Raw genomic sequence first — 44,240 nt, forward strand, 5'->3', positions numbered from 1 at the left:
CTTTCTATAGCTATGCCATGGCAGATGGTATCTTTAATTATCTGTTTGATAATAAATATGGGCTAATTTATAAAACTAAACCCAAAATCCCTGATAGCCAGCTATCTATAATTTGGGAGGAAAATTGAGGAAACTTCAGATATATATTTCTATTGTTTAACAATCTTATAATACACTACTTGAAAATTTGCGTCCTTCATATTAGTAATATTTTGGTTTGTACAATACAAAAAAAATATTCATACAAAGATAAAAGTATTTTGTGTTTCAGCAAACAAGAGCTGCCTATTTCTTATATAAAAAAAGCCCCAACAATTTGGAGCTTTTTTAGTTTCTTTATTTTATAATCAATTTCGGTATTATCATCCAAAATCGTCAAAATCAACCATTTCGTCCGGAACACCGAGGTCATAAAGCATTTTGTTTATGGCATCGTTCATCATTGGAGGTCCGCACAAATAGTATTCTATTTCTTCCGGTTCTTCGTGTTTGCTCAAATATTCATCGTAAATTACCTGATGTATAAAACCTACATGTCCGGTCCATTTATCTTCTTCTAATGGTTCCGAAAGTGCTATTTCGAACTTGAAATTTGGAAATTCTTTTTCAATTGCACGGAAATGTTCTTCGTAGAAAACTTCTCGTTTCGAGCGTGCTCCGTACCAAAACGTTGCTTTTCTACCGGTTTTTACTGTATGATACATATGGAAAATGTGCGAACGCATAGGAGCCATTCCTGCACCTCCACCAATAAACATCATTTCGTTTTCTGTTTCTTTAATAAAGAATTCTCCGAAAGGACCGGAAATCATAACCTTATCGCCAGGCTTTCTTGAGAAAATGAATGAAGAACAAATTCCTGGATTTACTTTTGCAAATCCTCCTAAGTTTCTGTCGAAAGGTGGTGTTGCAATACGAATATTAAGCATTACAATATTTCCTTCGGCAGGATGATTGGCCATGGAATAGGCACGATAAGTTGGTTCAGGATTACTCATTTTTAAATCGAACATTTTGAATTTTTCCCAATCGCCACTATATTCCTCTTCAATTTCCATATCTTTGAAATCTACATCGATCTTAGGTACATCAATTTGAATATATCCTCCTGAACGGAAATCTAAAGTTTCGCCTTCCGGTAGTTTTACTACAAATTCTTTAATAAATGTTGCAACATTATAATTAGAAACTACCTCGCATTCCCATTTCTTAATTCCCATAATTTCTTTAGGAATCTTTATTTTCAGGTCTTGTTTAACTTTTACCTGACAGGCCAACCTGTATTGTGCTTGCTGTTCTTTTCTGGTGAAATAAGGCTTTTCGGTTGGCAAAATTTCACCGGCTCCTTCAGTAACCTGACATTTACACATTCCGCAAGTTCCACCTCCACCACATGCCGAGGGCAACAAAATTTTGTTGTTTCCTAAAGTTGCGAGCAAAGTGTATCCCGGATCTACAACAAAATCTTTATCTTCGTTTATGTTTAATGTAACTTCTCCCTGAGGGGTGAGTTTAGCTTTTGCATAAAGTAAAATGATTACTAAAAATAGAATTACAACTAAAAAAGCAACAATACTAACTGTCATAATTGTCGATAATCCTGCTTGGGCGCTTAATAAAATCATCTTTATATTTTTTATTTATTATTTTTTTTTATTGTCCTGATAGCTATCGGGATTTTTTTGGATTATTTATACCTTAATTTATTCAAAACTTATAGTTTTATTCCCATAAAAGTCATAAAAGCAATTCCCATCAAACCTGTAGCAATGAATGTAATTCCTAATCCTCTTAGTGGTGCCGGTATGTCTGAGTAGCGTATTTTTTCTCTTACGGCAGCAATTCCAACAACTGCCAAAAGCCAGCCAAGACCGGAGCCTAAACCGAAAACCGATGCTTCAGTTATTGAATTATATTCACGTTCTTGCATAAACAATGCACCTCCGAGAATGGCACAGTTTACAGCAATTAGCGGCAGAAAAATTCCAAGTGCTGCATATAAAGCCGGTGCAAATTTTTCAACTATCATTTCCACAAGTTGAACCATTGAGGCAATTACAGCTATAAACATAATAAAACTTAAAAAGCTTAAATCGATATTAAGTGCAGAATCTCCAAGTATCCACTCTAAAGCTCCTTTTTTCAACATATAGTTCTCTATCAAATAATTAACAGGAACTGTAATTCCAAGTACAAAAATAACAGCAATCCCTAATCCTGTTGCCGTTTTTACCGTTTTTGAAACTGCAAGATAGGAACACATACCGAGAAAGTATGCGAATATCATATTATCTATAAAAATAGATTTGACGAATATATTTAGTAAATTTTCCATATCGTTTTTTTATTATTCGTTTATGCTTCAATCAATTCTTTGGTTCTTGCTCTTTGAATCCAAATTATTATACCAACAACTATAAGTGCCATTGGAGGTAATATCATCAGACCATTGTTTGCATATCCCATTTCGTAGAAACTATCAGGAATAACCTGAAATCCCCAAATTGTTCCTGAGCCAAGCAATTCTCTGAAAAATGCTACAATAATTAAAATTATTCCATATCCGGCAGCATTTCCCAAACCATCGAGAAATGAAGGCCAGGGTTTGTTGCCAAGAGCAAATGCTTCAAGACGACCCATAATTATGCAGTTGGTGATAATTAAACCTACAAAAACAGAAAGTTGTTTGCTAATTTCATATACAAATGCTTTTAAAACCTGATCGACTAATATTACCAAAGAGGCAATTACAACAAGCTGAACGATAATTCTAATTCGTGCAGGAATTGTATTTCTCAATAAAGAAATTATAACATTTGCAAATGCAAGAACAAATAGCACAGAAAGCGACATTACAACTGCCGGTTCTAATTTTACTGTAATGGCAAGTGCCGAACAAATTCCAAGAACTTGAATTGTAATAGGATTGTCAATATTTATTGGTCCTGTTAGTAGTTTGACATCTTTTGAGGAAAGTAAACTCATTTTTATTTTGGATTTATATTAGTAAAATTGAAATTTTATAATCTTAATTTTTCTTTTTTTTCAAAAAAGTTTCGAAATTTATTAAGCAATCTTTACTTAACATATCTTGAAGTGCGACACTAGTAATTGTCCCGCCTGAAATTGCATCAACACCATGAACTAAATCGCCGGCATTTTTTGCTGCTCCTTTTCCTCCTTTATAAACTTTTATTGAGACAAAATTACCTTTATCATCAAACAATTTTTTTCCTTTAAAAGGGTCCTGGAACCATGCTTGATTGATATCGGCACCCAAACCGGGAGTTTCTTGTTTGTGGTCGAAAACTGCACCGAATATTGTATTATAATCCTCTTTCAAAGAAATGTACCCCCAGATTGGACCCCATAGTCCTTTGCCTCTAACAGGGATTATTATATTTTTGCTTCCATCATCTTGTGTACATTCGAAAACCGGCAAAGTCATTTTTTCTTTATCGAGACTTAATTCTTTTTTCAAATTTATATTAAAAGCATCGCCACTTTTATCATTCCCGTTATGCCCGATTGTAAAACTTTTGGTAATATATTTTGTGAAATTACTTTCGGCAGTCTCAACTGTACTTTCTATACCTACTGATGATAGAATATTTTGCATTTTTTCTATCCTGACATTTTGTTCTTGATAGGGTTGAAGTTTGATTGCTGTGAACGAAAGAATTGCTGCAACTACTACAACCAGACCGGATGCATACAGAAATATGTATAAATTACTGTTTGTATTCATTTTATTATATTTTTAGTCTTTTAAGTCTTTTTTTAACATTTCCACGTACAATATAATGATCGATAAGTGGAGCAAAAACGTTCATTAGTAGAATTGCAAGCATCATTCCTTCGGGATATGCAGGATTTAAAACTCTCACTATCACAGCTATAAAACCAATCAGAAAACCATAAATATATTTTCCTTTTTCGGTTTGAGCTGCTGTAACAGGGTCGGTTGCCATAAAAACAGCACCAAAAGCAAATCCTCCAAGAAAAAGGTGCTGATAAAATGGAATTTCCATAAAAGGATTAACTGCAAAGGCATTAAATAATAATCCCATTACTGAACCTCCTACAAAAACTGATAGCATAATTTTCCAACTTGCAATTCCTGTATAAAGCAAAAATACTGCACCAAGCAAAATTGCAAGTGTTGAAGTTTCTCCAATAGATCCTGGGATAAAACCAAAAAACATATCGCTTGTGGATAGTTGGATACTTTCTGTAGCTGCAGCAGCTTCTGCCAGAGGCGTTGCACCAGAAAATCCATCAACTACTCCTTCGCCTTTTTCAAGACCTGATACCCAAATTTTATCTCCTGACATCTTTGAAGGGTAAGCAAAAAATAGAAAAGCCCGTGCAGTCAAAGCCGGATTTACAATATTCATTCCTGTTCCACCAAAAACCTCTTTTCCAATTACTACTGCAAAAATTGTGGCTACTGCAATCATCCATAATGGTGTATCAATAGGAACAATAAGAGGAATTAAAAGTCCCGAAACTAAAAATCCTTCTTCAATTTCATGACCTTTTATAAACACAAAAATAAATTCTGTTCCCAAACCTACAACATATGAAACAACTATTATTGGAAGCACTTCGAGAAAGCCATACCAAAAATTCTGAAACAGACTTGACTCTTCGCCTAAAGAGGCAAAATGCCAGGCACCAACATTCCAGCAACCAAACAATAGGGCAGGAATAAGAGCTATAACAACCATGCTCATGGTTCGTTTCATATCCATTGCATCTCTAATGTGGCTGCCTTTTTTTGTAACATCTCCAAGTACGTAGAGAAATGTTTCAAAACTTTCGAAAACTGGAAGCCATTTCTCGTATTTGCCACCCTTCTCGTAATTGGGTTTTATTTTATCGAGATATTTTCTAAATGAATCCATTTTATATTGATTATTTTATATTTACTTTTTTTCGATTGATAATTGATAATTCTCCCAATATCTATTGGTATTATAATTATGAAACCTAATTCATTTCTTTTATCATAATGTTTAGTCCATTGCGTACTATTTCCTGAACATTAATTTTTGAGGTACATACAAATTCGCACAAAGCAAAATCTTCTTCTGCAATTTCATAAATTCCCAGTTCTTCCATCTGGTCGATGTCTTCAATTATTATTGCTTTAAGCAAATGTTGTGGTAAAATATCCATTGGGAAAACTTTGTCGTACTCACCTGTAACCACGAAAGAACGTAATCCTCCTTTCATATTTGTGTTTAGAGCGTATTTTCTTTTGGGGGTCATCCACGAACAGAAAGTACGTGAAACACTAAATTTTCCAAATCCGGGCATTCCCCATCCAAGTAGTTCTGCTTTATTTCCTTCCGGAATAACACTTATCATTGAGTCGTAAAAACCAACAAATCCTTTCATAGAGATTAGTGATCCGGTGAGTACATTTCCGCTGATAATTCTATTCTCATTTTCCGAAATATTGTTTGCAATAATTTTATCAATTGATGCACCCAGCATAGTTTCAAAGTATTGGGGCTTTTTAACTTCTGAACCCACCAAAGCAACTGTTTTTTTTGCATCCAATTTGCCATTGGCAAAAAGTCGTCCTATCATGGCAAGCTCTTGTGGATTTATGTACCACACAACTTCACCTTTGTTTATAGGGTTTAGATGATGAATCTGGATTCCTACATTTCCAGCAGGATGTGGACCTGAAAAGTAATTTATATCAACATTTTTAAGCTTTGAAAATACAGATTCTGAGTTTTCAGATTTTAAGTTCAAATATATTTTACCTTCAGTAAGTTTTGATAAAGCATCGATGCCGCTTTGTAGATTTTTCTCTTCAGCTTTCAATATAAAATCGAAGTCGGGAGCAAGAGGTGCTGTATCGAAACCAGAGATATATATTGCTTTTGGTTGATCTGCAGGATTTGCAATTATCGAATATGGACGCTGGCGAACAAACGGCCATAATCCACTTTTTAATAAGTTTTCAATAATTTCTTCTTTCGAAAGTTGTATTGGATTGCCTTGTTTGAATTCTTCGTATAGAATTGTTTCATCGGCTTTAACAACAATTTCGAGCAATCGCCTGCGTTCGCCTCTGTTTATTGCAACCACCTTGCCACTTACCGGCGAAGTAAACATAGCTTCCGGTCGATTTTTGTCGAAAAACAAGGGACTGCCTGCTTTCACTTCGCTATCAATTTTTACTTTAAGTTTTGGTGTTATGCCTTCAAAATCGGTTGGCTTTATGGCAAAAAATTCAGTGTTCGAAATAGGGGAGATTGTCTTCTCCGGTTTGCCTTTCAGTTTAATATCTAAACCTCTTTTTATTCTAACAACTTTCGTCATTTTTTTTATATTAATTTCAATACAATTGCAAAAGTATATTATTTTTATTGTTGCACAAAAATATATATATCAGTTTTTTTTAGTTTTTGGTATTGTTTTACCGAAATCCCATATTATCAATTCGTTAATATGTTAATATATAGATATTTTTATAATTCAATTTGTGCTGTAGAACATAAAATATTTGTTTGTTTTTTTTCAAAATAATAGTTAATTTTTACTTTTTATATTAAAATAAAATCTTGAAAGTTTTAATGTTATAGGATTTCAAAAATATTATATCGAAAAACTACAAATTTGTTTATGTTTGATTTTTATTTTTTTGTAAAATTTATGATAGAAATTGTCAATTTTTCTAAGTTCAAAGCTTCTGTATCAACATTTTTATTTTGTACAGTTTTTTTATTCTATACAGGTCAGCAAGAAGGTTATGCTCAAGAACTTACAGATAGCGATTCTGTTCCGGAGTTTTACAACGACAATTTTTTAAGGTATTCCGATTTTGTTTATAAAAATAGTATCAAAACAGTAAAAATTCACCGTGAAGGCTGGGATTTGTCCCACCCAATAATCGAACTGAATGGTGAAGATAAAATACTTTTAAGTTTTGATGATTTACGTGCGGAAATTGCTGATTTTTCGTATAAATTAGTTCATTGTAATTCAAGATGGGAGCCTTCCGATTTGATGTCTTCAGAATTTATTGAAGGTTTTGAGGAAAATCAAATTGAAGATTATGAGTTGTCTTTCAACACTTTTCAGAAATATACTCACCATTGGCTCACCATTCCTAATGAAAATATTAAAGCTACAATTTCAGGAAACTATATTATTAAGGTGTATGAAGATTTTGATGAAGAGAATCTGGTTCTTAGCAGACGCTTTATGATTACTGAAAACAATGTAAATATTGAAGCTGAGGTAAAACAATCCTCAATTATCGATTTGCGAAAAAGCCATCAGGAAATCGATTTCAAAATCAGACCAGGCATTTCGCTGAGCGATCCTTATAGTGAAATTCAGGTGGTTCTGATGCAAAACGGGAGATGGGACAATAAAATAGACAATTTGAAACCACTTTTTATTAAGGACAATTTGCTAATTTACGATTACGACGAAGACAATTCTTTTGCAGCAGGAAGCGAATTTCGCTATTTCGATATAAAAAGTGTTCGTTACCAATCTGATAGAATAAAAAGCATACTATTCAAAAAGCCATTCTACCATGTCGATTTGTTGGAAGATCATAAAAGAACTTTCAAAGTTTATTTTTACAATAAGGATATAAATGGCAAATATTTTATTGATATACAGGAAGCTGTGAACAAAGAAATTGAAGCTGACTATGTTTATGTAAATTTCACTCTTCCATTTGATGCACCTGTGGTAAATGGTAATTTGTATTTATTCGGATTGTTATCAGACTGGTCGTTCAGTAACACGAATAAAATGAAATACGACTACGAAAAAAAGGCATACACTCTCACAATGTTTTTAAAACAAGGCTATTATAATTACGAATATGTGTTGCTCGAAGATGGTGAAACAGCCGGAAATGTAAGTTACATTGAAGGTAGCCACTACGAAACCGATAACGACTATTTGATTTTGGTATATTTAAAAGGTATAAATGAACGATACGACAGGCTCTTAGGAATTAAAATTATTAATTCTATGAAGAGATTTTAGGATGAAAAATTCTTAATCTCTACTTGATTTTTTGAATATCATTTTTACATTATCTGCAGCTTGTATAAGGTTTACGACAAATCTCTACTTGTATAATAATTAAAACGAGAAGAGTTTGAATAGGCTCTAATGAAATTCGGGATATAGGAAAAGACCTGTAAAAGAACCCTAAAAAGGATTTAGAATATGCAGTAAAGTTTGGGATTATGAAAAATGAAAAAACACTTTCAAAATCCTGAATTGTTGAACTCCGGCTGGAGTTCTATTATGCAAGTGGCAAATTTACAATAGCTTATACCGGAAGTACAAAGATTTCAGCTCAAGGGTATTTATAAAAACAAACCTGATATATTTTGAAAATTGAACTTTGGTTCATTTTTTTTGCATGTTATTATAAAAATAATGTTAAAAATAATATTTAAAGTTTTTTTTTTCTTTTTAAGAAAAATATTATTTTTACTGATTAATATTTGAATTTAATTGATGAATAGATGAAATATGCTGATAAAAAACTGCTTCATGTCGAATTTGTCTTACTTATTGATTATCAAGCAAACATAATTCCATGAAAAAATCTGCTAATACGAGTAATAAAAAATTGAATACAATAAAATTATAATTAAAATAAGAAAAATGAAAAAATCTACATTATTAATTATTCTAATTTGGTTTGCGATTAGTGCAAATCTTGATGCTCAATCTCTTTCAGGAACTTACACTATTGGTGGCTCAAATCCGGATTATGCAACTATCTCAGCAGCGGTTACAGATTTGACCACAAACGGGATTTCAGGAACCACAACTTTTAATATCCGAACAGGAACCTACAACGAGCAAGTTTCTTTAGATACAATTATTGGAGCATCTGCTAACGACACAGTGGTTTTCCAGTCAGAAGCAGGTGCACAAGTTATTATGACATATGAACCGACAGGCTTCGAAGATAATTATGTTGTAAAATTTAATGGTGCTGATTATGTTACTTTCAAGGATATGACATTAATTAGTACAGGCACCACAGGTAAAAGCTATGTTTTCAATTTTCAAAATGGTAGTGAAAACATTACTCTTGAAAATGATTCAATTATCGGAACTTCAAATGTTGATATACAAGATGGAATTTATCATGCTGTTATCTATTTAGATGGACAAAATTATAATATTGCAATTAGAAATAATACTATTCTGAATGGATCTTATGGAATCTTTAGCCGTGACGTAATAGGACTTAATATCTCCAATAATACAATCAATAACTTTTATCAAGGTGGAATATGGATTTCCGATCAATTTAATGGGCTGGATTCAATTGTGATTAGTTCAAACGAATTGTATTCGAGGACATTTGCAACCGTATTTGGTATATATATTGATTATAGTGGTAGCAATTGTTTGATTGTTAATAACATGATTCAAATGAATGCTTTAAATAGAAACTCCGGAATGCTTTTAAGCAATTTTTCTGGAACCTCTGGAAACGAAATATTAATCTCCAACAATATTATTTCAACCAAAAATGCAACTTATTATTCAACCTCACTTGCTAGAGGCTGTGTTCTATCTTCATGCAGTTATGTAAAAATATTCTATAATTCAATTAACATAACTGATGGAATGTCAACCAATACCTATGCTTGTTACTTTAGTAGTTGCACGGATATTGATTTAAAGAACAACAATTTCGTACTTGATGGTTGCGATAATGGCTATTCCATTTACAATTCTGGCTCAACAAGTATCACAAGCGATTATAATAACCTTTACTCAACAGGAACAAATCTGGGATACTGGAATGCTGATGTTATAGATTTATCGGCATGGCAAACAGCAAGCAGTTTAGATGCTAATTCTTTGTCAGTTGATCCATATTTTGTAAACGATACTAATCTTCATGCACGATCAATTTATTTAGATAATGCCGGAACACCAATCTCATCTGTTTCAACCGATATTGATGGCGAACAGAGAAGTACTACAAACCCTGATATTGGAGCTGATGAATTTACAGGTATCGATTTAAGGCTTGCAGGAAATTATACCATCGGCGGTACAAGCCCCGATTACACAACAATTTCGGAAGCAGTGACATATTTGACAAGTTTTGGAATTTCAGGTACTGTTAGTTTTAACATCCGCACGGGAACTTACAATGAGCAGGTTTCAATTGACTTGATTGCTGGAGTATCTTCAAATGATACAATTGTTTTTCAATCGGAAACAGGTGCAGATGTAACAATGACCTACGAACCAACAAGTTCAGATAATTATATTGTTAAGTTCAATGGATGCGATTTTATTTCATTCAAAGGAATTACATTTGAAGCAACTGGAACTACAAATGGAGGGATATTTGATTTCAGGGATGGTTCGGATTATATTACAATAGATAGTAATGAAATCTATGGCATAAATATTAGTGGCAATTCATCTACCAATACAATTATACATGCCCAGCCGCCCCATACAAATGGCAATATAAGAATCATAAATAACGACATCTATTATGGAGCCTATGCAATAGACTTCCCTGGTGATATTGCCAATAATTGCAGCAACAATATTATTTCAAATAATATTATTCGAGACTTCAATTATTATGGAATAAAAGTTCACAATCAGGATTCTATGACCATATCTGGAAATCAAATAATTGCAAAAAAAACCGGAGGATACGAAACCCAGTATGGTATAGAATTTAAAGCTTCAAATGGAGAGAATATTATTTCGTCAAACGAAATCGTGCTCTATGGAAGTAATTGGAACACTGGTATGAGTTTGGACTTGAATAATAGTCTAAGCGGAAGCGAAAATTTTGTTGTGAATAATACAATATCCTGCCAAAACGCATCCAATATTACTTGGGGAATGTTAGTTAGCGCAAAGTACACAAATATCTATTACAATTCAATTAATGTTCTTGATGGTAATGCCTCTTCAAGCGCAGCATTTTACCTTAATCAAGTATCAAATACTAATATTAAAAACAATATCTTTGCTTTCACATCAGGATCAAATAGTGGGTTTGCCTTTTATAACGACAATTCATCAAATTCGTTTATAAGCGATTATAACGATCTGTACTCGACAGGAACAAATCTGGGCTATTGGAATGCTAATGTAGCAGATTTATCAGCCTGGCAAACTGCAAGTGGTTTGGATGCAAACTCAGTTTCAGCAAATCCTTTATTTGCTGCAGATACAAACTTACATGCAAATTCTCCTGCCTTAGATGGTCAAGCTACACCAATAGCTTCAATCACTTTAGATATCGACGGAGATATCAGGGATGCAACAAACCCGGATATTGGAGGTGATGAATTTACAGTTGTTCCTTTAGCAGGAGGTACATACACTATCGGTGGTACAAACCCGGATTATCCAACAATTTCAGATGCTGTAAATGATCTAAAAGTAAAACCTATATCTGGTCCTGTGAGCTTCAATATCCGTACAGGAACCTACAACGAGCAGGTTTCAATAAAAGCAATTTATGGAGCTTCGACTACAAACACGGTAACTTTTCAGCCCGAAACAGGTGTTGCTGTTACGATGACCTACGAACCAACATACACGAACAATTATATTGTTCAGTTCGACGGTGCCGATTATCTTACATTTAAAAATATGACATTTACTGCTACAGGAACTTCATATGGTCGGGTTTTCGATTTTGAGGATGGAAGCCATTATATTACTCTTGATAGTAATGTTGTTAATGGAATTAGTACGACTTCAACAAGTGACGATTTGGCTGTAGTTCACTCAATGTCAGGTACTGAAAATGACTATATTACAATTTCGAATAATGAAATTAACAATGGTTCATACGGTATGTGCATATACGGAAGTAGTATGTCAAATTTGGAATTGGCAAATATCATTGAAAATAATATTATTCAGGATTTTCATTATTATGGAATGTGTTTATATTATTTCGATTCGCTTTTGCTTTCTTCAAATGAGATTTATGCAAAATCGACTGGTGGTAATAGCTTACAATTTGGAATTGAAGCCGGCTTTTGCTATAATAGAAGTTTGGTTTCAAAAAATAAAATTCGTGTTAACTCAACATCAAATAATCAAGGAATATATTTGTCTAGTTTTGATGGAACATTGGGCAACGAAAATCTGGTAATTAATAATTTCGTTTCCTGCCACAATTCAAGTTCGTCTAGTCATGGAATTTGGGCTAGCAATTGCAGTTATATAAAATTCTACTACAATTCTATAAATATTACTGACGGGGATATAGATGGAAAGGCTTTCATAGCAAGCTTTTGCGGTAATATTGAGCTGCAAAACAACATTTTAGCAAACACCAAAACAGGAGGTGGATATGCAATATATACTGAAAACACATCAACTTTCTCTAATAGCGATTATAACGATTTATATACAGAAGGTACTTTTCTTGGAAGATGGTATAATACTTATTGCACTGACTTATCTGCATGGCAATCAGCAATCTCAAAAGATGCCAACTCAGTCTCTGCCGATCCTTTTTTCGAATCGGATACAAACCTACATGCCAACGCAGTATCTTGCAACAACACGGCAACACCAATTGCCGGAATCACCGAAGATATAGATGGCGAAAGTCGCGATGCTTCGACACCTGACATTGGTGCAGACGAATACTATATTACACCACTTTCCGGAATTTACACCATTGGTGGCACAAATCCCGACTATGCAACAATAGCTGCAGCAGTAAACGATTTAGGAATAACATCTATTGATGGACATGTTTATTTTAATATCCGCACAGGAACCTACTACGAGCAGGTTTCTATTGAAAGAATCTGGGGTGCAAACGAATCGAACACAGTAACTTTCCAGCCCGAAAGCGGTGCAAGTGTAACAATGACCTTTGAACCAACAAGCACAGACAATTACATCGTTCAATTCGACGATGCCGATTATGTTACTTTTAAAAACATGACATTTACAGCTACCGGAACAGATTATGGAGGGGTTTTCCTTTTTAATGATGGAAGTAACTGTATTACACTTGACAGTAATATTATCAACGGTATTAGTACAACATCAACAAGTGGATGCGAAGTATTAAGTTCTGCTAATTCAAGTGAAAACAACCATATTACAATTTCAAACAATGAAATAAATAATGGTTCGAATGGAATATATCTGGAAGGTGAAAGTCTATCAAATCTTGAAGAAGGAAATGTTATTTTCAATAATACCATTCAGGATTTTCATTTTTATGGAATGATTCTAATTTCTCAAGACTCTATTTCAGTTTTATCTAACACAATAATTTCTAAATATAGCGGTGGATATTCCACACAATATGGAATTTCTGCTAGCTATTGCGATAACAATTGCGATTATAGTAATAACGTTATTATCATGAAAGCGAGTTCAATCAATTATGGAATGTATTTCCACTACTGCGAGGGTACATCGGGAAATGAAAATCTTGTTTCGAACAATTTTATTTCAACACAAAATTCTACATCAACAACAAAAGGAATTTTTTTGGGGAATAATAAATATACAAATATTTATCACAACAGTGTAAACATTACAGATGGTAATACTTCAAGTAGTGCATTTTATAATGAAACGAGTTCAAGTATTTTTTTGAGAAATAATATTTTTGCAAATACAAAAACTTCCGGTGGATATGCAATTTACTATTATAATACTTCCAGTATCCATAGCGATTATAATTGTTTATTTACCGAAGGTACAAATCTTGGCTATTTGGGAGGCAACCGTACAACATTAGCACAATGGCAATCATACAGTGTAGATGCTAACTCCGTTTCAGTCGATCCATTCTTCGAATCGGATACTAATTTGCATGCAAACGCTGTTGCTTGTAATAATACAGCAACTCCTATTGCCGGAATCACCACAGACATTGACGGAGAAGCCCGCGATGCCTCAACTCCTGATATGGGGGCAGACGAATATTACATAACACCACTTGCCGGAACTTACACCATTGGTGGCATAAATCCCGACTATGCAACAATAGCTGCAGCAGTAAACGATTTAAGAATTACACCAATTGATGGTCATATTTACTTTAATATTCGCGACGGTGTATATAATGAGCAGGTATCGATTGAAAGAATTTATGGAGCAAGCGAATCAAATACTGTAACTTTCCAACCTGTAACAGGAGCTTCGGTTACTATGACTTACGAACCAACAAGCTCAGACAACTACATTGTTCAGTTTGACGATGCCGACTATGTTACCTTTAAAAATATGACATTTACTGCAACAGGAACAGACTATGGTAGAGTTTTCGATTTCTTAGATGGTAGCCATTATATTACTATTGATGGCGATACGATAAATGGAATTTATACAAGCTCCTTTGCACATTTTCTTGCTGTGATTTATTCTAATTCAGGAACAGAAAACAATCATGTTTCAATTACAAATAATAAGATTAATAATGGGTCATATGGATTATATTTCGCTGGAATTGGTACATCAGATTTTGAAACAGGAAATTTAGTTAGTAATAATGAATTTATTGATTTTAACTATTCTGGCATATATCTATATTGTCAGGATTCAATCAATGTAAATTCAAATAATATTTATGCAAAATCTAGTGGAGGAAATAGTTCACAATACGGACTTAATGTATCTTATACAGATAATTCAAGTATATTTTCTAAAAACAAAATCAGAGTAAATGCTACAGCTTCGAATTATGGAATATCTCTGAATAATTGTGATGGAACTTCAGGAAATGAAAATCAAATTGTAAATAATCTTATTTCCTGCCATAATTCGAGTAATACAAGCTACGGTATTAATATTTCATCATGTACTTGGCTAAATATCTATTATAACTCTGTAAATATTACAGATGGAATTTCTCCTTATAGCTCTGCTATGTATGCTCCTAATGGTAGCAATATAGAAATACAAAACAATATTTTTGCCAATACCAAATCTTCAGGTGGAGGATATGCAATTTATACATATAGCACTACAAATATTACCCTAAGTGATTATAATGATTTATATAGCGAAGGTACTAATCTTGGAAAATGGTATAATACTAATTGCACTGACTTATCTGCATGGCAATCAGTCAGTTCTAAAGATGCAAATTCAATTTCCATTGACCCAATGTTTACATCGGATACCGATTTGCACACAAATGCATTGCAATGCTACGGCACAGCAAATCCAATAGCCTCGGTAACCGATGATATCGATGGTGAACTACGTGAAGCTTTGACACCTGAGATTGGAGCTGATGAGTTTGAACTAACATCATTGGCGGGTACTTATACAATTGGAGGAACAAATCCTGATTTCACATCAATTGCCGATGCAGTAAACGAACTAAGAATAAAACCTATTTCTGGCAATGTTATATTTAATATCCGAACAGGAACCTACAACGAACAAGTTTCCATTGAGACAATTTATGGAGTTTCGGCTACAAACACAGTAACTTTCCAGCCCGAAACTGGAGCCTCGGTTACAATGACATACGAACCAACAAGTACAGACAACTATGTGGTTCAGTTCCATGATGCAGACTATGTTACTTTTAAAAATATGACATTTACGGCTACAGGAACAGATTATGGACATGTTTTTGATTTCAAAGATGGTAGCAATTATATTACCCTCGATAGTAATATTATTAATGGAATTTACATAAGTTCGACAAATACTAATTTCGCTACATTATATTCTAGTGTAAATACTGAAAACGACCATATAACAATTACAAATAATGAAATTTATTATGGATCATACGGAATGTACCTGTATGGTATGAACGCAGCAAATCTTGAAGAGGCTTGTGTAATCAGCAATAATACGATACAGGATTTCCATTTTCATGGAATGTATATCCAATATTTCGAGTCGCTACAATTAAGCTCAAATGAGATTTATGCAAAAACGACCGGAGGAAATGATACGCAATATGGTGTTTATGCAGCAAATTGTGATAATGGAAGTGAGTTTACAAAAAATATAATCAGGGTAAATGCTACTAATAGTAATTATGGTTTGTATCTCAAATATTGCGACGGACCAGCCTATGATAGAAACCATATAATCAATAATTTCATTTCATGTCACAATTCATCCACATACAGTTATGGAATTTATTCTAATAGCAACACTTACATTAATTTCTATTACAACTCGGTAAATATTACTGATGGTAATTCATCGTATGGAAATGCATTCTACGCAAATAGTGGAAATAACATCACTTTGCAAAACAACATTTTTGCAAACACCAAAACTTCGGGTGGTTATGCTATTTATACAAACGGTGGTTCGAATATAATAGCCAGCGACTACAACAATCTATATACAGAAGGCACATATCTTGGATATTATTGGACAGGTAATAGGACAGATTTATCAGCATGGCAATCGACAAGTAACAAAGATGCAAACTCAGTTTCGGTAGATCCTTTTTTCGAATCGGATACAAATCTACATGCCAACGCAGTAGCTTGCAACAACACAGCAATACCTATTTCAGGAATTACAGAAGATATTGACGGAGAAGCAAGAGATGCTTCAACTCCAGATATGGGGGCTGATGAATATTACATAACACCACTTGCCGGAACTTATACCATTGGTGGAACAAATCCCGACTATGCAACAATAGCTGCAGCAGTAAACGATTTAAGAATAACACCAATCGACGGACATGTTTATTTTAACATTCGCACCGGAAACTACAACGAGCAAGTCTCGGTAGAAAGAGTCTGGGGTGCCAGCGAGGCAAACACCGTAACTTTCCAGCCAGAAAGTGGAGCAGATGTTACAATAACTTACGAACCAACAAGCTCAGCAAACTATGTTGTTCAGTTCGACGATGCCGATTATCTTATTTTCAAAAATATGACATTCACGGCTACGGGAACATACAACGGTAGAGTTTTTGATTTTCTTGACGGAAGTCATAATATTACTCTTGATAGTAATATTATTAATGGTATTAGTGCAACATATACAAGTACGAATTTGGCTGTTATTTATTTGGCTTCTTCAACCGAGAATAACCATATTACAATTTCTAATAATGAAATCAACAATGGTTCATATGGATTATACTTATTTGGAACTAGTACTTCAAATCTTGAACAGGCTTGTGTAATTAGCAACAATATAATTCAGGATTTCCATTCTTATGGAATGTATTTATATAATCTGGATTCAGTTGTTGTAAGTTCAAATCTTATTTCGGCTAAATTGACAGGTGGAAATAGTACCCAGTATGGAATTTATGCCCGATATTGCGATAATGGAAGTGAGTTTTCTAAAAACAATATCAGAGTATATGCTAGTACAACAAATTATGGAATGTACATATATAACTGTGATGGGACATCAGGAGATGAAAATCATATAGTTAATAATTTTGTTTCAACACATTATTCCACCGGCACATCTTACGGAATTTATTCATATACAAATATTTACACCAATTTTTATCACAACTCTGTAAATATTACAGATGGTAATTCTTCAAGTTATGCGTTTTATAATTATACAGGTTCATATATTGTATTGAAGAATAATATTTTCGCTAATACGCAAATTTCAGGAGGTTATGCAATTGGTAACTATAATACTTCCGGTATTAGCGAAAGCGATTATAATTGTTTATATACTGAAGGTACTTATCTTGGATATTGGTCAGGTAGCAAATCAACTTTAGCTAATTTTCGATCTGCGAGCGGAAAAGATGCAAACTCAGTTTCTGTAGATCCATTATATGTTAGCGATACCGACTTGCATGCAAGAGCTAACGATATTGACAGTGCTGCAATATTCATTTCTGCATATACAGAAGATATTGATGGAGATAGTAGAAATTCCACATATCCCGATATTGGAGCAGATGAGTTCGATTATCTCAATTTTTCTTTTGCAGGAGTTTATACTATTGGAGGAACAAATCCCGACTTTCTAACTGTAAAACAAGCAGCCAATGACTTGTACAAATATGGAATGTCGGCATCTGTAACATTTAATATCCGTACAGGAACCTATTACGGACAATTTATAATCCGCAATATTCCAGGCGCTTCTGCTACTGATACTGTTGTATTTCAGGCAGAAGACGGAGCCGATGTAACAATTACTTTTGAACCTACTATGATATTCAATTATGTTGTTCAGTTTGATGGGGCAGAATATGTTACATTTAAAAATTTAACCTTTACTGCTACAGGAACAAGCTACGGTTATGTTTTTGATTTCGAAGAAGGATGCAATTATATCACTCTTGATAGTAATATTATTAATGGTATTGTTACATCATCAACAGATTCAAAATTAGTAGTATTACATTCTGCTCCATCAGCCGAAAACGACCATATAACAATAACAAACAATGAAATAAACAATGGTTCGTCCGGAATGTCCTTTAATGGCACTACATCAAATCTTAAAGAGTTTTATTTAATTAGCAATAATACAATTCAGGATTTCCATTGTTGTGGAATACATCTATCTTATTTTGACTCAGTCCAGGTAAGATCAAACGAGATATATGCAAAAACAAGTGGAGGAAATTCTGAACAATCTGGAATTTCTGCATTTAATTGCGATAATAACAGTAATATTTTAAAAAATAAAATCAGAGTAAATGCCACTTCAACAAACACAGGTATATATCTAAACTACTGCGACGGAACATTAAGTGATAGATTTTTAGTTGCTAACAATTTCATATCATGTCACAATTCAACATCATTCAGCTATGGAATATATTCTTTCAATAGTAATTATCTGAATTGTTACCACAATTCTATTAATGTTACTGATGGAACGTCTTATGGTGGGAGAGCAATGTATTTAAACGGAGGTAGCAATATTGAACTTTTGAATAATATTTTTGCAAATACTTCAGAAGGTTACGCCATTTATACATCTAGTTATCCAAACATATCGGTAAGTAATTATAACAATTTATTTACTGAAGGTACAAATATTGGATACTGGAATAGCTCAAATCACATATCATTATTTGATTGGCAAAGAAATACAGGTAATGATGTCAACTCAGTTTCAATCGATCCGTTTTTCGAATCGGATACTAATCTGCATGCAAATTCCGCAGGTTGTAACAACACTGCAACTCCAATTTCAGGAATAACTGATGATATTGATGGAGAAACCCGAGATACCTTAACTCCTGATATAGGTGCAGACGAATATTACAAAACTACACTTTCAGGAGTTTATACAATCGGTGGTGCAAATCCCGACTATGCAACAATTGCTTCAGCTGTAAATGACTTAAGAATTAAACATGTAAATGGGCATCTATATTTTAATATTCGTGATGGCGTTTACAACGAACAAGTTTCAATAAAACGAATTTGGGGAGTAAACGAAACGAACACTGTAACATTCCAACCTGAATCTGGAACTTCGGTTACGATGACTTACGAACCAACAAGCACAGACAATTATATTGTCCAGTTTGATGATGCAGATTATGTAATATTTAAAAATATGACTTTCTGTGCAACGGGGACAACTTTCGGACGAGTTTTCGATTTCCTTGATGGTAGCAATAATATTACCATTGAAAATGACACTATAATTGGTCTTTCTACCTCTCTTCCTAGTGATTGGTGTGCAGTAGTATATTCCGGAGATCAAACTAGAAATAACAATATAAATATCCTTAATAACGAAATTATTAATGGTTCAATTGGAATAAACTTTCAAGGATATCATACTACTATACCTGATGTCTCAATCAGAATTTACAACAATCAGATATATGATTTTTCAGCATATGGGATTAGAATTGTATATCTTGATTCAGTTAATATTTGTTTGAATGAAATGTATTCAAAATCAAATGGCGGATACTCAACACAATATGGTATATATTGCTCGGGCTGTGATAATTCGTCTATAATTTCTAGGAATAAAATCCAGGTAAATGGAAGTTCGAGTAACTATGGCATGTATTTTCACGCTTGCGATGGTATTACGGGCGACGAAATTTTGGTTGCTAACAATTTTGTTGTAACAAAAAATGCAACTTCTACGGTTTATGGAATTCATCCTACTTCAAGTACTCATTTTAAAATATATCATAATTCGGTAAATGTAACAGATGGAAGTACATTCAGCTCTGCATTATATGTAGCTAATGGAAGCAACTTCGATGTTCAAAACAATATTTTGACAAATACCAAATCTTCCGGTGGAGGCTATGCTATTTATACAAATTCTACTACAAACATTTCTGTATGCGACTATAACGACCTTTATAATGAAGGCTCTTATCTTGGGAAATGGGGCACTTCGAATAAAACAGATTTAACTGCATGGCAATCAGCAAGCAGTATGGATGCCAACTCAGTTTCAGTGGATCCATACTTTGAATCGGATACAAATCTGCATGCAAATGCAATAGCTTGCAACAATACTGCAACTCCTATTGCCGAAATTACTGAAGACATTGACGGAGAAGCCAGAGATGCCTCAACTCCTGATATGGGGGCTGATGAATATTATATTACACCACTTTCAGGAATTTATACCGTTGGTGGCACAAATCCTGATTATGCAACTATTGCACTTGCCGTAAACGATTTAAGAATTAAACCAATCGAAGGCCATGTATATTTTAATATTCGCGATGGTGTTTATAATGAACAAGTTTCAATAAGTAGAATTTGGGGAGCAAGCGATTCTAATACCGTAACTTTCCAGCCCGAAAATACCGATTCGGTAACAATAACTTACGAACCAACAAGTACAGATAATTACATCGTTCAGTTCGACGATGCCGATCATGTTACTTTTAAGAATATGACTTTCACTGCAACAGGAACTTCTTATGGTAGAGTTTTCGATTTTCTTGACAACAGCCATTATATTACACTTGATAGTAATGTTGTTAATGGTATTGTTACAACAGCAACAGGTCTCAACTTAGCAGTAATTCACTCAGCTTCATCTACAGAAAACGACCATATAACAATTTCAAATAATGAAATAAATAATGGTTCGTACGGGATGTACCTGTATGGTAAGAGTACATCAGATTTTGAAGAGGCATGTGTAATTAGCAATAATACGATACATGATTTCCACAATTATGGAATCTACATCCACCTTTTCGATTCACTCCAATTAAACTCTAACGAGATATATGCAAAAACAACAGGTGGAAACAGCATACAATATGGAGTTTATGCACATTCATGCAAAAATGGAAGTGAGTTTACAAAAAACAGAATCAGGGTAAATGCCAGTTCTGAAAACTATGGTTTCTCTCTCAATGCTTGTAACGGAACATCAGCAGAAAAGAACCAGGTAATCAATAATTTTATCTCCTGCCATAATTCAAGTTCAATAAGCTATGGAATTTATTCAAATTCAAATAGTTATAATGATTTTTATCACAATTCGATAAATGTTACCGATGGTAGTTCATCAAGTGGAAGAGCATTCTGCGCTATCAGTGGAAGTAATATCACTTTGCAGAACAACATTTTTGCAAACACCAAAACATCGGGAGGTTATGCAATTTATACAAACAGTACTTCAAATATTACAGCCAGCGACTATAACGATCTATATGCCGAAGGCTCATATCTTGGATATTGGTATAATTCTAATAAATCAACTCTGGCACAATGGCAAACAGCAAGCTCGAAAGATGCAAATTCAGTTTCAGTAGATCCTTTCTTCGAATCAGATACAAATCTTCATGCCAATGCAGTAGCATGTAACAATACGGCAACACCAATTGCAGGAATCACTACAGACATTGATGGCGATGCCCGCGATGCCTCAACTCCGGATATGGGTGCAGACGAATACTATATTACACCACTTTCAGGAATTTACACAATTGGTGGAACAAACCCCGATTATGCTACTCTCACAGCAGCAGTAAACGATTTAAGAATCACACCAATAGATGGACATATTAATTTTAATATTCGCACAGGAACCTACAACGAGCAAGTTTCGATAGAAAGAGTCTGGGGTGCTTCGGAATCGAACACCGTAACTTTCCAAGCAGAAACAGGAGCAGACGTAACAATAACATACGAGCCAACAAGCTCAGACAATTATGTAGTTCAGTTTGACGATGCCGATTATGTTACTTTTAAGAATATGACTTTCACTGCAACAGGAACTTCTTATGGTCGTGCATTTGATTTTAAAGATGGCAGCCACAATATTACACTCGACAGTAATAATGTAAATGGAATATCAACAACATCAACAAGTGCGAATGTGGCAGTAATTTATTCAGCAAGTGGAACTGCGAACAATAACATTTCGATTACAAATAATAATTTCAATTACGGTTCATTTGGAATTTATCTAAGTGGAACAAGTACTTCAAATCATGAAACAGGAAATGTAATTACTAATAATACTTTACAAGATTTTCATCAAAATGGAATGATCTTGTTTTATCAGGATACAATTAATATTTCTTCAAATATTGTGTATGCAAAAGGTAGTGCCGGAAATAGTACGCAATTTGGAATTCAGGCAATCAGTTGCGATAATTCTAGCTCTTTCTCAAAAAATAAAATCAGGGTATATGCCAGCTCGACAAACTATGGATTATATTTAAGCGCATCCGACGGAACTTCCGGAAATGAGAATCTAATTGCTAATAATTTTATATCATGCCATGGTTCTGGCACAAATAGTTATGGAATTTATACCACGTCCAGCAATTATTTGAACTTATATCATAATTCTGTAAATGTTACAGATGGCAGTAGTTCAAATGGATATGCATTAAATCTCAATTCCGGCAGTAACATAGAACTACAAAACAACATTTTTGCAAATACCAAAACCTCAGGTGGTTATGCTATTTATACAAACAGCACATCGAATATTGTTGCAAGCGATTATAACGATTTATATACCGAAGGCTCAAATCTTGGATATTGGTCAGGTAACCGTACAACTTTGGCTAATTGGCAATCATATAGCGGAAAAGATGCAAACTCAGTTTCAACCGATCCGTTTTATGTTTCTGATACCGATTTGCATGCAAGATCTTCTGTAGTTGATAGTGCTGCAACACCAATGGTTGAAATTACTGATGATATTGATGGCGACGCCCGTGATGCAACTTATCCTGATATGGGTGCCGATGAGTTTGATTATGTAGATCTGACTATGGCAGGATTATATACTATTGGAGGAACAAATCCTGATTTTACCTCAATACTCTCTGCGGTAGATGATATCGTACGTTTTGGAATATCCGATTCGGTAATATTTGAAATTAGAGAAGGAACTTATATCGAACAGGTTTCTATTGAAGATATTCCTGGTAGTTCGGTGAGTAATTATGTTGTTTTCAGGCCTGAAAATACCGATTCAGTAGAAATGACTTACACACCAACAAGCACTGATAACTATATAGTTCAGTTCGATGGTGCCGATTATGTTACATTCCAAAATATGACATTTACGGCTACCGGAACATCATACGGAAGAGTTTTCGATTTTAAAGGTGAAAGCCACTATATAACAATAGACAGCAGTATTATAAATGGAATTAGTACAACATCAATAAGTACAAATTTATCGACAATATATTCCGCTTCTTCAACCGAAAACGACCATATCACAATTTCAAATAATGAAATAAATAATGGCTCGTACGGAATGTATTTTTATGGTATGAGCACATCAAATCTTGAACAGGCTAATATAATCAGCAATAATACAATTCAGGATTTCCATTATTATGGAATGTTTCTGTATTATTTCGATTCGCTCCAATTAAGTTCAAATGAGATTTATGCAAAATCAAGTGGTGGATATAGCACACAATATGGTATTTATGCTGCATATATTGATAACTCAAGTTTAATAGCTAAAAACAAAATCAGAGTAAATGCTACATCTGTAAATTATGGAATGTATTTATATTACTGTGATGGTAGTTCAGGAAACGAAAATCAGTTTATTAACAATTTTGTCTCTACTTATAATTCCACCTCAACTACATATGGAATTTATACCTACAATGGTAATTTTTTGAATATTTATCATAATTCTGTAAATATTACAGATGGCAATACTTCAAGTACTGCATTTTATAATTATACCGGTAGTAATGTCTCATTGCAAAACAACATTTTCGCCAATACGAAAACTTCGGGCGGATATGCAATTTATAATTATAACACTACAGGTATAATTCTTAGCGATTATAACGATTTATATACCGAAGGCACATATCTTGGCTATTGGTCGGGAAATCGTTCTACATTGGCACAATGGCAATCAGCCAGCTCGAAAGATGCAAACTCGGTTTCTGTAGATCCGTTCTTTACCTCTGCTACCGACCTGCATGCAAATGCAGTAGGCTGCGATGGCCAGGCAAATCCAATTGTAGGAATCACCTATGATATTGATGGAGAATCAAGAGACGCAACAAATCCTGATATTGGTGCCGATGAGTTTTATATTACACCGCTCGCCGGAGTTTATACTATTGGTGGCACAAATCCGGACTATGCAACAATCGCACTTGCTGTGAACGACTTAAGAGTAAGGCCTGTAACAGATAATGTTACATTTAATATACGTACCGGAACCTACAACGAGCAGGTTTCGATAGAAACTATTTATGCTACATCACCAACTTATTCCGTTACATTCCAGCCCGATACCGGACATCAGGTTGTTATCACATACGCACCAACAAGCACTGACAACTATATAGTTCAGTTCGACGATGCCGATTATGTTACATTTAAGAATTTAACATTTACGGCTACAGGAACCACTTACGGAAGGGTTTTCGATTTTAAAGATGGAAGCCATTATATTACTCTTGATAATAATACTATTAATGGTATTTCAACAAACTTATCGGCAGATAATTTAGTAGTAATTCATGCAACCTCAGGTACTGAAAATGATAATATTACAATTACTAATAATGAAATTAATTATGGATCGTATGGAATGTATTTAAGAGGAATTAGCGCTTCAAATCTTAACACTGAAAATGTAATTACAAATAATATTATTCAAGATTTTTCTCATTATGGAATATATCTGTATTACTTCGATTCCGTAATTGTTTCATCAAACGAAATTTATGCAAAATCGACTGGAGGACATGCAAATCAGTATGGCATTTATGCTGCTTATTGCGATAATGGAAGTGAGTTTTATAAAAACAATATCAGGGTAAATGGTACGTCTGCAAATTTTGGTATATATCTGTACTATTGTGACGGGACATCAGGAAAAGAAAACTGTATAGTTAATAATTTCATCTCTACTCATAACTGTACTTCCAATTCCAACGGAATTTATTCGACCCAGAATAACTATTTGAACATCTATCATAACAGTGTAAACGTTACGGATGGTAACACTTCGAGTAAAGTTTTATATAACTACTACGGAGGAAATATCTCCTTGCAAAACAATATTTTTGCCAATACAAAAACTTCCGGCGGATATACAATTTATAATACTTCCAGCACTGGAATTACCGAAAGTGATTATAACGATCTTTACACCAAAGGTTCATATATTGGATACTGGAATGGTTCAAATCGTACCACCTTATCAAGCTGGCAATCGTATAGCGGAAAAGATGCCAACTCTATTTCGGTTGATCCATACTTTGTCTCTGATACCAATTTGCATGCTGCCTCAATTCACATAGACGGGCAGGCAAACCCGATAGCAGGGATCAGCGAAGATATTGATGATGAACAGAGAGACCCGAGCAATCCTGATATTGGTGCCGATGAGTTCTCATTATCGCCGCTGGCAGGTACATATTACATAGGAGGCGTAAGTCCGGATTATGCGACATTTAGCGAAGCAGTTTACGATTTGAATACACGTCCGGTAGAAGAAGCAGTTATTTTTAAAGTGAGGGATGGTTTGTATAACGAACAGTTTTCAATAAAAACTATTTATGGTGTTTCCGAAATTAATACCGTAACATTCGAGCCGGATACATCATCGGATGTAACTGTTACTTATGCTCCAACAAGCAGCGACAACTATATAGTTCAGTTCGACGATGCAGATCATGTAACCTTCAAAAACATTACGTTTACAGCAACAGGTTCTTCTTATGGTAGAGTTTTTGATTTTCTTGATGGCAGCCATAATATAAGCATTGAGGGAAATACAATAAATGGAATTGTTACCACATCAATCAGTGAAAATCTTGCTGTGATATATTCATATACTGGAACAGAAAATAATTTTGTTTCAATTGAAAATAATGACATTAATAATGGTTCAACTAGTTTGTTTTTATATGGAGCAAATAGTTCTGATCCTGAAGAGGCATGCAATATTAGTAATAATACAATCCAGGATTTCCATTATAGGGGAATATATATACAATATTTTGATTCTGTGCGGGTAATTTCAAATACTATATTTGCAAAGTCTTCCGGAGGCCATAGTACACAATTTGGATTTGTTCCAGGATATTGCAGCAATCAAAGCCTGTTTGAGAAAAATGAAATTCGAGTTAATGCATCAAGTGTAAATTATGGAATATACTTATCTCATAGTGATGCAACTGCAGGAACCGAAAATCTATTGATAAATAACTTTGTTTCAACACATAACTCAACTTCAACCACTTATGGTATTTATCAATATTACTGCGACTATCTGAAAGTTTATCACAATAGTGTAAACATTAGTGATGGTAATAGTTCCAGTGCAGCATTTTATAGCTATTCCGGTAGTAATGTTACTCTGAAAAACAACATCTTTGCAAATACAAAAACATCCGGCGGATATGCAATTTATAGTTACAATACTTCCGGAATTACTGAGAGCAACTATAATAATCTTTACACCGAAGGTTCAAATCTTGGCTACTGGTCTGGAAATCGCACAAATTTAACTAACTGGCAATCAGGAAGCGGCAAAGATGCCAACTCGGTTTCTGCCGATCCTATCTTTACTTCTGATACTGATTTACACGCCTTCTCAATTCATTGCGACGGACAAGCAAACTCAAGTCTTGGAATTACAGAAGATATTGATAATGAACAAAGAAACAATAGCAATCCTGATATTGGAGCCGATGAGTTCTATATTCCGCCAATGGCAGGAGTTTATACAATTGGTGGACTTAATCCGGATTATAGCACAATTGCAGCGGCTGTTTCCGATTTAAATACCAGACCTGTGATAGGACAAGTTATTTTCAATATTAGAACAGGTACTTACAGCGAACAAATTTCAATAAGCACTATTTATGGCGTTTCTGCAACAAATAGAGTTACTTTTCAACCCGATGATACAGCTTCTGTAACAATCACTTTTGAGCCAACAAGTAGCAACAACTATATTGTTCAGTTCGACGATGCCGACTATGTAACATTCCGTAATCTTACATTTACTGCAACAGGTGCATCTTATGGAAAAGTTTTCGATTTAAAAAACGAAAGCCATTATATTACCTTAGATGGAAATACTCTTAATGGTATTTCAACCACATCAACAAATGCAAATTTGGCGGTAATTTATTCTGCCTCCGGAACTGCCAATGATGGTTTTACCATTACTAACAATACAATAAACGATGGTTCATATGGAATTTATTCCTATGGAACAAGCACGTCAAATCTTGATGCTGAAAATGAGATTAGCTATAATACAATTCAGGATTTTCATTACGAGGGAATTTGTCTCTATTATTTCGATTCTGTACAAGTTTATTCAAATTCAATAAGCTCAAAATCATTAGGAGGATATGGTACTCAATATGGTATATATTCCGTATATTGCGACAATGGTAGTATGTTCTCGAAAAATATAATTCGTGTAAATGCAACAGGCTCAAACTATGGAGTTTATCTATATTATTGTGATGGAACTATCGGAAATGAAAATCAATTTGTAAACAATTTTATTTCAACTCATAATTCCACTTCAACAAGCTACGGAGTTTATATTAACACTTGTAGCTATTTGAACCTATATCACAACAATGTAAACATTACTGATGGTAATACTTCAAGTTCGGCAATATATAATTACAACGGAAGTAATATCACATTACAAAACAACATTTTTGCAAACACAAAAACATCTGGAGGATATTCTATTTATACAAACAGTACATCAAACATTGTAACGAGCGACCACAACGACCTTTTCGCCGAAGGTTCAAACCTCGGTTATTGGTCAGGAAATAGGACAGACCTATCGCAATGGCAGTCAGCAAGTAGCAAAGATGCAAACTCGGTTTCAGGAGATCCTCTATTTACAGCAGATACTAATTTGCATGCAAATGCAAATGTTTGTGATGGGCAAGCAATGCCAATTGTTGGATTATTAGACGATATTGATGGAGAACAGAGAGATGCAAGTAATCCGGATATTGGAGCTGACGAATTCTACAAAACACCTCTTGCCGGCACCTACACAATTGGCGGTGCAAGCCCCGATTATGCAACTTTAAGCGATGCTGTTGATGATTTACGAATTAAATCAGTATCAGGTGATGTTTATTTCAAAATGCGAGAAGGAACATACCACGAGCAGGTTTCGATAGAACAAGTATATGGTGTAACACCTGAATTTTCGGTTACTTTCGAGCCTGAAAACTCCGATTCGGTTGCAATAACTTTTGCACCTACAAGCTCGGCAAACTATATTGTGCAGTTCGACGATGCCGATTATGTTACTTTCCGTAACTTAACTTTTACTGCTACAGGTTCTTCATATGGCCGGGTATTTGATTTCCTTGACGGAAGCCAGCATATTACTATTGATAGTAACATAATAAATGGTTTGTCAGTCGTTACAACAAGTTCTAATTCTGCGGTCATTTATTCCTATTCAGGAACTGATAACAATAATACGACAATTACCAATAATACTATCAACAATGGTTCTTATGGTATTTATATAAATGGAACAAGTGAAACAGTTCTTGAACAAAATGTTGTGATAAGCAATAATGCAATTCATGACTTCCATTGTTATGGAATACGATTGCATTATTTTGATTCAATTCAAGTTAGCTCAAACGAAATTTATGCAAAAACGACAGGAGGCAATAGCACTCAATATGGTATTTGTGCTTACTATAACGACAATGGAAGTTCATTTTCGAAAAACAAGATTAGAGTGTATGCAAGTTCTTCAAATTATGGAATGTATTTTTATTATTGCGATGGTAGCTCAGGAAACGAAAATCTGCTAATAAATAATTTCATTTCTTGTCATAGTTCCAGTACAAACAGTTATGGAGTTTATACATATTATGGCAGCTATTTTAAATTCTATCATAATTCTGTGAATGTTACTGACGGAAATTCTTCAAATGGAAGGGCTTTGTATGTATATTACAGTAGTTATTTCGAATTGCTAAACAATATTTTCGCAAATACAAAAACTTCGGGTGGTTATGCAATTTATACGCAGAGTTCATCTTCCATCGCCAATAGCGATTATAACAATTTATATTCAGAAGGAAGCTATCTTGGATATTGGAGTGGTAACAGATCTAATATGGCACAATGGCAATCGGCAAGCAGTAAAGATGCAAATTCGGTTTCCGAAGATCCTGTGTTTGTTTCCGATACCGACCTTCATTCAGGTACTTATTTTTGCAATGGGCAGGCAATCCCAATAGCCGGAATTTCAGAGGATATTGATGGCGAAATCAGGCATTCCACAAATCCTGATATTGGTGCAGACGAGTTTTATATTACACCTATGTCAGGCGATTATACTATTGGAGGAACTAATCCTGACTATGCAACAATTGCTGAAGCAGTCCACGATTTGAATACCAGACCTGTTGAAGGAGATGTAAATTTCTTTCTGAGAGATGGAACCTTCAACGAGCAGGTTTCTATTGGAAGAATCTACAATTCGGCCAACTTCAATGTTATTTTCCAACCCGATATTAATGCAAATGTTAATATTACATTCGAACCAACCAGTTCAAACAATTATATTGTTCAGTTCGACGATGCCGATTATGTTACATTCCGCGATATTACTTTCGTGGCAACAGGAAGTTCATATGGTAGAATTTTCGATTTAAAAGATGAAAGTCATAATATTACTATTGAAGGAAACTTTTTAAACGGAATTAGTACAACATCTACCGGTGATAATCTTGCAGTTATTTATTCGGCAAGCGGAACAGCCAACAATAATATAGTTATAAACAATAACTTCATTGTTAATGGCTCATACGGATTATATCTATATGGAAAAAGTACATCTGATCTTGAAACAGGCTGTGAAATTTTATACAATAGTATTCAGGATTTTCACTATATGGGTTTATATACCTATTCGTTCGATTCAATTGTTGTTAATTCTAATCAGATTTATGCCAAATCTAATGGGGGATACAGTACTCAGTATGGAATATATGCTACATATTGCAAACATGGAAGTATTTTCTCTAAAAACAAAGTACAGGTAAATTCTACATCTTCAAACTACGGTATAAACTTAACCCATTGCGATGGAACTTCAGGCGAAGAAGTTTATCTTACAAACAATTCTGTATCATGCCACAAAGCAAGCTCAAATAGTTATGGATTGTCTTTAAATTCCTTGGATCATACAAAAGTTTATTTTAACTCGATAAATGTTACCGATGGAAGTAGTAGTGGAGGAAGAGCAGTATTCATTAGTTCAGGAAGTAATATCGATTTGCAAAACAATATTTTTGCAAATACTAAAGAGAGCTCCGGAGGTTATGCAATTTACACAAGCAGTACAAGTAATATTTCGGTAAGCGATTACAATGACCTATATACAAATGGCACGTATCTGGGATATTGGTACAATTCATACAAAACCAATTTGGCACTATGGCAATCGGCAAGCGGAAAAGATGAAAATTCAATTTCGGCCGATCCATTATTTGTTTCCGATTCTACATTGACACCTCAATCGTTTAAGTGCGACGGACAGGCAATTCCAATTGCAGCTATAGCTGACGATATAGATAATGTTGTGAGAGATGCTTCAAATCCTGACATTGGAGCTAAGGAGTTTTCAACTACATCGCTTGCAGGTACTTATACAATTGGCGGATTAAATCCTGACTATGCAACAATTAGCGAGGCTATTGCCGATATTAACAGTAATGCTGTTTCTGATAGTGTAACTTTCCTAATAAGGACAGGAACCTACAATGAGCAATTAAGCATTCAGAAAGTATATTACACCTCGAGTTCTAAATCTGTTACATTCATGCCAGATACATCAGCAGAAGTTACTATTACATATGAACCTACAAGCTCCGACAATTATATTGTTCAGTTTGATGACGCTGATTATATTACTTTCCAAAATCTTACATTCACAGCAACTGGTACTTCATATGGTAGAGTTTTCGATTTTCTTGACGAAAGCCATAACATTACTATTCAAGGAAATACGATTAATGGTATAAACACTACATCTTCAAGTACAAATACTATTGTATGTTATTCAGCCTCAGGAACCTCAAACAATAATATCACAATTTCTGACAATGATATTAACTACGGTTCATATGCAATCTATTTATATGGAACTAATTATACTAATCTGGAAAATAACAATGTTGTTATAAATAACACAATTCATGATTTTAGCTATATGGGATTATACTTCTACGGTCAGGATTCTATTTCAATCAGTTCTAATGAGATAATAGCTAAAACCAGTAATGGATACAGTCATAATTACGGTATTCATTTGACCTATTGCGACAATGCGTGTAATATCTCCAAAAACATAATAAAACTGTTTGCAAGCTCTTATAACTATGGCTTATACATGTATTATTGTGATGGAACTTTAGGAAACGAAATTATTGTATCAAACAATTTTGTGTCAAATCACAATTCAGGTAGTACAAGCTATGGAATTTTCCCTACAAGTTCCAATTATATTAAAATATATTATAATTCAGTGAATGTTACAGACGGCAGTTCTAGTGGTGGTAGTGCAATCTATGCAGCAAGCGGAAGTAATATTGAACTTAAAAACAATATTTTCGCAAATACGCAGGATTACCAGGGTGGTTATGCAATTTATTCAAATAGCACAAGCAATATTATATCAAGTGATTATAATGACTTTTATACCGAAGGCACTAATCTTGGATATTGGACGGGAAATAGGACAAATTTGGCACAGTGGCAATCGGCAAGTAGTAAAGATGCAAATTCTGTTTCCTCCGATCCATGGTATCTTTATTATACAGATTTACATGCACGCTCATCAGTTGTTGATAGTACAGCAAATCCAATTGCATCCATTACAACTGATATTGATGGTGATGCAAGAGATGCGAATTATCCAGATATTGGTGCCGACGAGTTCGATTATGTTGACATTTCCCTTGCAGGAATTTATTACATTGGCGGAGAAAATTATGATTATCCTACAATTGCCGATGCTGTAAACGACCTTAACCGTTTTGGTGTATCCGATTCGGTTGTGTTCCGTATCAGAACAGGAACATACAACGAGCAGGTTTCTATTAAAGAAATACTTGGTGTTTCTGCTACATACTATGTAGTTTTTGAATCTGATACCAGCGCCGAGGTTACTATATCGTATTCAGGAACCAGTACGCACAACTATCTAGTACAATTCGATGGTGCCGATTATGTAACTTTCAGGAATCTTACTTTAACGGCAAACTCTGCCTCTTACGGTAGAATTTTTGATTTGCTCGACGAAAGCCATCATATTACTATTGATGGAAACACACTAAATGGATACGCAACTACATCAAATAGTGTAAATCTAGCAGTGATTTACTCAAGTTCATCAACAGACAATGATAATATTACAATCACAGACAATGAGATAAATAATGGCTCTTATGGGATTTATCTTTATGGAGTTGGTACTTCCAACTATGAAGAAGCCTGCATTATCTCAAACAATATTATTCATAATTTCTACTATCAGGGAATATATTTATATTATTTTGATTCTCTTGAAATTAGCTCAAATGAGATTTACGCAAAATCGAGTGGTGGATATAGTTATCAATATGGTATATATGGTTCTTATATTAATAATGCAAGTTTAGTTTCGCTGAACAAGATTCGAGTAAATGCCAGTTCATATAATTATGGTATATATTTGTCCAATAGCGATGGAACATTGGGTAGTGAATGTGAGCTAATCAATAATTTCATTTCAACCCATAGTTCATCATCTACTACATATGGTATCTATTTTACAGCTAGCGACTATTGGAATTTACAATATAACTCTATAAATATTAGTGATGGAAACACTTCGAGTAGTGCATTATATTTAAACTCTGGCAGCAATTTTAAGTTACAGAATAATATTTTTGCAAACACAAAAACTTCCGGTGGTTATGCTATTTATACAAACAGTAGTTCTAATATTTTAGTTAGCGACTACAATAATTTATATGCCGAAGGTTCATATCTTGGCTACTGGTCAGGAATTCGCACAAATTTATCTAACTGGCAATCAGGAAGTGGAAAAGATGCTAATTCTGTTTCTTCCGATCCTTTGTTTATTTCAGAAACAGACCTTCATTCATTTTATGTTGGAAACAATGGACAGGCAATGCCAATAGCAGGTATTACCGACGATATTGATAATGAAACGAGAGATGCAGTGAATCCCGACATTGGTGCCGATGAATTCTCGCTTGCACAAATGGCCGGTGTTTATACTATCGGTGGAGTAAATCCCGATTTCGAGACCTTCACAGAAGCTGTAGCAAATGCCTACTATCAGGGAATTTCCGATGATGTAACTTTCAAAGTCCGAACAGGAACATACAACGAGCAAATCTCAATTGGTATTATCTATGGAGTTAATGATACAAACACCGTAGTTTTCGAACCTGATACCAATGCAGTTGTAACCATAATTTATGCTCCTACAAGTTCTAAAAACTATGTAGTACAATTTGATGGTGCCGATAATGTTACTTTCAGAAATTTAACACTTACTGCGACAGGCAGTTCCTATGGTAGAGTTTTGGATTTTAAGGACGGTAGCCATAATATAACAATTGAGGGTGATACTATAAATGGATTAGATGTTGCATCAACTAGTAGTAATATTGCAACAATTTATTCCGGACCAGGAACATCCAATAATAATATCGTTTTCGCAAATAATGATATTAATTACGGATCGCATAGTTTCTGTTTCTACGGGACTAATACTTCTATTTTGGAAACCGGAAATGTCATTTATAGTAATACAATTCAGAATTTTTATTATTATGGTGTCAGACTATACTATCAGGATGCTATTACTGTTTATGAAAATGAAATATATGGAGAAACAAGTAATACTTATAGCACGCAGGTAGGAATTGAAGCATATTATTGCGATAGTTCTAGTGTATATTCAAAAAACGATATAAAAGTATATGCTTATAATTATAATGTTGGATTATACATTCTCAGTTCCGATGCAAGTTCAGGAAACGAAATTGTTGCAAAAAACAACTTCATCTCATGTTTTAATTCAAGCTCTAATAGTTATGGAGTTTATTATACTTCAAGTAATTATGTAAAATCATATAATAACTCTGTGAATGTAACAGACGGGAATTCATCATATGGCTATGCAGCATACACTACCAATGGAAGCAATATTGAATTTAAAAACAATATTCTCGCAAATACGAAAACTTCAGGTGGCAAGGCTCTTTATACAAATAGCACTTCGAATATTTCTGTCTGCGATTATAACGACCTGTTCACAAAAGGTAGTTATTTGGCATACTGGGGAGGAAACCGAACCAATCTTTCTGCACTGCAAAGCTACACTGGTAAAGACCAAAATTCAGTTTCTGTAGATCCATATTTTGCAGCCGATACCAACCTGCACTCATACTCGCAATATTGCAATGATGCAGGAACACCTATTGCTGAAATAACTACTGATATTGATGGCGAAGCACGTGATGCTACAAATCCGGATATTGGTGCGGATGAATACACCATTGTTCCTCTCGAAGGAATTTACACAATTGGTGGCTTAAATCCCGACTATGAAACTATTGCCGAAGCTGTTTTCGATTTGAAAATGTTGCCGGTAGCCGATTCAGTAATTTTTAGAGTCAGAACAGGAACCTACAACGAGCAAGTTTCTATTGTTGATATTAACGGAGCTTCGGAAACGAACACTGTTACATTCGAGCCGGACGATACTGCTTCGGTTACAATAACATACGAGCCAACCAGCTCAGATAATTATATTGTGCAGTTCGATGGTGCCGATTATGTTACATTTAAAAATATGACATTTACGGCTACCGGAACAAGTTATGGACGAGTGTTTGATTTTAAAGATGGAAGCCATTATATTACTCTCGATAGCAATACTATAAATGGTATTGTTACAACAGCAACGGGTCTCGGCTTAGCAGTAATTCACTCAGCTTCTTCTACCGAAAACGACCATCTAACAATTTCGAATAATGAAATAAATAATGGTTCGTATGGATTGTATCTGTATGGTAAGAGTACATCAGATCTTGAGGAAGCTTGTGTAATTAGCAATAACACGATACATGATTTCCATAATTATGGAATCTACCTCCACTCTTTCGATTCACTCCAATTAAGCTCAAACGAAATATATGCAAAAACGACAGGTGGAAATAGCACGCAATATGGTGTCTTTGCACATTATTGCGATAATGGAAGTGAGTTTACAAAAAACAAAATCAGGGTAAATGCCACTTCTACAAACTATGGTTTGTGTCTCTATTATTGTGACGGAACATCCACAAATAAAAACCAGGTAATCAATAATTTCATTTCATGTCACAATTCACCCTCATACAGTTATGGAATTTATTCTAATAACAATATTTACATAAATTTCTATCACAACTCGGTAAATGTTACCGATGGTAATTCATCGTATGGATATGCATTCTACGCAACTAGTGGAAATAACATCACATTGCAGAACAACATTTTTGCAAATACGAAAACATCGGGAGGTTATGCAATTTATTCAAACAGTACCTCAAATATTTCTGCAAGCGATTATAATGACTTATATTCTGAAGGATCAAATTTGGGATACTGGTCGGGAAATAGGATAGATTTGTCGGCATGGAAGACAAGCAGTGGTAAAGATGCAAACTCAGTTTCTTCTGATCCGGGTTTTGCTTCCGACACCAACCTTCATGCCTATGCAGCAGCTTGCGACGGGCAGGCAATTCCAATTGCAAGCATCACCGACGACATTGATGGAGATGTACGCGATGGATCAAATCCCGACATCGGAGCTGATGAATTTGATGGAACACCTCTCGCTGGAGTTTATTATATTGGTGGCACAAACCCCGATTTCAATTCAATTGGCGAAGCTGCAAAGGCTGCTGAATACATGGGAATTTCCGATTCGGTTATTTTCAGACTTAGAGGCGGAACATACAACGAACAAGTTTCGATTAGTACTATTTACGGAGTCTCAGAAACCAAACAAGTAATTTTTGAGCCTGATAGCTCTGCAGAAGTTATAATTAGCTATGCTCCTACAAGTTCTGAAAATTATATTGTTCAGTTCGACAATACCGATTATATTACTTTCCGTAATCTTACTTTCACAGCTACCGGTTCTACCTATGGTAGGATATTCGATTTCGAAGACGAGAGCTACAACATAAGTATAGACGGAAATACTCTGAACGGATTAAATAATAATTCAACATCTCATTATTCTGTCATAATTTATTCTGCAACCGCCACTTCAAACAATTCAATTACAATAAGCAATAATACTTTAAATTATGGTTCTTTCGGATTGTATTTATATGGGACAAGTACATCAGAGCTTGATTCAGGACTTACTATTAGCGGTAATACAATTCAGGATTATCATTATGCGGGAATATACCTGCGTAATCAAGAATCAGTTTCTGTTATTTCTAATATTATTGCAGCTAAAACAAGTGGTGGATATAGCTCACAATATGGATTGCATTTATCATATGTTGATAATGGAGGTGTAATTTTAGGAAATAAAATCAGTGTGACTGCCGGTTCATACAATTATGGTATTCGTTTATCTTATTGTGACGGAACTTCTGGTAACGAACTTCAGTTGATAAACAATTTTGTTTCTAATAAAAACTCGGGTTATGTAAGCTATGGAATTTATTCTGACTATAGTAATTACATACATTTTTACAACAATAGTGTAAATGTAACAGACGGAAACTACTATAGTGGAAGAGTGCTGTATCTGGTAAATGGAAGTAATATTTCGCTGCAAAATAATATTCTGGCATTTACAAAATCGAGTGTTTACGGATATACTATTTACACAAATAGCACATCGAATATTACTGCCAGCGATTACAATAATTTATATACCGAAGGATATTATGTTGGATACTGGAGCGGATCACGTTCTACTCTAAGCAACTGGCAGTCGGCAAGCGGAAAAGATGCAAATTCTGTAACTCACGATCCATATTTTGTTTCCGATACCGACCTACATTCTCAATCGGTAGCCTGCGACGGTCAGGGAAGCCCAATTGCATCAGTAATAGAAGATATTGATGGAGATGTGAGAGATGCTACTAATCCTGATATGGGTGCCGACGAGTTTGGTATTACACCACTTGCTGGAGCTTACACCATTGGCGGTACAAATCCCGATTTTGCTACAATCACAGATGCTGTTTATGCACTTGAAATCAGGCCGGTAGCCGGAGAAGTTACATTTAATATCCGCACAGGAACTTACAACGAGCAGGTTTCGATATCTACAATTTACGGAGTTTCTGAAATAAATACCGTAACGTTCCAGCCCGATACTTCTGCAAATGTAAGCATCTCGTATGCACCAACATATTATGAAAATTATGTTGTGCAGTTCGACGGTGCAGATTATGTAACATTCAAAAACCTTAGTCTTGCATCTACAAGCTCATCTTATGGCAGGGTATTCGATTTTAAAGACGGTAGCAATAACATTAATATTGAGAATAATGTGATAAGTGGCGTAAGCACCACATCTACAAGCAGTAATATGATCCTGTTGTATTCAAATTCCGGAACAAGTAATAATAATATAATAATTGATAATAATGCATTCAATTATGGTTCATATGCCATATATATGCAGGGTTACAATTCATCAAATCCTGAGTCAAACAATATTATTAGCGGCAATACTATTAGTAATTATCATTACATGGGGATATTTATCTATTATCAGGATACTCTTACTATATCTTCAAATACAATAAGGGCTAAAGAAACAGGAGGCTATAGCTATAGTTATGGTATTTATGGATACTATTGTCAAAATTCAAGCGAATTTTCGAAAAACGATATAAGGGTAAATGGAACTTCTTCTAATTATGGCTTGTACCTGTATAATTGCGATGGAAATTCAAATGATAAAACTTTAGTTAGTAATAACTTTATTTCTACAAATAATTCTAGTTATTACTCATATGGAGCATATATATATAATTGTGATTATATTGACATTTATAATAACACAATAAATGTAACAGATGGATACTATTATCACTATTCAAGTGCTATTTATTTATATTATGGAAGTAATATTGAATTACAAAATAATATATTTGCAAATACCAAAGGTAGTTCTTATGGTTTAGCAATTTACACTAGTTCTAGCACGAATATTATTAGTAGTAACTACAATAATATTTATACAGAAGGTTCTTATCTGGGATATTATTCAGGATACAGATCAAATATTGCAAACTGGCAATCGGTTTCCGGGCAGGATGCGAATTCATTTTCTGTAAATCCATATTTTCTGTCGGATACTAACTTACATGCTGTTTCGCTTGAAGGAGATGGAACAGGAAACCCAATTGCAAACATTACAACTGATATTGATGGTGAAATACGTGATGCTACGAATCCTGATATAGGTGCCGATGAATATTCTATCACATCACTTGCAGGTGTTTACACTATTGGCGGTACAAATCCTGATTTTGCAACTATTACAGATGCAGTTTTTGCATTACAAACGAAAGGTATATCGGCAGCAGTTAGCTTCAATATTCGTAGCGGAACATATAACGAACAAGTCTCGATAAGCCAAATTAGAGGCTCGTCGGTAACTGATACTGTTACTTTCCAGGCAGAGGATACTGCTCAGGTGGTAGTTACTTATACACCAAGCTCAGTGGAGAATTATATCTTCGGCTTAAATGGTGGTGACAATGTTGTAATTCAAAACCTTACACTCACAAACACTGGTAATTATTACAATGGAGCATGTGTAAACTTTGGCGATGGAAGCAATAATATAGTTATCAGAAATAATACTCTAAATGGTTCTGATTATGGCTACACTTATCATACTTCGAGTCCTATTTTATCAGAAAGCTCTGCTTCAAACGACAGTATTTCAATAATAAATAATACTATTAATAATGGCTCGTATGGTATATATTTACAAGCAGAAAGTCAGACAAATCCGGACAAAAATCTTGTAATTAGTGGAAATACTATACAAAATTTCCATTATCGAGGAATTTATATTCTATGGCAAGATTCTTCTTTGATTGCTACAAATAGTATTATCGGAAAAACGAGTGGTGGCAATTCCACACAAGTTGGAATTTATGCTTATATGTGTGATGGTTCTGTGCGTATTAGCAGAAATAATATTGAGATGTATGCAAGTAATAATAACACAGGAATAAAAATTGATCGCTCTTACGCAACTTTAGGAACGGAGAATATTATAGATAATAATTTTGTTTCATGTCAAAATGCAAGTACGGCTAGTTTTGGAATCTATAATGTATATTGTAATTATTTAAAGATATACAACAACTCAGTTAATATTACTGATGGGTATAGTTCAAATTCAAGTGCAATGTATATTTACGGAGGTAGTCATTATATCACCATTCAAAATAATATTTTTGTAAATACCACTTATTACGGTTTTGCATTTTATTTCTACACAATAGGTAATTACTTGATTGATAATAATGATTTGTACACAAGCGGGAATCATTTTGCTTATTGGTCAGGCTACTATTCAAATTTGGCCAACTGGCAATCGGCAAAAGGAGTTGATTCGAATTCAATTTCAGTTGATCCGGTGTTTACTTCTGCAACAGATTTGCACTTGCTGACAGATGCCTGTAATGGATTAGGACAACCAATAGGTGTTATTAGTGAAGATTACGACGGTGAAATAAGAGATGCCACTAATCCTGATATTGGTGCCGATGAATATACAATTACTCCACTTGCCGGAATTTATACAATTGGTGGTATAAATCCCGATTTCGAAACTCTAAGTACTGCTGTTTTGGCTCTTCACACAAAAGGTATATCTGCTGCAGTAACTTTCAATATCCGTGAAGGAACTTACACCGAGCAAATTTCTCTTGACGATATTCAAGGTTCGTCAGCAACAAATAGTGTATCATTCCAGTCAGAAAACGGAGTGCCTGTAATAATTACTTATCCACCTACTAGTACCGACAATTACATTGTGCAATTCGATGGCGCCGATAATATTGTTTTCAGTGATCTTACGCTTACTGCAACAGGAAGCTCATTTGGACGAATATTCGACTTTAGAGATGGCAGCGATAACATTACCATTGATAATAACATTATCAACGGTTTAAATCTTAGCTCAACCAGTTCTTACATTATTCCAGTTTACTCCGAATCTGGAACAGGTAATGATAGCATTACAATTTCGAACAATATTATCAATTATGGTTCATATGGTTTATATCTGAATGGAACTAATAGCTCGAATTTGGAGTCTGAAATGTTAATTGTTAATAACACTATTCAGGATTTCTATTACGAAGGAATGTACTTGCGTTATCAGGATTCTGTGCTTGTCTCTGGAAACTCAATTTTAGCAAAAACAACAGGCGGATATAGTACTCAATACGGTATTTATGCGGCAAACTGCGATAATAGTTCACAGTTTACCGGAAATACAATCAGACTTTATTCAAATAGCAATAACTACGGAATCTATCTATATTACTCAGATGGTACTTCGGGTGAGAAGATCACAATTGATAATAACTTCATCACCAGTCATAATGGTGGCTCTACAAGTAGAGGTATTTACACAAATTACTCAAGCTATCTGAATATCTATTTCAACTCGGTTAATATTACCGACGGGTATAGTTATTATTCAGCCGCATGTTATTTTGAATACGGAAGTAACATATCACTTCAAAACAACATTTTGGCAAGTACTAGTGCTTCGTCTGCAGGATATGCAATTTATACCAATAGCAGTTCTAATATCATTGCCAGCGATTATAATGATCTCTTTACTAATGGTAATTATCTCGGATACTGGTCAGGATCTCGTGCAAATCTGGCAAACTGGCAGACGGCTAGCGGAAAAGATGCTAATTCTGTTTCTGTTAATCCATTGTTTGCCTCAGATACAGATTTGCATACATATGCTCTTGCCTTAGACGGAACAGCAAATCCAATTGCTGGTATTACAACAGATTTTGATGCGGAAAACAGAGATGTCTCAACGCCTGATATTGGAGCCGATGAGTTTGAAATTACTCCTCTTGCAGGTATATATTATGTTGGTGGAACCAATCCCGATTTTGCTACAATTTCCGATGCCGTCTATGCTCTAAGCGTGCGACCTGTTGCCGATGCCGTTATTTTCAAAATTAGGACCGGTACTTACAACGAACAAGTTTCGATTATAGATATTACTGGTTCTTCTGCTACAAATACAGTTACATTTGAGCCTGACACTTCAGCAAATGTTACAATTTCATATTCAGCAAACAGCACAAACAATTATATTGTACAATTTGCTGGTGCAGATTATGTTATCTTCAATAATATTACATTTACTGCATTCGATCTTAGCTATGGTAGAATTTTTGATTTATTGGACGGAAGCCACAATATAACAATCGAATCTAACACTTTGAACGGTATCTACGGAAATTCAACAAGTTCTATTCAAAGTTTGATATATTCCGCAAATGGTTCAAATAATAACAATATTACTATCAGCAATAATATTATTAACAATGGTTCATATGCAATTCAAATGTACGGAAGCATATCAAATAATGAATCAAACAATCAAATCATTAACAATACCATCAGCAATTGCCATTATTATGGTATGATGATTTATTATCAGGACACTCTTACTGTAAATGGAAATGTTATTTCTACTAATTCAATTAGTGCAAATTCTACTCAATATGGAATTTATGCTATGCGTTGCGATTATTCAAGTACTTTCTCAAATAATAGTATTACAGTGTTTGCTACATCAAGTAATTATGGTTTATACTTAAGCGAATGCGATGGAACAAATGGAAATGAATTAATGGTTTACAATAATTCCATATCATGTAATAATTCAGTTACAAGTAGTTTTGGAATTTACACAAATTCTACAAATTATTTGAAAGTTTATTACAATTCTGTGAATCTTAATGATGGTTATTTAACTAATGCAAGTGCAGTCCGCTTTAATTCAGGTAGTAATATTGAACTTCAGAATAATATTTTTGCAAATACAAAAGATACTTATGGAGGTTATGTAATTTATACAAATTCATCATCTAATATTACTTCAAGCGATTACAATAATTTATATTCTACAACAAGCTACTTTGGATACAGGAATGGAAATTATCCTGATTTGTCAGCATGGCAATCTATAACTTCAAAAGATATTCACTCAATTTCTGCAGATCCATATTTCAATTCTAATATTGATTTGCATGCAAATTCAGGAGCATGTGATGCTTATGCAATCCCAATTGCTGAAATCACCATAGATATTGATGGCGAGGCAAGAGATTTAATTAATCCTGATCTTGGAGCAGACGAATATAATATGTATCCTGACACACAAGCAATAAATGTGATGTTTGCAAATGTAACAACAAGCCAATTAGATATTCAATGGACAAGAGGTAATGGAGATAGTTGTTTAGTATTTATGATTGAAGGTTCAATAGGAACGGCTTTACCAATAGATAATATAGTTTATCTGCCGAATACTTCATTCCAGTTGGGTGGACAAATTGGGCTAAGCGGATGGCATTGTATTTATAGAGGAACAGGTACTTCTGTAACTGTTTCAGGACTAAATCCGCTAACTACTTATAGGATTCATGTTTGTGAATTTAATTTTGGTTCAACCCATCATAATTCTGATTCTTCTGCTGGAAATCCATCGAACGAATCTACTCCAAATGAATGTTACGATCCGAATGGTCAATCCGAAGCTAATATATTAGTTTCTAGTGCCGACCTTTTCTGGACTGAAAACGGAACAGCAACTGCATGGGATATTGAGTGGGGGCAAACTGGATTTACTCAAGGTAATGGTACGACGGTAACTGCAACCGCAGATAATCCATATAGTTTATCAGGATTAAATGAAAATACCACTTATGATTGGTATGTCAGAGCAAACTGTGGAAGTGGAGATTATAGTTCATGGACAGCCGTAAGTACCTTTACCACAGATATAGCTTGTAGTACGCCTTCTGCTTTAGCAGAAACAAATATTACTTCTACTACAGTTGAACTTGGTTGGACAGAAAACGGTAGTGCTACCACTTGGGATATTGAGTGGGGACCTGCCGGATTTACACAAGGAAATGGTACTATGGTATCGGGTTCTACAGACAACCCACATCAGATTTCCGGTTTGAGCTCTAATACAAATTATGATTGGTATGTTAGAGCAAATTGTGGTATCACGCAAAGTAGTTGGGCTGGCCCATCTACCTTCTCAAGTATAGATTGTAGCATTATTGCATCAATAAATCTTGATAATGAAATTTCTTGTTATGATGAAAATGATGGTGTAATTTCAGTCTCTGTTTCAGGAGGCGCTAGTCCATATTCTTACGAATGGTCGAATTCTGAAACTTCACAGGATATTTCTGCTTTGGTTGCTGGAACTTATTCAGTTACAGTAACAGATTCGCAAAATTGTACAGATACAGAATCATTTACAATTACCGAACCTGATGTTCTTGCCATAGCTTTTGAATCGCAAACAAATGTAAGTTGCAATGGATTTGCAGATGGAGCTATTGATATTTCAGTTTCTGGCGGAACCACAGATTATTCTTACGAATGGTCGAATACTGAAACTTCTCAGGATGTTTCTGGCCTAATTGCTGGAACTTATTCAGTTACAATTACAGA

8 protein-coding genes are annotated in these 44,240 nt (G+C 34.5%); 2 read left to right on the forward strand and 6 right to left on the reverse strand.

Annotation, left to right across the window (positions count from 1 at the left end):
- Positions 1-362 precede the first annotated feature (362 nt).
- The 6 genes from HN894_03090 to HN894_03115 form a co-directional block, all read right to left on the reverse strand.
- A complete protein-coding gene (locus tag HN894_03090) occupies positions 363-1,631 on the reverse strand; it encodes an NADH:ubiquinone reductase (Na(+)-transporting) subunit F (GenBank protein MBT7142297.1) in 1,269 nt (422 codons plus the stop codon).
- 83 nt (positions 1,632-1,714) lie between these two features.
- Positions 1,715-2,335, reverse strand: coding sequence for an NADH:ubiquinone reductase (Na(+)-transporting) subunit E (nqrE, locus tag HN894_03095; GenBank protein MBT7142298.1), 621 nt, complete (start codon positions 2,333-2,335; stop codon positions 1,715-1,717).
- 20 nt (positions 2,336-2,355) lie between these two features.
- Positions 2,356-2,985, reverse strand: coding sequence for an NADH:ubiquinone reductase (Na(+)-transporting) subunit D (locus HN894_03100; GenBank protein MBT7142299.1), 630 nt, complete (start codon positions 2,983-2,985; stop codon positions 2,356-2,358).
- A 43-nt stretch (positions 2,986-3,028) separates the two neighbouring features.
- Positions 3,029-3,748, reverse strand: a complete 720-nt coding sequence (gene nqrC / locus HN894_03105; protein ID MBT7142300.1) for an NADH:ubiquinone reductase (Na(+)-transporting) subunit C — start codon at positions 3,746-3,748, stop codon at positions 3,029-3,031.
- A gap of 4 nt (positions 3,749-3,752) precedes the next feature.
- On the reverse strand, positions 3,753-4,907 hold the full coding sequence (locus tag HN894_03110) for an NADH:ubiquinone reductase (Na(+)-transporting) subunit B (protein ID MBT7142301.1): 1,155 nt from the start codon (positions 4,905-4,907) through the stop codon (positions 3,753-3,755).
- Between the two features lie 85 nt (positions 4,908-4,992).
- Positions 4,993-6,342, reverse strand: coding sequence for a Na(+)-translocating NADH-quinone reductase subunit A (locus tag HN894_03115; GenBank protein MBT7142302.1), 1,350 nt, complete (start codon positions 6,340-6,342; stop codon positions 4,993-4,995).
- A gap of 333 nt (positions 6,343-6,675) precedes the next feature.
- On the opposite strand from HN894_03115, the gene HN894_03120 reads away from it, so the two are divergent.
- Positions 6,676-8,031, forward strand: a complete 1,356-nt coding sequence (locus tag HN894_03120) for a DUF5103 domain-containing protein (GenBank protein MBT7142303.1) — start codon at positions 6,676-6,678, stop codon at positions 8,029-8,031.
- 633 nt (positions 8,032-8,664) lie between these two features.
- Positions 8,665-44,240: hypothetical protein (locus HN894_03125; protein MBT7142304.1), on the forward strand; the 35,576-nt coding region annotated here is incomplete at its 3' end.

It is taken from the genome of Bacteroidota bacterium (genome assembly GCA_018692315.1).
GTDB lineage: Bacteria > Bacteroidota > Bacteroidia > Bacteroidales > JABHKC01 > JABHKC01.

Excerpts from the sequence above, each read along its gene's own strand:
- nqrE (MBT7142298.1), bottom strand. The coding sequence starts at position 2,335 with ATGGAAAATTTACTAAATATATTCGTCAAATCTATTTTTATAGATAAT.
- HN894_03100 (MBT7142299.1), bottom strand. The coding sequence starts at position 2,985 with ATGAGTTTACTTTCCTCAAAAGATGTCAAACTACTAACAGGACCAATA.
- nqrC (MBT7142300.1), bottom strand. The coding sequence starts at position 3,748 with ATGAATACAAACAGTAATTTATACATATTTCTGTATGCATCCGGTCTG.
- HN894_03110 (MBT7142301.1), bottom strand. The coding sequence starts at position 4,907 with ATGGATTCATTTAGAAAATATCTCGATAAAATAAAACCCAATTACGAG.
- HN894_03115 (MBT7142302.1), bottom strand. The coding sequence starts at position 6,342 with ATGACGAAAGTTGTTAGAATAAAAAGAGGTTTAGATATTAAACTGAAA.
- HN894_03120 (MBT7142303.1), top strand. The coding sequence starts at position 6,676 with ATGATAGAAATTGTCAATTTTTCTAAGTTCAAAGCTTCTGTATCAACA.